Source organism: Paraburkholderia eburnea (assembly GCF_002917095.1).
GTDB lineage: Bacteria > Pseudomonadota > Gammaproteobacteria > Burkholderiales > Burkholderiaceae > Paraburkholderia > Paraburkholderia eburnea.
This window is the reverse complement of record NZ_PQGA01000031.1, coordinates 1-57671: the sequence shown is the minus strand read 5'-3', so window position 1 is coordinate 57671 and position 57671 is coordinate 1. Positions and strand designations below refer to the sequence as shown.

At 65.7% G+C, this 57671-nt stretch carries 48 protein-coding genes (1 of these 48 running past the window's edge); 32 read left to right on the top strand and 16 right to left on the bottom strand.

The genetic code is table 11. The features are described from left to right. The 3 genes from hpnI to B0G62_RS29645 form a co-directional block, all read left to right on the top strand. Window positions 1-880 carry the 3' portion of a bacteriohopanetetrol glucosamine biosynthesis glycosyltransferase HpnI gene (gene hpnI / locus B0G62_RS29655; protein ID WP_103707736.1) on the top strand. The gene continues 299 nt to the left of window position 1, outside the view, so only the last 880 of its 1179 coding nucleotides appear in the window; its start codon lies off the left edge, out of view; the stop codon is at window positions 878-880. Between the two features lie 72 nt (window positions 881-952). After that, the gene (locus B0G62_RS29650; RefSeq protein WP_103707733.1) at window positions 953-1969 is read left to right on the top strand and encodes a lysylphosphatidylglycerol synthase domain-containing protein; all 1017 of its coding nucleotides are present in this window, start codon (window positions 953-955) and stop codon (window positions 1967-1969) included. 60 nt (window positions 1970-2029) lie between these two features. Further along, window positions 2030-2818 carry a metallophosphoesterase gene (locus B0G62_RS29645; RefSeq protein WP_103707732.1) on the top strand — a complete coding sequence of 263 codons (789 nt, stop codon included), beginning with the start codon at window positions 2030-2032 and terminating at the stop codon, window positions 2816-2818. An 8-nt stretch (window positions 2819-2826) separates the two neighbouring features. On the opposite strand, the gene B0G62_RS29640 is transcribed toward B0G62_RS29645, so the two are convergent. Then, window positions 2827-3660: an oxidoreductase gene (locus B0G62_RS29640; protein ID WP_103707731.1), complete on the bottom strand. Its 834-nt coding sequence runs from the start codon at window positions 3658-3660 to the stop codon at window positions 2827-2829. A 95-nt stretch (window positions 3661-3755) separates the two neighbouring features. Here B0G62_RS29640 and B0G62_RS29635 point away from each other — a divergent pair, with 95 nt between their 5' ends. Next, window positions 3756-4736 (top strand): AraC family transcriptional regulator, encoded by a 981-nt coding sequence (locus B0G62_RS29635; protein ID WP_103707730.1) that lies wholly within the window; start codon window positions 3756-3758, stop codon window positions 4734-4736. 86 nt (window positions 4737-4822) lie between these two features. Here B0G62_RS29635 and B0G62_RS29630 read toward each other — a convergent pair whose 3' ends face one another. The 3 genes from B0G62_RS29630 to B0G62_RS29620 form a co-directional block, all read right to left on the bottom strand. Then, window positions 4823-5650, bottom strand: coding sequence for an AraC family transcriptional regulator (locus B0G62_RS29630; RefSeq protein WP_103707729.1), 828 nt, complete (start codon window positions 5648-5650; stop codon window positions 4823-4825). Between the two features lie 190 nt (window positions 5651-5840). Then, window positions 5841-7700 (bottom strand): dihydroxy-acid dehydratase, encoded by a 1860-nt coding sequence (ilvD, locus tag B0G62_RS29625; protein ID WP_103707728.1) that lies wholly within the window; start codon window positions 7698-7700, stop codon window positions 5841-5843. Window positions 7701-8031: 331 nt separating this feature from the next. Continuing rightward, entirely contained in the window at window positions 8032-9129 is a 1098-nt protein-coding gene (locus B0G62_RS29620) for a porin (RefSeq protein WP_103707727.1), read from the bottom strand. A 327-nt stretch (window positions 9130-9456) separates the two neighbouring features. Between B0G62_RS29620 and B0G62_RS29615 the strand changes: the two genes are divergently transcribed. The 3 genes from B0G62_RS29615 (at window position 9457) to B0G62_RS29605 (ending at window position 13839) form a co-directional block, all read left to right on the top strand. Then, window positions 9457-10710: an AAA family ATPase gene (locus B0G62_RS29615; protein WP_103707726.1), complete on the top strand. Its 1254-nt coding sequence runs from the start codon at window positions 9457-9459 to the stop codon at window positions 10708-10710. 12 nt (window positions 10711-10722) lie between these two features. Beyond that, window positions 10723-12510: a cobaltochelatase CobT-related protein gene (locus B0G62_RS29610; protein ID WP_103707725.1), complete on the top strand. Its 1788-nt coding sequence runs from the start codon at window positions 10723-10725 to the stop codon at window positions 12508-12510. 141 nt (window positions 12511-12651) lie between these two features. Beyond that, on the top strand, window positions 12652-13839 hold the full coding sequence (locus tag B0G62_RS29605) for a J domain-containing protein (protein ID WP_103707724.1): 1188 nt from the start codon (window positions 12652-12654) through the stop codon (window positions 13837-13839). Between the two features lie 19 nt (window positions 13840-13858). Here the strand turns inward: B0G62_RS29605 and B0G62_RS29600 are convergent, their stop codons facing one another. The 3 genes from B0G62_RS29600 to B0G62_RS29590 form a co-directional block, all read right to left on the bottom strand. Next, the gene (locus B0G62_RS29600) at window positions 13859-15361 is read right to left on the bottom strand and encodes an inorganic phosphate transporter (RefSeq protein ID WP_407671262.1); all 1503 of its coding nucleotides are present in this window, start codon (window positions 15359-15361) and stop codon (window positions 13859-13861) included. Between the two features lie 377 nt (window positions 15362-15738). Further along, window positions 15739-16917, bottom strand: coding sequence for a porin (locus tag B0G62_RS29595; RefSeq protein ID WP_103707722.1), 1179 nt, complete (start codon window positions 16915-16917; stop codon window positions 15739-15741). Between the two features lie 175 nt (window positions 16918-17092). After that, window positions 17093-19003 (bottom strand): bifunctional sugar phosphate isomerase/epimerase/4-hydroxyphenylpyruvate dioxygenase family protein, encoded by a 1911-nt coding sequence (locus tag B0G62_RS29590; protein ID WP_103707721.1) that lies wholly within the window; start codon window positions 19001-19003, stop codon window positions 17093-17095. A 306-nt stretch (window positions 19004-19309) separates the two neighbouring features. On the opposite strand from B0G62_RS29590, the gene aroQ reads away from it, so the two are divergent. The 14 genes from aroQ to B0G62_RS29520 all read left to right on the top strand — a co-directional run bounded on the left by aroQ (window position 19310) and on the right by B0G62_RS29520 (window position 34608). Next, window positions 19310-19807, top strand: coding sequence for a type II 3-dehydroquinate dehydratase (aroQ, locus tag B0G62_RS29585; protein ID WP_103707720.1), 498 nt, complete (start codon window positions 19310-19312; stop codon window positions 19805-19807). After that, on the top strand, window positions 19804-20721 hold the full coding sequence (locus B0G62_RS29580; RefSeq protein ID WP_103707719.1) for a shikimate dehydrogenase: 918 nt from the start codon (window positions 19804-19806) through the stop codon (window positions 20719-20721). Before aroQ ends, B0G62_RS29580 begins: the two co-directional genes overlap by 4 nt. Before the next feature lie 70 nt (window positions 20722-20791). Then, window positions 20792-22174 carry an MFS transporter gene (locus B0G62_RS29575; RefSeq protein ID WP_103707718.1) on the top strand — a complete coding sequence of 461 codons (1383 nt, stop codon included), beginning with the start codon at window positions 20792-20794 and terminating at the stop codon, window positions 22172-22174. A gap of 156 nt (window positions 22175-22330) precedes the next feature. Continuing rightward, entirely contained in the window at window positions 22331-23005 is a 675-nt protein-coding gene (locus B0G62_RS29570) for a TetR/AcrR family transcriptional regulator (protein WP_103707717.1), read from the top strand. 296 nt (window positions 23006-23301) lie between these two features. After that, complete coding sequence (locus tag B0G62_RS29565) at window positions 23302-24975, top strand: methyl-accepting chemotaxis protein (protein WP_103707716.1); 1674 nt, start codon at window positions 23302-23304, stop codon at window positions 24973-24975. Between the two features lie 55 nt (window positions 24976-25030). Continuing rightward, on the top strand, window positions 25031-25549 hold the full coding sequence (locus B0G62_RS29560) for a chemotaxis protein CheW (RefSeq protein ID WP_103707715.1): 519 nt from the start codon (window positions 25031-25033) through the stop codon (window positions 25547-25549). Beyond that, window positions 25546-26961, top strand: a complete 1416-nt coding sequence (locus B0G62_RS29555) for a CheR family methyltransferase (protein WP_103707714.1) — start codon at window positions 25546-25548, stop codon at window positions 26959-26961. Before B0G62_RS29560 ends, B0G62_RS29555 begins: the two co-directional genes overlap by 4 nt. Then, window positions 26954-27667, top strand: coding sequence for a chemotaxis protein CheW (locus tag B0G62_RS29550; RefSeq protein ID WP_103707713.1), 714 nt, complete (start codon window positions 26954-26956; stop codon window positions 27665-27667). Before B0G62_RS29555 ends, B0G62_RS29550 begins: the two co-directional genes overlap by 8 nt. Then, window positions 27664-30009 (top strand): hybrid sensor histidine kinase/response regulator, encoded by a 2346-nt coding sequence (locus B0G62_RS29545; protein ID WP_103707712.1) that lies wholly within the window; start codon window positions 27664-27666, stop codon window positions 30007-30009. Before B0G62_RS29550 ends, B0G62_RS29545 begins: the two co-directional genes overlap by 4 nt. Beyond that, complete coding sequence (cheB, locus tag B0G62_RS29540; RefSeq protein WP_103707711.1) at window positions 30009-31028, top strand: chemotaxis response regulator protein-glutamate methylesterase; 1020 nt, start codon at window positions 30009-30011, stop codon at window positions 31026-31028. The genes B0G62_RS29545 and cheB overlap by 1 nt, the downstream gene beginning before the upstream one ends. 95 nt (window positions 31029-31123) lie before the next feature. Then, window positions 31124-32242, top strand: coding sequence for a diguanylate cyclase (locus B0G62_RS29535; protein ID WP_103707710.1), 1119 nt, complete (start codon window positions 31124-31126; stop codon window positions 32240-32242). Between the two features lie 102 nt (window positions 32243-32344). After that, window positions 32345-33184 carry an anti-sigma factor gene (locus tag B0G62_RS29530; protein WP_181315661.1) on the top strand — a complete coding sequence of 280 codons (840 nt, stop codon included), beginning with the start codon at window positions 32345-32347 and terminating at the stop codon, window positions 33182-33184. A gap of 21 nt (window positions 33185-33205) precedes the next feature. Continuing rightward, entirely contained in the window at window positions 33206-33724 is a 519-nt protein-coding gene (locus tag B0G62_RS29525; protein WP_103707709.1) for a sigma-70 family RNA polymerase sigma factor, read from the top strand. Continuing rightward, a complete protein-coding gene (locus B0G62_RS29520; RefSeq protein WP_103707708.1) occupies window positions 33721-34608 on the top strand; it encodes an anti-sigma factor family protein in 888 nt (295 codons plus the stop codon). Before B0G62_RS29525 ends, B0G62_RS29520 begins: the two co-directional genes overlap by 4 nt. Before the next feature lie 133 nt (window positions 34609-34741). Here B0G62_RS29520 and B0G62_RS29515 read toward each other — a convergent pair whose 3' ends face one another. Continuing rightward, window positions 34742-35062 carry a DUF4148 domain-containing protein gene (locus B0G62_RS29515; protein ID WP_103707707.1) on the bottom strand — a complete coding sequence of 107 codons (321 nt, stop codon included), beginning with the start codon at window positions 35060-35062 and terminating at the stop codon, window positions 34742-34744. A gap of 191 nt (window positions 35063-35253) precedes the next feature. Then, on the bottom strand, window positions 35254-37062 hold the full coding sequence (locus B0G62_RS29510) for a trypsin-like peptidase domain-containing protein (protein ID WP_244193431.1): 1809 nt from the start codon (window positions 37060-37062) through the stop codon (window positions 35254-35256). Window positions 37063-37350: 288 nt separating this feature from the next. On the opposite strand from B0G62_RS29510, the gene B0G62_RS29505 reads away from it, so the two are divergent. From B0G62_RS29505 to B0G62_RS29485, 5 genes are all read left to right on the top strand, one after another. Continuing rightward, on the top strand, window positions 37351-38166 hold the full coding sequence (locus B0G62_RS29505) for an AraC family transcriptional regulator (protein WP_103707705.1): 816 nt from the start codon (window positions 37351-37353) through the stop codon (window positions 38164-38166). Window positions 38167-38249: 83 nt separating this feature from the next. Further along, window positions 38250-38690 (top strand): cupin domain-containing protein, encoded by a 441-nt coding sequence (locus tag B0G62_RS29500; RefSeq protein WP_227473247.1) that lies wholly within the window; start codon window positions 38250-38252, stop codon window positions 38688-38690. 139 nt (window positions 38691-38829) lie between these two features. Beyond that, entirely contained in the window at window positions 38830-39867 is a 1038-nt protein-coding gene (locus tag B0G62_RS29495) for a transporter (protein WP_103707704.1), read from the top strand. Window positions 39868-40007: 140 nt separating this feature from the next. Beyond that, a complete protein-coding gene (locus tag B0G62_RS29490) occupies window positions 40008-41870 on the top strand; it encodes a sensor domain-containing diguanylate cyclase (protein ID WP_244193430.1) in 1863 nt (620 codons plus the stop codon). A 166-nt stretch (window positions 41871-42036) separates the two neighbouring features. Next, on the top strand, window positions 42037-42996 hold the full coding sequence (locus B0G62_RS29485; RefSeq protein WP_103707703.1) for a sulfonate ABC transporter substrate-binding protein: 960 nt from the start codon (window positions 42037-42039) through the stop codon (window positions 42994-42996). A 58-nt stretch (window positions 42997-43054) separates the two neighbouring features. On the opposite strand, the gene B0G62_RS29480 is transcribed toward B0G62_RS29485, so the two are convergent. The 4 genes from B0G62_RS29480 to B0G62_RS29465 all read right to left on the bottom strand — a co-directional run bounded on the left by B0G62_RS29480 (window position 43055) and on the right by B0G62_RS29465 (window position 48057). Next, complete coding sequence (locus B0G62_RS29480; RefSeq protein WP_103707702.1) at window positions 43055-43999, bottom strand: ABC transporter substrate-binding protein; 945 nt, start codon at window positions 43997-43999, stop codon at window positions 43055-43057. 102 nt (window positions 44000-44101) lie between these two features. After that, window positions 44102-45163, bottom strand: coding sequence for an ABC transporter permease subunit (locus tag B0G62_RS29475; protein WP_103707701.1), 1062 nt, complete (start codon window positions 45161-45163; stop codon window positions 44102-44104). Window positions 45164-45224: 61 nt separating this feature from the next. Beyond that, the gene (locus B0G62_RS29470; RefSeq protein ID WP_103707700.1) at window positions 45225-46778 is read right to left on the bottom strand and encodes a sugar ABC transporter ATP-binding protein; all 1554 of its coding nucleotides are present in this window, start codon (window positions 46776-46778) and stop codon (window positions 45225-45227) included. Further along, window positions 46765-48057: an ROK family transcriptional regulator gene (locus B0G62_RS29465; protein ID WP_103707699.1), complete on the bottom strand. Its 1293-nt coding sequence runs from the start codon at window positions 48055-48057 to the stop codon at window positions 46765-46767. Before B0G62_RS29465 ends, B0G62_RS29470 begins: the two co-directional genes overlap by 14 nt. 595 nt (window positions 48058-48652) lie before the next feature. Here B0G62_RS29465 and otnI point away from each other — a divergent pair. From otnI to B0G62_RS29445, 3 genes are all read left to right on the top strand, one after another. Continuing rightward, complete coding sequence (gene otnI / locus B0G62_RS29455; protein WP_103707698.1) at window positions 48653-49441, top strand: 2-oxo-tetronate isomerase; 789 nt, start codon at window positions 48653-48655, stop codon at window positions 49439-49441. A gap of 67 nt (window positions 49442-49508) precedes the next feature. Beyond that, window positions 49509-50510: a D-erythronate dehydrogenase gene (denD, locus tag B0G62_RS29450; RefSeq protein WP_103707697.1), complete on the top strand. Its 1002-nt coding sequence runs from the start codon at window positions 49509-49511 to the stop codon at window positions 50508-50510. Beyond that, window positions 50507-51439 (top strand): SMP-30/gluconolactonase/LRE family protein, encoded by a 933-nt coding sequence (locus B0G62_RS29445; protein WP_103707696.1) that lies wholly within the window; start codon window positions 50507-50509, stop codon window positions 51437-51439. Before denD ends, B0G62_RS29445 begins: the two co-directional genes overlap by 4 nt. Window positions 51440-51474: 35 nt before the next feature. On the opposite strand, the gene B0G62_RS29440 is transcribed toward B0G62_RS29445, so the two are convergent. The 3 genes from B0G62_RS29440 to B0G62_RS29430 all read right to left on the bottom strand — a co-directional run bounded on the left by B0G62_RS29440 (window position 51475) and on the right by B0G62_RS29430 (window position 54020). Further along, complete coding sequence (locus tag B0G62_RS29440) at window positions 51475-52284, bottom strand: LytR/AlgR family response regulator transcription factor (RefSeq protein ID WP_103707695.1); 810 nt, start codon at window positions 52282-52284, stop codon at window positions 51475-51477. Between the two features lie 13 nt (window positions 52285-52297). After that, window positions 52298-53416: a sensor histidine kinase gene (locus B0G62_RS29435; RefSeq protein WP_103707694.1), complete on the bottom strand. Its 1119-nt coding sequence runs from the start codon at window positions 53414-53416 to the stop codon at window positions 52298-52300. An 88-nt stretch (window positions 53417-53504) separates the two neighbouring features. Beyond that, window positions 53505-54020 carry a DUF6622 family protein gene (locus B0G62_RS29430; RefSeq protein ID WP_103707693.1) on the bottom strand — a complete coding sequence of 172 codons (516 nt, stop codon included), beginning with the start codon at window positions 54018-54020 and terminating at the stop codon, window positions 53505-53507. Between the two features lie 277 nt (window positions 54021-54297). Between B0G62_RS29430 and B0G62_RS29425 the strand changes: the two genes are divergently transcribed. The 3 genes from B0G62_RS29425 to B0G62_RS29415 all read left to right on the top strand — a co-directional run. After that, window positions 54298-55302, top strand: a complete 1005-nt coding sequence (locus tag B0G62_RS29425) for an AraC family transcriptional regulator (RefSeq protein ID WP_103707692.1) — start codon at window positions 54298-54300, stop codon at window positions 55300-55302. 266 nt (window positions 55303-55568) lie between these two features. Continuing rightward, window positions 55569-57359 carry an acyl-CoA dehydrogenase gene (locus B0G62_RS29420; protein ID WP_103707691.1) on the top strand — a complete coding sequence of 597 codons (1791 nt, stop codon included), beginning with the start codon at window positions 55569-55571 and terminating at the stop codon, window positions 57357-57359. 58 nt (window positions 57360-57417) lie between these two features. Further along, window positions 57418-57671, top strand: a 254-nt coding sequence (locus tag B0G62_RS29415; RefSeq protein WP_146055382.1) for an NAD(P)/FAD-dependent oxidoreductase, incomplete at its 3' end; no start/stop codon positions are given.

The following is a 57671-nucleotide window of genomic DNA, read 5'->3' as shown; positions in this document are numbered from 1 at the left end:
GCGCGTCGAAGCATTGCGCGCGCGCTTTCCTGATGCGGCCATTACGATCGTCGCGGATGGGCGACTATATGGCCCGAACCGAAAGATCGCGAATCTCGTCAATATGCTTGAATACGCGAGCCACGACATTCTGTGTTTTGCGGATAGCGATGTGAGGGTCGACAGCAATTATCTGCGCACGGTGGTGGGCACGCTTGACGATCCCGGTGTGGGTCTGGTCACCACGGTCTATCGCGGCCTGTGTGCGCCCGGATTCTGGCCCCGCGTCGGCGCGGCGCTGACGAACTATCATTTCCTGCCTGGCGTGATTACGGGCGTGGCCATCGGGCGCGCGCGGCCATGCTTTGGACAGACGATTGCGCTCACGAGACAGACGCTGGACGCGATTGGCGGTCTGCGACAGTTCGCCCATCATCTAGCCGAAGACCACGCGCTAGGGGAAGCCGTGCGCCGCATCGGCAAGTCGGTGGCGATTCCGCCGCTGATCGTCCAGCATGCCTGCGTGGAGGACACCTTCGCGGACTTCTTCACGCACGAATTGCGCTGGAGCCGCACGATACGCGCGGCTGACCGCTCCGGCCATCTTGGCGCCGTGCTGATGCACCCGTTGCCGCTTGCCATACTCGCCGTGGCGTTTTCGGGCGGCGCAACGGCAGCCTGTCTGATCGCCGGCGCCGCGCTGCTGGCCCGCGCTTTGCTGGTCCTTTGCGTCGATCGCGCCATTCATGGCCGCACGCGCGGGTTGTGGAACCTGCCGCTCTGCGACATGCTGCAATTTGCCGTCTATCTTGCGAGTTTCGGTTCGTCAGGCGTCGTATGGCGCGGCATTCGATTCAGCGTGGACGGCAATGGCATGCTGTCGCCAGTTCGCGATGAGTGAGCGAACCTGCATCGTGCGGGATTTCGCAAGGTCGGTGATGTACACAAAAGAGCGCGCAAGAGGGCGTGATTGATGAAGCAGCTTGGCCGTATAGCCGCATTGGCCGGTTTTGCCGTGGCCGTGTTTCTGGTCTGGCGTGAACATCCGCAGACCACGTGGCGCTTGATGCGTGAAGCGGGATTGGGACTCGTGCTCGCAGCCGTGGTCCATATCCTGCCGATGTGGGCGAATGCATGGGATTGGCGCACGCTGATCCGTCCCGCAGAGCGTCCACCACTGCTGACGATGCTTAAAATCGTGTGGATCCGCGAATCGGTGAACGGACTGTTGCCGGTCGCGCGCGTGGGCGGCGAGATTGTCTCGTTTCGCCTGCTTGGCCGCCTCGGCGTGCGTCCCGCGACTGCGCTTGGCAGTCTTGTCGTCGATATTCAACTGACGTTGATCAGCCAGCTTCTGTTTGCCTTTCTCGCGTGTGCCTATGTGCTCGATGGTTCGAGCTCCAGCGCCGCGCGCACGGTGAGCACGCTGCTCTGGAGCATCAGCGCGGCCGTGCCCGTGCTGGTGCTGTTCGCGCTGGTCCAGCATGCGCGGCCTTTCGAGCGCTTCGCGCGCGTGCTCAATCAGGCGACGAGCGGGAAACTGGTCGAACTGGTGGGCCAGTCGGTGCGTATCGACCAGGCCGTCAAGCTGATCTGGCGTCGCAAAGGCACGGTGCTGCGCTACCTGTTTATCTGGCAGACGATTCAGTTCATTGGCTTCTCGCTCGAAATCTGGCTCGCGCTGCGTGTGCTCGGCGCGCAGCCAACCTTCGCGCAGGCCTGCGTCATCGAAGCGTTGATCCAGATCGTCAGCAGCATCGCGTTTCTCGTGCCGGCGAGCCTGGGCGTCCAGGAGGGCGGTTTCGTGCTGATCGGATCGCTGTTCGGTTTCGACGCGCCGACCTGCCTCGCGCTCGCGGGTGCGCGCCGCATCCGTGACCTGTTGTTCTATGTGCCGGGTCTGGTCGCATGGCAACTGGCCGAATATACTTCGTCGCGCGACGAGCAGAAACAGGCCATGGGCTCTGGCGCGCCTGTGCAAAAAACGTGACGCTGGCCATGCGGTCTAAAACCAGCCGCTGATCCGTCTTTGAGAATTTGGCAACAAGCTATGCGAGTACAGATTGCGTCGGATCTTCATCTCGATGCCCTGCAAAAGAAGTTTCCCGTCAGTCCTGCGCTGGAGGTCGCGCCTGGCGCCGATCTGCTGATACTCGCGGGCGATATTCATCTCGGAGCGGCGGGCGTGGACCGTTTCGCCGACTGGCCCGTGCCGGTGGTCTACGTCAGCGGCAATCATGAGGCTTATGGCGCGGGCTACAGCGAAACCGTGAGCGCGATCGCCGAGCGCGCACAAGGGACCAACATCCACTATCTTGAACGCAGATCGGTCGAGCTGGATAACGTGCGCTTTCTCGGCTGCTGCCTGTGGACGGATTACGCGCTGTACGGCGATCGCGATAAAAGCATGGAATACGCACGCGACGCGATGTCCGATCATCGGTCGATCCGGCGCGAGGACGGCGCACCGTTTGGTCCTGAAGATGCGCTTGCCGAACATCGCAGCGCGATCCAGTGGCTCGTGAAGGAACTCGCCACGCCTTTTTGCGGGAAGACGGTCGTGATTACGCATCATGGCGTGTCGCCGGATTCCATCCATGAGCGATTTCGCGATCATCCCGTCAATGCGGGGTTTTTGAGCGACTTGCGCAGGCTGTTGCCGTTTGCGGATCTCTGGATTCACGGTCATGTGCATGATTCGTTCGATTACCGCTCGGGGGGCGCGCGTGTGATTGCGAATCCGCGCGGTTATCCGTTGAATCTGGCATCGGCGCATAGCGATGCCGATTTGCAGTGGGAAAACCGGGCGTTCGATTCGCATTGCGTCGTCGAGATTTGAGGCTTTTTTCAGCCGTCGGTCGAGATCGTCACGGTCTCCCAGTCGCGAATCTCCTTTTCCAGCTCCGCCAGTTTGTTTCTCACCAGCCCAAGCGCATCGCTACCGAGTAGAAGATGCGCAGGCGGCTTCTCCGAGTCGATCACCGCGAGCATCGCGAGCGCCGCCTTGCGAGGGTCGCCCAGCTGCTTGCCGCTTTTTTCTTCGCGTGCCTGACGGACAGGGTCGAAGAGGGCGTCGTAGTCGGCAATCGAGCGCGGCGTGCGCGTCATCGAGCGGCCAGCCCAGTCGGTGCGGAAAGATCCCGGCGCGACGGCTGTGACGGCGATGCCGAACGGTTTGACCTCTTTGCCGAGTGCTTCGGATATCCCTTCGAGCGCGAACTTGCTGCCGCAATAATAAGCAATGCCAGGCAGGGTGATATAGCCGCCCATCGACGTGATATTCAGAATGTGGCCGCGTTTGCGCGCGCGCATGAAGGGCAGAATGGCCTTCATCATTGCGACCGCGCCAAACACATTCACGTCGAATTGCCTGCGCATTTCGGACAAGGGCGATTCTTCCATCACGCCTTCGTGCCCATAGCCCGCATTGTTGACCAGAACGTCGATTGGGCCGATGTTCGCCTCAATATCGGCCACCGTTGCGTCGATCGCGTCGAAGTCAGTCACATCGAGCTTGCGAGCGAACGCCGAGTTGGCGGATAGTGCTTCGAAATCGCGCCGAGCTTCTGTACTCCTTACCGTTCCGACGACGGTGTGACCGGCTGCTAGCGCCTCTTGTGCGAGCGCCCGTCCGAAGCCGCTGCTGACGCCTGTGATGAGCAGAATTTTGCTGGACGACATGAAAATCTCTCCTGGAATCGTGGCTGGAGAGTGCATACTAGTCTCGCGAGAAGAACAAAATAAGCCTGATTCTGCTAATTATCTTGCCTGAAACTATGAGCGTGACGCGAGCTTCCTTTGCCCGATCTGACCTGTCCCCACGAAACCGCAAGCGCATGATTGCGTTGCTGCACACGCTGGCGCCGGACGAGGGCTACAACCTCACCGCGCTGCCGGGCGTGCGTATCCTGCGTTCTAACCGGCCGCTGGCGCGCACGCCGGTGCTCTACGATCCCGGCATCGTGATCGTTTGTCAGGGCCGCAAGCGCGGCTATTTCGGCGATCAGCTTTATCTCTACGACGAAGAGCATTACCTGGCTGTGTCCGTCCCTGTGCCGTTCAGCATGGAAACCGAGGCTAGCGAGACGCACCCGTTGCTGGCGCTCTATCTGCACCTCGATTTCGCCCTCGCTGCCGAGCTGGCGGCGCAAATCGATCGTGAAGGCGCAATGGAACAGAAGCAGCACGTGCAGGCGCCACAAAGCATGATGTCGACTCCCTTGGACGATGCCATGCAGATTTCCGTCCTGCGCTTTCTGGAAGCGATGCATCGGCCGCTGGAAGCGGCGGTACTGGGGCCGAGCCTGCTGCGTGAACTTTATTTCCGTGTGCTCACCGGCGCGCAAGGAAGCTCGATGCGTGAGGCGTTGGCGATGAAAGGGCAGTTCGGCCGCATAGGGCGATCGTTACGTTTGATCCATGCCAGCTACGCGCAACCGCTGGACGTGATGCAACTGGCCAGGGAAGCGGGCATGAGCGTGCCTGGCTTCCACAGCCACTTCAAGACGATCACCCGGGTGTCGCCGATGCAGTACGTGAAATCGACGCGCTTGCATCAGGCGCGTCTATTGATGATTCGTCAGGACCTGACCGCGGAAGCAGCGAGCCATGCCGTGGGTTACACGAGCGCATCCCAGTTCAGCAGGGAATTCAAGAGACTGTTTGGTTTAACGCCCGCTGCGGAAGCACGACGCATGCGTGAAAGCTTCGCGATACCGGAAGCATTCGACGATGCGATCTATGTGTCGTCGCATTGAATGGGTTTGCAGGTGGCGAAACTCGATGCCTTGTTGCTCACACATGGACACTACGAAGTGTTTTTACTCGATATCTAGGCGGCGGGTCACAGCATGGCGCCGTTATCGGCATGTATTTGCCCGAGTGTTTCGACGGGGCGGTATTCGCTCGGCGCCACGCCCAGCTCGCGGCGGAACATATCGCTGAAACTGCTTGGCAGATAGCCAAGCTGCCGCGCGACGGCGCTGACCGATTGCCCCTCGGCGAGCCGCGACACCGCGATGGCAAGCTGCACCTGACGCCGCCATTGCGCGAATCCCAGACCCAGTTCCCGCGTGAAAAGGCGCGCGAGCGTACGTACGCTCGCACCCACGGACGCGGCATGTTGCTCGAAGGCGATCTCGTTGGAAGGATCGTCGATGACGGCGCGACATAGCATGGCAAGGCGCCGGTCGCCCGAGCCCGTGGTGCCCGCGGCATCCGGCAGCGGCACACGCAGCGACGAACGCCGCGCGTGGGCCAGTTCCATCGCGGCGAGTTGCGAGGCGGTGGCGAGCCAGGCATCGTCGCGCTCGGCTTCGTGTTCGGCGATGGTGCGAATCAGTTCGCGCAGCAAGCCGTCGATCTGAAACACCTCGGAGCGCGTGCTCAGAGGACCGATGTCGCGCTCGTGCAGGTACAGATTGCGCATCTCGACTTCGCTCATCATGTGGATGGCGTGCGTTGTGCCAGGCGGTAGCCAGACGGCGCGCTGCGGCGGCACGACCAATGCTTCGCTGCCGGCTTCGACCCACATCACGCCGGAGACCGCGTAAAGCACCTGCGCCCATGTGTGCGAGTGCGGCTCGATATGCAGACCGCGCGGATAATGGCGCGCGAGCGAGCGGCCTCGGCCGGGCGCGTCGTCGAGGATGGGAGGCGCGGCTTGGGTCATGGAGTGCCGATGCATCAAGACGTAAGACGAAGACATCTACGCTATCACGGGACGGTAACTCGCGCGCCCTGGAACCTGCATCAAAAACAAAAATGCCGTTCAGTCGTTTAACTGAACGGCATTGGAGCGATGGCGTTTTTTTCCACCATCAATCACGCAGACCCACAAAAGGCCGCGCAATCAAAAGCAATCAATCATCGAGCAACGAAAGATCGCGCACAGCGCCCTTATCGGCCGACGTTACCAGCTTCGCATAGGCCTTGAGCGCAGCCGAAACCTTGCGCGGACGCGGTTGCACCGGCTTCCAGCCCTTGGCGTTCTGCTCTTCGCGGCGGCGCGCCAGTTCCTCATCCGAAACCAGCACGTTGATCGAGCGGTTCGGGATATCGATACGGATCTTGTCGCCGTCGCGCACCAGACCGATCGCACCGCCCGCAGCCGCTTCCGGCGAGCAGTGACCGATCGACAGGCCCGACGTGCCACCCGAGAAGCGGCCATCGGTCAGCAGCGCGCAATCCTTGCCCAGGCCCTTCGACTTGATATAGCTGGTCGGGTAGAGCATTTCCTGCATACCGGGACCGCCCTTGGGGCCCTCGTAACGCACGATCACCACGTCACCGGCCTTGACCTTGTCGGCGAGGATGTTGGCCACGGCTTCGTCCTGCGACTCGGTCACGTGCGCCGTGCCTTCGAACACGTGGATGCTTTCATCGACGCCTGCCGTCTTCACCACGCAGCCGTCGAGCGCGATGTTGCCGGTCAGCACGGCCAGGCCGCCTTCCTTCGAGAAAGCGTGCTCGTACGAGCGGATGCAGCCTTCGGCGCGATCCGTGTCGAGGTCCGGCCAGCGCGTGTTCTGGCTGAACGCGGTTTGCGTCGGAATGCCCGCCGGACCCGCCATGTAGAACGTCTTGACCGCTTCGTCCTTCGTGAGCGTCACGTCCCACTGCTCCAGCGCGTCCTTCATCGTCGGCGCATGCACGGTCGGCACGTCGGTGTGCAGCTTGCCGGCGCGGTCCAGTTCGCCCAGGATCGCCATGATGCCGCCTGCGCGGTGCACGTCTTCGATGTGGTACTTGTTGGTGTTCGGCGCGACCTTGCACAACTGCGGCACGACGCGCGAGAGGCGGTCGATGTCGCGCATGGTGAATTCGATTTCCGCTTCCTGGGCGATTGCCAGCAAGTGCAGGATCGTGTTGGTCGAGCCGCCCATGGCGATGTCGAGCGTCATGGCGTTTTCGAATGCCTTGAAGCCCACCGAGCGCGGCAGCACGCGGTCGTTTTCGCCTTCGTAGTATTCGCGCGCGAGCGAGACGATACGCTGACCGGCGCGCTTGAAGAGCTGTTCGCGGTCCGCGTGCGTGGCGACCACCGTGCCGTTGCCCGGCAGCGAGAGGCCCAGCGCTTCGGTCAGACAGTTCATCGAGTTGGCCGTGAACATGCCCGAGCACGAGCCGCAGGTCGGGCAGGCCGAGCGTTCGACTTCGGCGACTTCGGCGTCCGAGTACTTGCTGTCGGCGGCGATCACCATCGCGTCGATCAGGTCGAGCTTCTTGACTTCGATGGTCTTGGTGACCGGGTTTGCCAGGCGCGTCTTGCCGGCTTCCATCGGGCCACCCGACACGAAGATCACCGGGATGTTCAGGCGCATCGCGGCCATCAGCATGCCGGGGGTGATCTTGTCGCAGTTCGAGATGCAGACCATGGCGTCGGCGCAGTGCGCGTTGACCATGTATTCGACCGAATCGGCGATGATGTCGCGGCTCGGCAGCGAGTAGAGCATGCCGTCGTGGCCCATCGCGATGCCGTCGTCGACAGCGATGGTGTTGAATTCCTTGGCGACGCCGCCCGCAGCCTCGATTTCGCGCGCGACTAGCTGGCCCAGGTCTTTCAGGTGCACGTGACCGGGCACGAACTGGGTGAACGAGTTGACGACGGCGATGATCGGCTTGGCGAAGTCTTCGTCTTTCATGCCGGTGGCGCGCCAGAGGGAGCGCGCACCTGCCATGTTGCGGCCGGCGGTGGAGGTTTTGGAGCGGTATGCGGGCATCGTGGGTGCTAGTTAAAAATCGCTGAAAAATTAGCGGGCCACGGGAATAAAGGCCCCTCGCGCGCCCGCGCAGCCAACCTTTTGAGCGGCGCCTCGGGCAGACTCTGCAATTATCCCATACGCGCCGCGATGGCGTCCTGGTTGCCTGATTCCGGGCCGATTATGAGGCGCTCGTGCGTCGGTTGTGCGCATTTGCGTGCGCGCGCAAGGTTTTTTGCCGCGCCATCCGGGGGTATGGGCGAAAAAAAACCGCACGCGATATCCGCATGCGGTTTTCGGCGATCCCAGGGATCGCTTTGCGCCGGCCGATACTGCCAGCCGGCACGCGACATCAGAAGATGTTGCGCAGGCCGACGGCAACGCCGGTCTGGTTGTTGCGGCCCGGGAAGTCGGCCGTAGCCGCGCCCGTGCCACGCGTGAAGTCCACCGTGCCGTAGACTTCGGTGCGCTTGGACAGGGCGTATTCGGCGAGCAGCACGGCCGAGTAGCGCACGCCGGTGCTCAGCGTCGTGCCATCCGAGTTCAGCGCGTTGCTGGCGTGGTCGTAGTAGTAAGCGGCGGTGACCGTCAGCGGTGCCGTCACTTGCCACACGGCGCCGGCGTAGAGGCCGTTGTCGATGCGGTTGGTACCCGTCACCGGCGTCGAGAAGTTCGCTGCCGGAGAGCCCGACGCGCCCATGTACAGGTCGACGATGCCGGTGTTGTCCTGGCCGTAGAGCCAGCCTGCCATCGCCTTGACCGGGCCGATCTGGTACACGCCGCTCACGTTGGCGACGCGGTACTTGTTGTTGTGCAGGTCGCTGTTCTGCTGATAGCCGGCATCGATCTGGAACGGGCCGAACGCGTAGGCCGCGGTCACGCCGTACATGTTGTTCGCGCCGGTGCTGCCTGCCACGCCGCCGAAGCTGTACATCGCCTCGACTTCGAGGCCGCCGAAGTGGCCGTCATACTTGACCGAGTTGTTCTGGCGCAGGCCATAGCCGAGCGCGCCCGGCAGCCAGCTGTCCTGGTCGAAGTTGCCGACCGTCAGCGGGTCGAACACGTTGCCCAGTTGATCGAACAGCGGGGTGTTCTGGCGGCCGAAGGTCACGGCGCCGTACTGGTTGCTTTGCAGACCGACATACGCCATCCGGTTGAACAGCGTGCCCGAGCTGGCGAGCTGGCCGTTCCAGAGGTTAAAGCCGTTTTCGAGGCGGAACACAGCGGACAGACCGCCGCCCAGATCTTCCTGGCCCTTCAGGCCCCAGCGGCTGCCGGTGATCGGGCCGACGCCCATCTGGACCTGGCTGTCATTGGCGGCGTTGGCGTTCGTGAGGTAGCGGATGCTGGTATCGACGATACCGTACAGCGTGACCGAGCTTTGTGCGAAAGCGGACTGTGCCGAGATGGCCAGCAGGGCTGCGCCGAGTGCTGCGGTGGTCTTCTTCATGTAATCCCCGTTTGTAATCGTTGATCCAGCGATGCAGGGGTGCGGGCGCTGGCGTTAGTCTTCGAACCGGTATACGTGGGCGGTGTTTTGCGCACGAAAGTGGCGATAATATTTCCAACCATTAAAACTTCTGCAATAAATTTAATGCGGTGTCGCACGGCTACAACATGGACTGGCGCAATGCGCGAATGCCCGCTATCCGGGGCATTCGCGGGGATTTGAAGGTGATGCCTCCGGCGTCTGCGAATTAACACGAGCGAGTAAGATGACCGGTTAATAATCGGGTTTCCCCTAATTCTTTATTTCGCACGTTTTCTTTTTACGCGGATGAATACCCAGGTTCTCGCAGTTCAAAACGACGGCCCCGAGGGCGTCTATACGCGTGGCTCCGGCGCCGCGCGCGAATGGTGGCGCGTGTCGCTATCCGAGCGCGCGCACATGTTCCGCATCGAGCACGGCCACGGCAGCGACGCCCAGGGCACGGTGGACATCGACACGGTGGTCGATCTCGACAATCTGGAGGCGAAACTGCTCAAGTGGCGCCGCGAGGGCTTCGTTTCCGGCGCCGGGCGCGAGGACGAGGCGCGCGCCGTCGAAGCAGGCAGCCGCTTCGCGGTGGAGCTTGAGCGCGCCGTGGCGCTCGGGCGCACCGCGCGCGAGGCGGATCGGCCCGACATCGCACGCGTTCGCATCGGCGCCATCGAAATGCCGCTGGCGCCTGAAGGCACGGTATCGGCGCTCGTGCCGCGCATCAACGACGCGTATCTCTTCACCGCGCGCACCGACGACATCGCGCTCGATATCGTCGAGAACCGCCGGGTCATGCTGATCGGGCACACGGGCTCGGGCAAAACGAGCTTCATCGAGCAGGTGGCCGCGCGTACGGGACACGGCGTATTGCGCGCGAATATGAACGGGCAGACCACCATCGGCGATTTCGTGGGTTTCTGGACCGTCAAGGGCGGCGAGACCGTCTGGGTGGACGGTGTGCTGCCGGTGGCGATGCGCGAGGGCTACTGGCTCATCATCGACGAACTCGACTTCGCGGAACCGTCGATCCTGGCGGTGCTGACCGCCGTGCTGGAACCCAATGGCCGGCTGCTGCTGAAAGAGCGCGGCAACGAGATCGTCGCGCCGCATCCATCGTTTCGTCTCTTTGCCACGGCCAATGCGGCGGGTGCGATGAGTGCGTACCGGCACCTGTATCAAGGGGCGAATCTGCTTAACGAGGCGTTTCTCGACCGTTGGCGCGTGTATCTGTTCGACTATCTGTCGAAAGAAGAGGAGACCGAAGTATTGCTTCGGACTTTGCCGCTGTTGACGCCCGCGATTGCGCAAACGCTCGCCGCCATTGCCGCGGATTGCCGTGCCGCGTTCGCGCGCGAGGATCTGGCGAGCGCGTTTTCCACACGCCGTCTGATCGACTGGGCCGAACTGATGCTGCGCACGGGCGATGTCGAGCGCGCGGCTGGCCCCGCGATCTACGCGAAGGTGAGTGCGGAAGATGCGGCGCTCATCCGCAGCATCATTCGCCATCACGCGATTTCCGATGCCGGTGCGGGTGCCGGCGCGAGCGAGTGACGTAAGCCGCCTATGGACAGCTCCCGGATCGACGCTCTCGAAGCGCGCCTCGGCAAGCTCGCGCGCGTGTTGACCGGTGAGCCGCGCTTGACGGTGTCGATCGGCGCGGGTGGTCCTCGCGTGGAGCGCGAGCGATTCGTGCTGCCGTCTCGCGTTCTCGAAAATGAACAGGATGCCGAATCAGTCGAGGATATCGAAGGCGAAGAAGCCCTGCTCACAGGCTATCTGGATCTGCTCGCGGCGCGCTGGCGTCATAGCGCGGTGCATCGGCTCGATACCGCACAGGCGGGCGTGACGGGGCGTATTGCGCAGATCGTCGAAGACCGGCGCGTCATGGAGCGTCTTGCGGCGCAATTTCCAGGCGCACGCCGTTATGTTGCGTGCTGGCGCGCGCAACTCGCACGCGATGCGGCGCGGCGCTGGCAGACGCTCACCTGGCCGGAGCGTCTGGTGTGGGCCATCGAGCGCACGCTGTGGGATGAGCCTGCCGAAGTCGACGAGCGCGATGTGACCTCGCTGGCGGCGGCGCTGCGCGTGCTGGAGGACGCGCAAGGGCCGCTCGCGGCGGCACGCGCGAGCCATTCAACGAATGCGAGCGTGCGGGCGGCGCAGGCCATCGTTGCGGGCGTGCGTTCGCTGGCCTCGCGCGGTGCGAACAACATGATGCAGACGGCGCATCCAGTCGAAGAACTCGATGACGAAGCGCTCGCGCGTGAACTCGACGAGTTCGGCGCACACGACGACACGGCGTTCGCGTTAGCGCTGGAAGGGGAGGAGGCTTTACAAGCCACACAGGCGCTCGATATTGCCGCCGATGCGCAGGCGCACGCCGATTCAGCGCCCGGTGCAGCGCTTTCGGAGGCCGATACCGCTGCGCCGCGCACGTCCGGTACCGAAGGTGCCTTCGCGAAACCGCAGCGCTCGATTCCGCTCACCACGGCCTTCGACCTTGTCATCGATCTCACCGGCAGCGGCGACGCCACCGCCTGGCGCAAGTTGCGCACGCTCGCGCGCGCGGAAACCGGCGCGCTCAAGACGCATCTCGAACGCGTGCTCAAAGCCGAGGAACGCACCCACTGGAAGCACGAGCAGGAGCGCGGCGAGATCGACCGCAGCGCGCTTGCACGGCTGGCGGTCTCGCACGGCTACCGCACGCCTTTTCGCGTGAGCGCGCACGCGAGCGGGCGCGATGCCGCCGTGACGCTGCTGCTCGATCTGAGCGGCTCGATGGCCGGCCGCAAGATCGAACTCGCTCGGCTGTGCGCGGCGGCGCTTGCCGATGCGCTGATACAGCTTGATTTCGAGGCCGAAGTGCTCGGCTATAGCTCGGTGGAGTCGCCGCCGATGCGCGAACATTACGAGCGTGAGCGCGCAGCGGGTGTCGATCTGCGTCGCTATAACCGGCTGGTCGAACGGCTCGATCTGCGCATCTTCAAGCGCTTCGATGCGCGCGATCCGAGCGGTCTCGCGGCGATCGAATGCGGCCACGAAAACCCCGACGGCGAGGCGCTCACGTGGGCCGCCAGACGGCTTGCGGCGCGCAAGGCGCGGCGGCATCTGCTGTTCGTGCTCTCGGATGGCTGTCCCTCCACCGGCGACGGCGATCCGGTGATCCTGCGCAGCGACCTGCACGCGCGCGTGGCCGAGGTGAGCGCGCAGGGCATCGAACTCGTGGGCATCGGCATTCAGGACGATTCGGTCGAGGCGTTTTATCCCCATGCCGTGGTCGTGCGCAAGCTCCACGAATTGCCTGCCGTTGCGTTCGCGACGCTGAGCCGGATGCTCGCGCGGCCGCGCTAAACGCCGCTTGAATCCAGGCCGTTGCAGGCCCGCGCCTTGCGTGCCGCGCAGGGCTGATATACCTTGTCGAACAATATCGTCGTGCAGCGCGCGACGATTCCCCTGAACAAAGCCACTCAAAAGCCATCCGGTACTTAGGTCATGCACGCTCCCGACCCGAGGACTCACGACGACTACGATCGCCTCTACTACCGGCTCGATCTCGAGCCGGGTGCCAGCGCGGCCGATATCAAGCACAACTATCGACAACTCGCGCAGATTTTCCACCCCGACAAATGGCGGCATCCCACCGCCGCGTCGCTGCATTGGGCCGACGAACAGTTCAAGCGGATCAAGGAGGCGCGCGAGGTGCTGGAGGCCTACTGGGCCGCGCATCACGAAGCGCCCGCGAGCGGATCGGCGCCTGGCCACGCGCAACGGTTGCGCGTGCGAGAGCAGATGCGCGAACTGGAATTGCGCCGCGATCGCCTGCATGGCGAACTCGACGGTTTGCAGCGCGACAAGCTGCGCACGCTGGCCGAGATGGCGCGTATGCAGACCGAGCGCGAACGGCTGATCGGCGAGATCGTGCGCCTGCGCGATGACGCTGCGCGCGAGCGAGCCGCGCACGCAGCCTGGCGAGAAAACGAGCAGGCCGCCTCAAGTGCCGCGTCGCTGGACGTCGATCAAGAGCCTGACACAATGCCTGTCGTCCCCGAACTCGCGCCCTCCGAAGGCCATGCCATCCGCAACTTCTTTTTCGCGCGTTTCGACGACCCGTCGCGCGGCTGGCTCATGACGCTAAGCGCTGTCATTGTCGTGTTGATCGCGCTTTTCGTGGTCGCGCACCGGCTTGTTTTTAGCGTGTTCGATGCGACGGGTTCATGGCGATGGCTCGCGGTGTTGCTGCAAACGCTGCTGATTGCGGCCGGTGCGGTGCTGGCGGGCGGCTTCGCCTGGTCGCAACGCACCTTGCATCGCGCGGATCGGGCAGGGCGCGTGCATGGCGTACCGCTGCCCGCGCGCGAAACCTGGCGGCGCGTGACGGCGGCGTTGCGTGGCACAAGCCGTCATGGCGCGGTCTGGCAAGTCGAAACCGGCGCGCTGTCGCCCGACGACAAAGGCTTTGAATTGCAGGCGGTGTTGCGTTATTCGACGAAGCCGCATGGCGAGAGCGAAACGCACCAGGCCGTGACGTTTCGCTGTCGCGCGCAGGCCGCCGGCGCGGGCGCGACGCGCATCGCGTGGGATTTCGGCGTGCAAGCGCCTACGTGGTGGCTCGTGCCTGCCGCGAAGGTCGTGCGCGATCTGCGCAGACGTGTCGAAGCGGATATCGCGGGACGCGTGTAAGCGCCGCCGCGGCATACCACTATCGATTCGATCGGAATACCTGACGAAATACCCAATACAGCGCGGCCGATAGCGCAATCGACGCAGGCAGCGTGAGCACCCACGCCAGCACGAGATTGCGCACGGTGGACCCTTGCAGGCCCGAGCCATTGGCGGCCATTGTGCCCGCCACGCCCGAGGCAAGCACGTGCGTCGTCGAAACGGGCAGGCCATAGACATCGGCGAGGCCAATCGTCAGCATCGCCACCGCTTCGGCGGAAGCGCCCTGGCCATAGGTGAGATGCTGTTTGCCGATCTTCTCGCCCACGGTCACGACGATGCGTTTCCATCCCACCATCGTCCCGAGACCCAGTGCAATGGCGACGGCCACCTTCACCCACGTGGGAATGAACTTGGTCGCGTGATCCATCTGCTTGCGGAAGTCGTCCAGCGTGGCGGCGTCGGCGGCGGAAAACGCGGGCGTTTTCGCTTTTTCCATCAGCCGGATCGCTTCGGAAGCCACGTACATGTTGTTGCGCACGTTATCGACGATGACTTGCGGCACCTGCGCCATCGATCCGGACAGGCTCACCTGATCCGCGATGGTGTCGGTCAGCGCGTGCAATGCAGGCAACGTGGCCGGTTGCAGGCGGTGCGTCCGCACGTAGGCTTCGACTTCGGCGCGTGGATCGTCGGGCGGCGTGGCGGGGGCGTAATGAACGAGCGTGACGGAGGCCGCGCGCGCGGCGGCCACGAAAGTGTCGGTTTCGCTGGGCGTCACGGCCTTGTTGAGCGCGTAGGCAGTGGGCACCACGCCGATCAGGATCAGCATGATGAGACCCATGCCTTTCTGGCCATCGTTGGAGCCGTGCGCGAACGACACGCCCGTGCAGGTGCCGATGAGCAGCAGGCGAATCCAGAACGGTGGCGGTTTGTTCGGCTCCGGCTGGCGATAGAGGCTGGGCTTGCGCACGAGGAACTTCAGCGCGATCAGCATGAGCGCGGACAGCACGAAGCCCACGATCGGCGAGAACAGCAAGGCCTTGCCCACGCCTGCCGCCTGCGCCCAATCGACGCCCGACGTGCCCGACGGCCCGCTGATCCACTGGTTCATGATGCCCACGCCGATGATCGAGCCGACCAGCGTATGCGAACTCGACGAAGGCAGGCCGAGATACCAGGTACCCAGATTCCAGATGATGGCGGCGATGAGCAGGGCGAACACCATCGCGAAACCCGCGCTGCTGCCAACCTGCAGAATCAGTTCGACCGGCAGAAGCTGCAGGATGCCGAAAGCCACCGCGCCGCTCGACACCAATACGCCGAGGAAATTCCACATGCCCGACCACACGACGGCCAGATGCGGGTCGAGCGAGTTCGTGTAGATGACGGTGGCGACCGCATTGGCCGTGTCGTGAAAGCCGTTCACGAATTCGAAGCCGAGCGCGATCATCAACGCGATGCCGAGCAGCACGAAGGGCAGCGCGGAGCTTTCCCGCACGGTGCGCAGGTCGACGAACAGATGATCGATAACGTAGATCATGCCGATCGCGATGATGAGAAAGAACAGCGTGACGGCGAGACCGCGTCGGCGTGGATGCACCGCGCTTAAGGGGGATATGGGGATGTCCGGCATATGCGTGCGCTATGGGTTGGGCTTGTGAGCCTCGTGCGCGGCGCCGGAAAACATCACGCCAGCCGATGCCGTTTGCAAACGTCGCGGCATCGAGCAGGGAAAGGGGCGGGGCGCGTTCGGCGCGCCGCGATCGCGGCGGTCCGTTCGAGAGGCCACAGTGTCGCACAACGCGCGGTAGCGTTGCACCAGCATGACCACGCTGCGATGTGCCACTGCGCCGCGGCGCCCGCCCCATGCGGCTGCCGCGGCTTTTGCGTCGGATTGACGCGGTCCTGACGGGCGGATCAGAACAGCAGCGCGATGCCCGCCATGCCGACGAACTGCGAATGCGTGCTCGACGGCGTGCTGTTCTGCGAGTCGCCCACCGCCGGGCTCGCGTTGACGATATCGCCTGCGCCATTCGCGCCGAGCGTCTGACCGCTCGCGTGCTGATAGCCCTGCAACGCGTAAAGCGAGGTGCGCTTGGAGAGGTGATAGGTCTCCTTGAGCGAAACCTGCTCGTAGCGCGCGGCGCTGGTGATGCCGTTGGCCTTCGAGGCCAGCGTGTACGCCAGGCCGGCGCCGACATCGAACGCGGGCGTGAAGCGGTAGGTGGCCAGCGCGGCCCAGGTGTTGAACACGGCGGTATCGGCGAACAGCGACTTGCCGCCTGCGAGGTATTCGACATTGGAATACGAGGCGCCCAGCAGGAAGTTACCGATCGTGTAGTTGCCCGCCACGGCCACATGCTGCACCGCACGCGCCGACACATAGCCCGTATTCAGCGACGATCTGCCGAAACTCCCCGTCGACGACGTATCGAAGCCGCTCGTGAGCGCGGCGTTATCCATGCGCAGAATCGCGGCTGCGAGCGAGATCGGGCCATTGTTGTAGCGCAGCGCGGCGCTCCAGGTCTGGCCACGGCCGGTGCTGCCCGCGATGCCGCCGAACGCGTACATGGCGCTTGCCTGCAGGCCGTACCACGTCGGCGACGTGTAGATCGCCGAGTTGTTGATACGCACCGTGGTGTCGAGTCCGTCGATATCGCCCGGGTGCGCGCCGGTTGCGCCGGTGAGCCAGTTGCTGCCCGTGAGCGGGCCGACGAACTGGTAGTAGGGCGTGTACTGGCGGCCCATCGTGAAGATGCCCGCCTGATCGTTTTTCAGTCCCACGTACGCCTGGCGGTTAAAGAGCAGGCCGGCGGACTGCAGCGCGCCGCTGTTGGGATCGAAGCCGTTCTGCAGGTCGAAGATCGCGTAGGTGCCGCCGCCGAGATCTTCCTTGCCGAGCAGGCCGAATTTCGAAGCGTAGACGTTACCCTGGCGCAGATAGACGTTCGAGTGACCGTTCTGGTTGTTGACGTAGGTGATCGCGTCGTCGACTGCGCCGTAGAGCGTCACGCTGCTCTGGGCGAATGCCGGGTGAGCGATCAGCGCGGCGCTCGCCGCCACGAAAATGCCGGGGCCGAAGCCAGTCTTCTTCATCGTTGTGCGTCTCCAATAAAAGGCAGGATTGCTTATTGTTTTGCATCGACCCGCACGGAAATGTGCGGGGTGGGCCGCCTGCGCGGCGCCGGGTCTCAGGTTCCAGTAATCAGGTTCGGTGTGGCCTTCTTATTGTGAAGACTCGTATTTCATGGGCCATTTGGGCGGATTGGGCTTACTCGGCCTGCTCGCGCGCCGCGCGCGCACGCTGGCGAGCCTGGGCGGCCAGGCGCACGGCGGCGTTCGGCGCACCGTAGCCGTCGTAACCGCCGCGCCGTTCGACCAGTTCGACAAAGAAGCGCTGGTCGAGCGTTTCGGTATAGGCGTGCAGGAATTCGCCGCCTTTCTCGTCGCGGTCGTAGAGCAGGTTGTGCTGGCGCAGCGTATCGAGGAAATCGGTGGGCATGGCGAAACGCGCTTCGAGATCGTCGTAGTAATTCGCAGGCACGCGCAGCAGCGGCACAGCCGCCGCCTCGAATTCCGTCACGGCGCGGAAGATGTCGCCAGTGCTGAAGGCGACATGATTCAGGCCCGTGCCGTGATAGGCGCGCACGGTTTCGGCGGCGGCGGTGTGCTGATCGACCGACGCATTGAGCACCACGCGCAGGCCACGATCGACGCTGCACAGTGCGCGGCTGCGCACGAGGCCGTAGGGGTCCGGCACCAGCACGGCGGCGCTCGCCTGAAGACCAAACACCGACTTCAGGAACAGCACCCACGAATCGAACGAACCGGCCGGCAGCGAAAGGCTCACGTGATCGATGCCCGTGATGGGGCCGACTTCGGTGGGACCGTCCACATCGGTGAGCGCGAAGTCGGCTTCGAAGAGCGTGGGCTTGCCGGGTTCTTCGTTCACGAAGTAGTTAAGACTGCCATCCGGCGCCTGAACCGCCGGCACGACGCGCTCGTTTGGACCCACGCGGCCCGAGAACGGCTGATAGCCGAAGCCCGCCGCCCGTTCGAGCGCGAGGCGCGCATCGTCCACGCGCAGCGCGGACGCACACAGCGACAGGCCATGACGCTGAAAAAACGCATCGGCGAACGAATCGGGTTCGGCGTTCAGCACGATGGCGGCCGAGCCATGCCGATAGAGCGTCACATCCTTCGAGCGATGCTGGCCGGCGCGGCGGAAATGCAGCTTGTCGAGCAGACCGGCCACACGTTCGCGCGCGTCGGCGTTGACCGCGAATTCGAGGAATTGCCACTGCGTATGCGTGGGCGCGGCGGGCGGCGTATAGAGCGTCGCGCCAGTCGTGTCCTTCTCCTTCGCCAGTTCCTCGTGCGTGAGCGCTTCGAGCAGCAGCAGCGAACGATGGCCGTCCGCGGCCGTTGCCGCCGTCGGCGCGCCACGGAAGCCGTCGTTGAAGATTTCCAGCGAAAGCGGCCCCTGGTAGCCGCTTTTCACCACCTGCGCCGTGAAGTCCGCGAGCGCGAAATCGCCCTGGCCCGGGAAACAGCGGTAATGACGGCTCCATTCGAGCACATCCATTTGCATCTTCGGCGCGTCGGCGATCTGCACGAAGCCGATGCGATTGCCCGGAATCGACGCGATCGCATCGGGCGTGTCGTCGAGCGAAAGCGTATGGAAGCTGTCCAGCGCGAGCTTGAGATTCGGATGATTCACCGCGTCCACGAGCTTCCAGGCATGGCGCCAGGTCCGCACGTTGCGGCCCCACGCCAGCGCTTCATAACAGGTCACGATGCCGGCCTGCGCTGCCGCTTGCGCGAGCTGGCCAAGCTGATCGATGGCGAGCGCGTCATTGTCGATCGCATCGGGCGCGACGCTGCTGCATACCAGCAGGCGGTCCGCGCCCAGTTCGTGCATCACCTCGAACTTGCGCTTGACGCGCTCCACGTTGCGCGCGAGGCGCTCGGCGCTCACGCCTTCGAAATCGCGGAACGGCTGATAGAGCACGATAGCCAGGCCGTGATCGGCGGCCATGCGGCGCACATCGGCGGGCGAGCCTTCGAAATAGAGCAGATCGTTTTCAAAGATCTCGACGCCCGTGAAGCCAGCGGCGCTGATCGCGGCGAGCTTTTCCGCGAGCGTGCCGCTGATCGACACGGTCGCGATCGAGCGGCACAAGGGAGAAAGAGCGGAGGCGGCTGTAGGTTGAGGCGTCTTGATCATGGCGTGGCGTTGCGGCGGCAATAACGTTAAGCATAGAACCCGCGATGCGGACCAGGGACGGCCCGCGCCGCAGGAGTGTCGCAAGAATAGACAAACTAACCAGTTAGTACAAATTCTGGGAAACCCCAGGATGACCGCGAGGCGCGCGCGCGGCACACTGGCGGCCATGCGTCGGGTGTGCCCATTGGCTCATGCGTGAATTCATGCAGCGCGAGTGTGCGCAAAGACCGCGCCTGTCGAGACGTCGTAGTGGAGCGTGTAATGGAATTGCCGTCGGTACTGGTCCTCAATGGGCCGAATCTGAATCTGTTGGGAACGCGGGAGCCCGCGGTCTATGGGTACGAAACGCTGGACGATGTGGCGAACCGCTGCCGGGAAGCCGGCAAGCGTCTGAAGCTTGCGATCGACTTTCGGCAATCGAATGCCGAGCATCAACTGATCGACTGGCTGCACGAAACCCGTACACAAGCGGCTGGCATCGTCATCAATCCCGCTGCTTACACGCACACTTCGGTCGCGCTGGCCGATGCGCTGAGCGCCGTCGCCAGGCCCGTGATCGAGGTCCATATCTCCAACGTCCATCAGCGCGAAGCATTCCGGCACCACTCATTTGTCTCGGCGGTGGCGTCGGGGATCATCGTGGGCTGTGGCACCCAGGGCTATGTGCTCGCGCTCGAACGCATGGCGACGCTGCTTTCGGCTGAATCCACCACACCGTCCACCACGCAAACCGCAACCGGAAAGAAGGGGGCGCAATGAGCGCGCAGAATAATTCGCAGAACAACGCGCAAAACAACGCGCTGAAGCCGCGCTCGTTCCTGTGCGGTCTGATCGGCAAGGGCATCGCCGGCTCGCTTACACCCGCGATGCACGAGAAGGAAGGCCGCGAACTGGGCTACAACTATGTGTATCGCCGTCTCGATCTCGATCCGCTGGGCCTCACGATCGACGACCTGCCGGAGCTGCTGCTGACGGCGCAGCGCGCGGGCTTCGACGGCCTGAACATCACGTATCCGTGCAAGCAGGCTGTGATTGCGCTGCTCGACGAGCTTTCGGACGATGCGCGCGCGCTCGGCGCCGTCAATACGGTGTTGTTCCGCGACGGCAGGCGTATCGGTCACAACACCGACTGGTCGGGCTTCGCCACCGCATTCAAGCGCGGCCTGCCCGACGTGTCGCTCGAAGCGGTCGTGCAACTGGGCGCGGGCGGCGCGGGCGCGGCGGTCGCCCATGCGGCCTTGCAGATGGGCGCGCGCGCACTCACGCTGTTCGACGTCGATGCGGATCGGGCGGCGACGCTTGCCGCCGAATTGCAGGCGCGTTTTCCCGCAGCGCGCGTGAGCGCGGGCACGAGCGCCACGCTCGAAGCGACGCTGGCCAATGCGACGGGCCTGATTCACTGCACACCGACCGGCATGGCCAAGCTGCCCGGCCTGCCGCTGCCCGCCGAGTATCTCCACGCCGGTCTGTGGGTCGCGGATATCGTCTATTTCCCGATTCGCACGGCGCTGCTCGAAGCCGCCGAGGCACGCGGCTGCCGCACGTTGAGCGGCGGCGGCATGGCGGTGTACCAGGCCGTGGACGCGTTCCGGCTGTTCACGGGCCTCGAGCCGGACGCGGAGCGCATGTACGCGCATCTGCAGGCCATGCTGGTGCAGGACGCCGGCCAATAACAGCAGAAGCACAACGACCACAACAACCACCACGAAGCCATCAACGGGCACACAGGATCAGGAGACAGACATGGCACCACCCGTATCCACGGGGCGCGACGCGCCTGGCGTTGCGGCCGCACCGGCGCAGGGCGCGCTGCGCCGCACGAAAGCGCGCTACCGCATCCTCGGTTTGCTCGCCGTCGGCACGATGATCAACTATCTCGACCGCACGGTGCTCGGCATTGCCGCGCCGCAGTTGACGAAGGAGCTGGGTATCAATGCGGCGCTGATGGGTCTGGTGTTTTCGGCGTTCTCGTGGAGCTATGTGGTCGCGCAGATTCCGGGCGGCGTGTTTCTCGACCGCTTCGGCAGCAAGCTGACCTATTTCCTGTCGATGACGCTCTGGTCGCTCTGCACGCTGGTGCAAGGCTTCGTTGGCAGCGTGGGCGCGCTGTTCGCCTGCCGCCTGGGACTGGGCGCCGCCGAATCGCCGTGCTTCCCGACCAATAGCCGCGTCGTGGCGACCTGGTTCCCGCAGCACGAACGCGCTTTCGCGACCGGCACCTATACGGTGGGCGAGTACATCGGCCTGGCGTTTTTCAGCCCGTTCCTGTTCGCGCTGATGGGCGCATACGGCTGGCGCTCGCTGTTCTACGTGGTGGGCGGCGTGGGCATCGTGTTCGGCTTCGTCTGGTGGGCGTTCTACCGCGAGCCGCACGATCATCCGGCGGCCAACCGCGCGGAACTCGACTATATCGAGGCAGGCGGCGGCCTCGCCAGGCAAGAGCACAAGGCTGAAGCGGCCACGCAGGAAGGCAAGGAAGCGAAGGGTGTGAAGGGTGCTAAGGGTGGTTTTGACTGGCGCATGGCCGGCAAGCTGCTGCGCAAGCGCCAGCTCGCGGGGATTTGCCTCGGCCAGTTCGCGGGCAATTCGACGCTCGTGTTCTTCCTCACCTGGTTCCCGACCTACCTCGCCACCGAACGCCACATGGGCTGGCTCAAGATTGGCTTCTTCGCGATCATGCCGTTCATCGCCGCATCGGTGGGCGTGATGTTCGGCGGCACGTTCTCGGACTGGATGCTGCGTCGCGGCGTTTCGGCCAACGTGGCGCGCAAGCTGCCGATCATCGCCGGGCTGCTGCTCGCGTCGAGCATCATTCTCGCGAACTTCGTCGAGAGCAACGTGGCCGTGATCGCCATCCTCTCCGTGGCGTTCTTCGCCCAGGGCATGGCCGCGCTCGGCTGGACGCTGGTGTCGGATATCGCGCCGGCCGGCATGCTCGGCCTCACGGGCGGCATCTTCAACCTCGCCGCCAATCTCGCGGGCATCATCACGCCGCTGGTCGTCGGCATGATCGTGGGCGCGACGGGGTCGTTTGTCTGGGCGCTGGCCTTTATCGGCACGATCGCGCTGGTCGGCGCGGCGTCGTATATCTTCGTGGTGGGCGACATCAAGCGCATCGAGCTTTGAGGCGAGGGGGAACCGGTGCGCCGGTTCACCGCTTCGACGGCCCGGGAAGGCCCGCTAAAAGCGCGTTAAGAGCACGTTAAGAGCACGTTAAGAGCACGCTACCGGCCATGCTAGAATCGGTCGAATCCCTTCCTACTCGCGGTCCACAGAATAATTATGGCAAGACCGGCGGCTGCGGCCGAACGTAACGACGCTCAATCCGAAAGCCGCCGCAAGTACGATCCCGAGCAGACCAAACGCAACATCCTCGAAGTGGCGACCGCCGAATTTTCGGCGATGGGCCTCGCGGGCGCGCGCGTCGACGCGATCGCCGAGCGCACCAATACCACCAAGCGCATGCTGTACTACTACTTCGGCAGCAAGGAAGGGCTGTACGAAGCGGTGCTCGACAAGGTCTATGGCGACATCCGCGCGCTGGAGCAGGATCTGCACATCGACGAACTCGGTCCCGACGAAGGCCTCCAGCGCCTCGTCGAATTCACCTTCGATTATCACGACCGCCATCGCGACTTCGTGCGTCTCGTGACCATCGAGAACATCCACGGCGCGAAGTACATCGAGCGGCTCAAGACTTTCCGCACCCGTAACGCCAGCGCGATCCGCACGATCGAAGACCTGCTCGCGCGCGGCGTGGCCGCCGGCGTGTTCCGCGATGATATCGATCCCATCGACCTGCATTTGCTGATCAGCTCGATGTGCTTTCATCGCGTGGGCAATCGCCATACCTTCGGCGCGGCGTTCGGGCGCGATCCCTCGCATCCGCGCCTGCGGGCGCGTCACCGCGAGATGATCGTGGACGTCGTCACGCGTTTCGTGCGCAAGGCGGCTTGAGCGCCGATCTCCCTGATTTGTCCCGCAATTCCGCTCAAGCGGCGGCGGGAAACGAAACCGGGAAGGGCAACGCGCCGCCGCGCCGGGTTATCGGCATTCGGCGTCGCTACCACACTCCCGATTTCCCTCATCCCATAAAAGTGCGCAAACGCATTACACTACGGCCCGGAAGCCCGCATACGCGGGCCTTGCCCGCGCCGTGCGCCTGCTCGCGTTCCGTTCGCCGATTGTTTTCGGTCTGAGCCCGCTGCGCGCGCCCGGCGCCGGTCCACGTCAACCGGATAAGCCCACGCGTAATGAGCACTGCCACGCCCCGTACCGGTTCAGCCGGACTGCCCCGCCAGACCCAGGGTCGCTACACACTCGGTACGCGCATCGTCCTCAGCTTCGGCCTGCTGTTCGTGCTGATGCTCGCGACGGCCGCGATCTCCTGGGAGCGCCTGCGCTCCATCGACGAGGATGCCTTGAGCCTCACGCGCGATTCCGTGCCGGGCCTGTTCTACTCGACTTCGATGCGCGCCGCCGCGAACCAGACCTACAGCCTTGTCGAGCGTGCCGCGTTCGTCGAGCCCGATGCCACGGGCATCGCGCAGGTGCTCGAGCAACTGCCGGCCGCCATGAGCCAGGTCGAGCAGAACGCCTCGCACTACGAGGCATCGGTCTATCGCGCCGACGATCGCGCGCGTTACCAGCACTTTCGCGACGCTTACGCCCGCTACCTGCCGCAACTGATGGCCGTGGTGCACGACCTGCCGGCCCAACGCAGCGCCGCGCAGACCGCGTTCGTGCAACTGGACGCCAGTTGGCGCGACGTGCTGACGGCCGCCAACACGGTCGTCGAGGAAAACCGCAACCAGGCCGACGAATCCGCGCAGACTATCCGCAGCTCGGTCACGGGCACGGAAATCACGCTGGCAAGCGCGCTCGGCATCGTGCTGCTGGCGGCGCTCGTAACGGGCTACACGCTGCATCGCGCGATCACGCGACCGATGGCGCGCCTCGTCGAAGTGCACGACGCCATGCGCATGGGCAACCTCGCGCAGCGTCTGGAACTGGGACGCCGCGACGAATTCGGCGTGCTCGAAGACGGCTTCAACCGCATGAGCGACGAACTCGCGAGCCTCGTCGCTCAGGCGCAGAAGTCGTCGCTGCAGGTGACCACGTCGGTCGCCGAGGTTGCCGCCACGTCGCGGGAGCAGCAGGCCACGGCCAGCGAGACGGCGGCCACCACGACCGAAATCGGCGCGACCTCGCGCGAGATTTTCGCGACCGCGCGCGATCTCGTGCGCACGATGGGCGAAGTGTCGACCGTCGCCGAGCAGTCGGCGGTACTCGCCTCCAACAGCCAGAGCGGCCTCACGCACATGGAAGACACCATGCGCAGCGTGATGGAGGCGGCGGGATCGGTGAACGCCAAGCTCGCGATCCTCAACGAGAAGGCCGTGAGCATCAATCAGGTCGTGGCGACCATCACCAAGGTCGCGGACCAGACCAATCTGCTGTCGCTGAACGCGGCTATCGAAGCGGAAAAAGCCGGCGAGTATGGCCGCGGCTTTGCCGTGGTGGCGACCGAAATCCGCCGCCTCGCCGACCAGACGGCCGTGGCGACCTTCGATATCGAGCAGACCGTCAAGGAAATCCAGTCGGCGGTGTCGGCGGGCGTGATGGGCATGGACAAGTTCGCCGAGGAAGTGCGGCGCGGCATGCACGACGTCCAGGCGGTGGGCGCGCAGCTTTCGCAGATCATCGGCGCGGTGCAGACGCTCGCGCCGCGCTTCCAGGTGGTCAACGACGGCATGCAGGCCCAGGCCACCAGCGCCGAGCAGATCACCCAGGCGCTCACGCAACTGTCCGAGGCCGCGCAGCAGACGGCGGAATCGCTGCGCCAGTCGTCCCAGGCCATCGACAATCTGACGCTCGTGGCCAACGAACTGCGCACGGGCGTCTCGCGGTTCAGGATCGAAGCGTGACCCGACGCGTGACGCCGGGGCGCCTGAATCCGGCTTTTCCCTGAACGGAGCGGCGATGCTTTTTCTCGTGTTCGAGCTGGACGGCGAACGCTACGCGCTCGATGCGCGCGAGATCGTGCGCGTGCTGCCCTTGCAGCCGGTGCGCGCGTTCGCGGGCACGCCGCCGTTCATCGCGGGCGTGATCGATCACGAAGGCGCGCCGGTGCCGGTCGTCGACATGGCGCAGCTGGCGCTCGGGCGGCCCGCGCATAGGCTGATGTCCACGCGGCTCGTGCTGGTGAACGATCGCGCCGATCCCCGCGCCTCGCAACCGCGCCGCCTTGCGTTGCTGCTCGAATGCGCGACGCGCACCCAGAGCTTCGCGCCCGGCGACTTCGCCGAGGGCGGAATCGCCACGCCTGAGGCGCGTTGGCTCGGTCCCGTCGCGCGCGACGCGCTCGGCTTCGTGCAATGGGTGAAGGTCGATCAGTTGCTCGACGCGCGCGTGCGCGCGCTGCTGTTTCCCGATCCGCCGAGCTGGCAGGGCGGTGAAGACGGCAACGCCCACCCCACGCCGATGGGGCGCGCGTCATGAGTCTTGCGCGCTTCGAGAGCTGGCTGCTGGAGGAAACCGGCATCGACGCCGAATCGCTCGGCGCGCAGGCGCTCGCGCGCGCCGTGGCGGCGCGCGCGGCCGCAACCGTGGGCGCGGGCGCGGGCGCGGGCGTGGCTGCGGACCTGGCGGGCGGCACGCTGCACCCGGAGGCCGCGCACGACGCCTACTGGAGCGTGCTGACGGCCACCGCCGCCGAGCGCCAGGCGCTGATCGACACGCTCGTCGTGCCCGAAACCTGGTTCTTCCGCGAACGCGAAGCCTTTGCGGCGCTCGCGCGCGGCGGCATGGAGCGGCTCGTGCGGCATCCCGGCGAAGTGCTGCGGGTGCTCAGCGCGCCGTGTTCGACAGGAGAGGAACCGTACTCGGCGGCGATGGCGCTGTTCGAGGCGGGCCTCGCGCACGAGCAGTTCGGCATCGACGCCATCGACATCAGTTCGGCCTCGATCGAGGCTGCCGCGCACGGCGTCTATGGCCGCAACGCGTTTCGCGGCGATGCGCTGGCGTTTCGCGAGCGCTATTTCCATGCGACGCCGCAAGGCTGGCAGCTTGCCGATGCCGTGCGGCGCGCCGTGCACTTCGAGCGCGCGAACCTGTTCGAGTGGCTCGCCGCGCATCCCGTGCGCTACGACTTCATTTTTTGCCGCAACGTGCTGATCTATTTCGACCGCCAGGCCCAGGATCGCGCGATCGGCCTCTTGCGCGCGCGTCTCGCCGATGGCGGGATGATCTTCGTCGGGCCGGCGGAAACGGGCTTGATGATGCGCCATGAATTCGCCTCGGCGCAGATTCCGCTGGCGTTCGGTTTTCGCTGGCCGGGCGGCGAGGGCGCGCAGGCCGCCGATCCGCTGGCGTTACCGGCGCGGAGCGTTCGCACGCAGCATGACGGCGCGCCGCATCCCTCGTCGTACGCCACGCTGCATACCTCGCTGAGACCGCTGCATACGGTGCCGCCCACGCGCGCCGCCGCGCTGCCCGCGATGCGGCCGGCGACGCAGTTCGCGACGACGCCGGCTTTCGCGGCATCGAAAGCCGCGCCGCAGGCGTCCAGCACGCCGAACCCACCGAACCCGCCGACGCTGGCCGAAGCCCGCCGTCTGGCCGATGCCGGATCGCTCGATGCCGCCGCGCGCGCGGCCACGCAACATGCGCAAGCCGCGCCCGACGATGCCGAGGCGTGGTATCTGCTCGGCCTGATCGCCGATGCGCAAGGCGAGGCGGCGCTCGCGCTCGGGCACTATCGCAAGACGCTGTATCTGGAGCCGGGCCACTACGAGGCGCTCACGCATCTCGCCGCGCTGCTCGAAGTGCAGGGCGACGCCGACGGCGCGCGGCGTCTGATGCGCCGTGCCGAACGCGCATCGCAGCGCAGCCCGGGGGGCGCCAATGCGTGAAACACGCGACGCAAACCTGGCGCATGACGATGGCGGCATCCGGAGCGCGCCCGACGATTGCTGGAACCGCATCGGTGTGCGCGGCGACAACTCGTGCGAGCGCCTCGCGCAGTACGTGCGTTGCCTCAATTGTCCCGTGTTCGAGCAGGCTGCCGCGCGTATGCTCGATCGCCCGGTGCAGGGCGCGACCAGCGTGCCGATCTCGCAGCAGAGCACCGCGCGCACCGACGCCGCGAGCCTGCGCCGCGACGGCTCGCTCGTGTTCCGCGTGGGGGCGGAATGGCTCGCGCTCACGGCGTCCGCGCTGCGCTACGTCGGCGAATCGCGCCCGATCCACTCGTTGCCGCACCGGCGCAGTTCGGCGGTGCTCGGCGTCGTGAACGTGCGCGGCGTGCTCACGCTCGCGGCCTCGCTCGCCGATCTGCTGCATATCGATGCGCTCGCACAGACCGCGGCGGCCACGGGTGCGCGCGCCGCCACGCCGCGCCTGCTCGTCACCGAATGGGACGGAGAGACGACGGCGTTCCCCGTCGACGATGTCGAAGGCGTGGCCTACTTCGGCGCCGATGAACTGCTGCCCGCGCCCGCCACGCTCGCGCACGCGGCGGGCCGCCATGTGCGTGGCGTGTTCCCGTGGCGCGGCCGCTCGGTGGGCGTGCTTGAACCCGATGCGCTGTTCGGCGCGTTGACCCGGAGCCTGCGATGAGCGACGACGAACTGAGCCGCCGCTCGCTGCTCGACCTGTTCCGCGAGGAGGCGCAGACGCAGACGCGCACGCTCGCGGCGGGCCTGCTCGCGCTGGAAGCGACGCCTGCCGACGCCACCACGCTCGAAGCCTGCATGCGCGCGACGCACTCGCTCAAGGGCGCGGCGCGCATCGTCGGGCTGCCCGAGGCAGTCGATGTGGCGAGCGCGATGGAGGATTGCTTCGTTGACGCGCAGCATGGCGTGCTGACGATCGATGCGGGACGCATCGATGCGCTGCTGGTCGGCATCGATTTGCTGATGGCGGCGGGCGATGCGTCCGCGCCGCCGCTCGCGCGCGAGGTGGTGGACGGCTTTGTCGCGCGCCTGGCGAATGGCGGGCTGGCGGCTTCAGCCGAAGCGGTCGGGCAGCCGTCACCGCTTGATCCCGAAGCATTGCTCGCGGCGAGTCTCGCCAGCGTGCCGATGCCGAAGGACGAGCCGGTCGCGGCGGAGGTCGTCAGCGACTACGCTGAACCCATCGCCGCCTCTGCCGCTGCGCAGCCCATCAATCCGTCCACAACGGCCCGCAGCGCGCGCGACAGCGACCGCATGCTGCGCGTACGCGCGGGCACGCTCGACCGGCTGCTGGGTCTCGCGGGCGAATCGCTGGTCGAATCGCGCCGGATGCGGCCGTTCGCCAACGGCCTGCTGCGCGTGCGCCGCGCCCAGGGCGACGTGCTCGCCGCACTCGGCCAGTTCAGCGAGCATCACGGCGATGCGCTCGGCCACGAGGCGCGCGCCGCGCTCGCCGCCATCCGCGAGCAGTTGTCGACGCTCGGCGGCCAGCTCGCCGAACGCTTCGACGACCTCGACCGCATCGACCGGCGCGGCACCCAGCTCGCGCAACGTCTTTACGATTCGGCGCTCGAATGCCGCATGCGCCCGTTCAGCGACACCGCGCACGCCTATCCGCGCATCGTGCGCGATCTCGCGCGCTCGCTCGGCAAGCGCGTGCGCTTCGTGATCGACGGCGAGAACACCCAGGTCGATCGCGATATTCTCGACATGCTCGACGCGCCGCTTGGCCACTTGCTGCGCAACGCGCTCGATCACGGCATCGAAGACCCCGGCACGCGCCGCCTGCTCGGCAAGCCCGAGGAAGCGACGCTTACGCTCGAAGCGCGTCACAGCGCGGGCAAGCTGCTGATCGCCGTGGCCGACGATGGCGCGGGCGTCGACATGCCCGCGCTCAGGCGCGCGATCGTGGCGCGCGGTCTCGCGCCGGCCGATGCGGTCGAAACCATGTCCGAGCCGGAGTTGCTCGAATTCCTGCTGTTGCCGGGCTTCTCGATGCGCGAGCGCGTGACCGACGTGTCCGGGCGCGGCGTGGGCCTCGACGCGGTGCAGAACTTCGCCAAGGCCGTGCGCGGCACGGTGCGCATCGAAAGCGCGGCGGGGCGCGGCACGCGCTTCGTGCTGCAATTGCCGCTCACGCTGTCGGTGTTGCGCAGTCTGATCGTCGATGTCGCGGGCGAGGCCTACGCGTTTGCGCTCGCGCATGTGCGCCGCGCGCTGCGCGTGCCGCGCGAGGCCATCGACATGCTCGAAGGCCAGCAGCATATCGTTCACGAAGGGCGGCCGATCGGGCTCGTCACCGCGCGCCAGTTGCTTGGCGCGAGCGATGCCACCGCGCCCGCCAACGCTTCGGGCGACGTCAGCGTCCTGCTGATCGGCGACGGCACGGGCCACGACGCCGCGCTCTACGGCATCGCCGTCGATGGTTTCGCGGGCGAGCGCACGCTTGCGGTGCAGCCGCTCGATGCGCGCCTGGGCAAGGTGCGCAACGTGGCCGCCGCCGCGCTGCTCGAAGACGGCACCGTGACGCTGATCGTCGATGTCGAGGACATCATCGCCTCGGTTGCGCGGCTCGTGCGCGAAGGGCAGCTCGCGGGCGTGACGCGCGGCGCGAACACGACGGCGCGCGAACGCAAGCGCATTCTCGTGGTGGAGGATTCCTTGACCGTGCGCGAACTGGAGCGCAAGCTGCTCGAAAAACGCGGCTATGCCGTGACGGTCGCGGTGGACGGCATGGACGGCTGGAACACGCTGCGCAACGGTCAGTTCGACCTCGTGATCACCGACGTGGATATGCCGCGCATGGACGGCATCGAACTCGTCACGATGATTCGTAACGACCCGCATCAACGCAACGTGCCCGTGATGATCGTCTCGTACAAGGACCGCGAAGACGACCGGCGGCGCGGCCTCGACGCGGGCGCCGACTACTATCTGACCAAGGGCAGCTTCCACGACGAAGCGCTGCTCGACGCCGTGAACGACCTGATCGGAGAGGCGACCTGATGAACATCGGTATCGCGAACGACATGCCCCTCGCCGTCGAGGCGCTGCGGCACGCCATTGCGGCCCGGCCGGGGCATCGCGTGCTGTGGGTGGCGGCCGACGGCGAGCAGGCCGTCGACTTCTGCGCGGCCCAGCAGCCCGACGTGATCCTCATGGATCTCGTGATGCCGAAGATCGATGGCGTGGAGGCCACGCGGCGCATCATGGCGCGCTCGCCGTGCCCGATCCTGATCGTCACGAGCAGCGTGGGCGCGAACGCATGGCGCGTGTACGAGGCGATGGGCGCGGGCGCGCTCGATGCGGTGGATACCCCCACGCTCGCGGGTCCCGAAGCGCGCAGCACCATGGATCTGCTGCTCGCCAAGATCGACCAGATCGGCCGTGTGAACGGCGTGACCGAAGCCACGCGCGCACCGGCCGCGTTCACGGCCGGGACCGGCATGCTCGCGCCGCTGGTGGCGATCGGCTCGTCGGCGGGCGGCCCGACCGCGCTGGCGACCGTGCTGGGCGCGTTGCCGGCGGGGTTTAAAGCGGGGATCGTGATCGTGCAGCACGTCGATCAGTCGTTCGCCGTGGGCATGGCCGACTGGCTCAACGGGCAGACCGCGCTCAAGGTGCGCATCGCCTGCGAAGGCGACCGGCCGGCGCCGGGCGAGGCGCTGCTCGCGGCGACCAACGATCATCTGCGCATGGCAGCGAACGGCAAGCTGGCTTACACTCGCGAACCTGCCGAGACGCCGTACCGCCCGTCCGTGGACACCTTCTTTCATAGCGTGGTGGAGAACTGGACGGGCGAGGCCATCGGCGTGCTGCTCACGGGCATGGGGCGCGACGGGGCGATCGGCCTGAAGGCGATGCGTGCCAAGGGCTGCTACACGATTGCCCAGGACCAGGCGACGAGCGCCGTGTACGGTATGCCGAAAGCGGCCGCGGCGCTGGGCGCCGCGCGCGCGATTCTGCCGCTGCCCGCCATCGCCGCCGAACTGGTGAGCCGTCTCGGCACGCAGCGCGCGGCATGACGCCGGACCCAACTCCGAACCCCTGGCCGGGGCCTTGCCGGAACTCCGCCCGAGCCGCCCGCATCGATACTGGATAGACCCAAGCGACTGACATCATGACCGAGAAGCCGAATCAATCTTCCGCGCCGGAACCCGCGCTGACCGAAGGCGGGCCCGACGAGGCCTCGCTCGAAGGGGCGCTTGCGGCCGTGCGCACGGCGCTTGAGCAGCCTTTGCCCGGCGCGGCGGACGTGCCGATGATGGTGCTGCTGGTGGACGACCAGGCGATCGTCGCCGAGGCCGTGAGGCGGGCGCTGGCGAGCGAGCGCGAAATCGACTTTCACTACTGCCCGCATCCCGAACAGGCCGTGAGCATGGCCGAGCAGGTGCGTCCGACCGTGATCCTGCAGGATCTCGTGATGCCCGGCACCGACGGTCTCACGCTGGTGCGCGCGTACCGCGCCAACGACGCCACGCGCGACGTGCCCATCATCGTGCTGTCGACCAAGGAAGAACCCGCGATCAAGAGCGCGGCCTTCGCGGCAGGCGCAAACGATTATCTCGTCAAATTGCCCGACAGCATCGAGCTGATCGCACGAGTCAAATATCATTCGCGATCCTATGTAAACATGCTCCAGCGTGACGAGGCCTATCGCGCGCTGCGCCGCTCGCAGCAGGAACTGCTCAGGGCGAATCTGGAGCTGCGCCGCCTCACGCATTCGGATGGTTTGACGGGCCTTTCGAACCGTCGTTATCTCGACGAATTTCTGAACGCGGAATGGCGGCGGGCACAGCGCGAGAACACCGAAGTCTCGCTGCTGATGATCGACGTCGATTACTTCAAGCCCTATAACGACACCTACGGCCACGTCGCGGGCGACAACGTGCTGCGCTCGGTCGCGACCACGATCCGCCGCGAGGTGAGCCAGCCGCGCGACCTGGTGGCGCGCTTTGGCGGCGAGGAATTCGCGGTGGTGATGCCGGGCGCGGGCAGTGCGTTCGCGCGCCTCATGGCCGAGAAGATGCGCCGCGACGTGGCGGCGCTGCAATTGCCGCATGTGGGCTCGAAGGTCAGCGAACATCTGACGATCAGCGTGGGCGTGGCGACGCTCACGCCCTCGGCGGGGCTGGCCGAAACGGCGCTCATCGAGGAAGCCGACGCGGCGCTCTATCGCGCCAAGCGCGAAGGCCGCAACCGCGTGGCGTTCTCGAACGAAGTGACGGCGCGCGGTTAATCCGGGTCGTCCATCTCACCCCCAAAAAACTTTCGGCCTCTGCCGGAATAAGCGCGCGGCCCGCGCGTTAGCCCATCGTCCCCATTTATTCACGCGACGATCATGGTTCCGCAGGGGCCGCTCGACGAGCGGCCGGTCTCCGAGGCCGATATTCAGGCCTACACTGACGGTTCGCTACCCGGCGAGCGGGCCGCGCGCGTGCGCCGCTATCTGGCGCTGAGGCCCGGCGAATGGCACCGGATCCTGTTCTATCGACGGCTCAACGCCCAGATGCGGCGCGCGTTCGGCGCGGTTGCGCCGGCGGCCGGCGCGCCGGTTTTTGCGCCAATGCCGCCACGGCTTATGCGTGGTTCGCGTGCGCTGCGGCGCGGCTTCACCGCGCTCGTCGCGGCGTTCGCGCTGGCGGCGGCTGCGCTGGCGTGGCTGGCCGTTTCCGAACCCGGCGTTCAGGCGCTCAATAACGCGGCCGTCATGGCGTTGCTGGAAGCGGGCAGCGGCAGCCACCCGATCCCGAACACCTCCGACGCGCTCGCCGATACGCTCGCGCCCGGCACCCGCGCCGCCGGGCCTGCGCCGTTCGATCTGGACGCCGCGGGCCTGCGCTTCGTCGCGTCGGGCACGATTGAGCTTGGCCCGTTCGCGCGCGCAAAACGCTGGACCTACGTGAACGCCGAGGGCCAGCCGGTCGTGTTGCTCGCGTCGCGCGCCTGGTTCGAGCGCGATGCGCCGCAGTGGAGCGCACGCCGCGTCGGCGATCTGCGCTTGATCGGCTGGATCGGGCACGGCACGCGCTGGGTGCTGGCAGGCAATGCGCGCACGCACGGATTGATGCGCGCGGCGGACGCCGCGACGCGGCAGATGGAGACACGCAACGAAGCGCGGAACGAGTCGCAGCACGAGTTGCAGCAAGCCGCGCGCGGGGACGCGCAACCCCGGCGATGAGAGGGCAGACGAGGATGGAACATGGACGTCCGTGACGAGCTGATCGAACACGTACCGCGCCTGAGGCGTTATGCCCGCGCGCTGATGAATAACCGCGAGCTGGCCGACGATCTGGTGCAGGACACGCTCGAACGCGCGCTCGCGCGCACCGAGCTGTTTCGCGCAGGCACCGATCTGCGCGCCTGGCTTTTCACGATCATGCACAACCTGTTCGTGAACCAGGTGCGCAAATCGGCGGCGCGCGGCACGCATGTGTCCGTCGACGACGACAGCGTGCCCGAAGCCGACTACGCGGTGCCCGCGACGCAGACCGGCGCGCTCGAAGTGCGCGATCTCGACTTCGCGCTGCAGCGTTTGCCCGTCGAGCAGCGCGAAGTCGTGCTGCTGGTGGGGCTGGAGGAAATGAGTTACGCCGATGTGGCGCTGGCGCTCGATGTGCCGATCGGCACCGTGATGTCGAGGCTGTCCAGAGGCCGTGAGCGCCTGCGCGCGCTGATGGCCGGAACCGTCCCGCGTGCGAACCTGAAGGTGGTGCGATGAGCGATCAACAACATCCCGTGACCGAAGACGAGATTCACGCCTACGTGGACGGCACGCTCTCCGAAGCGCGCCGCGCCGATGTCGAGCGCGAACTCGAGCGCAATCCCGAACTCGCGGCGCGCACGAGCGACTTTTTCTCGCTGAACAGCCTGCTGCACGAGCGCTACGACCGGGTAATGAGCGAGCCGGTGCCCGCGCGTCTGCGCGATGCGGTGTCTACGTCTGCCCCGGCTCCTACCGTCAAGGACGATGCGGCCACGCCGCAAGCGGTTAAAAACCACGCGCGCGCGGCCGCCAACTGGCCGAAGTTCGCGGGCTTCGCGGCGGCGCTGGTGGTGGGTATCGGCATCGGTTGGGGCACGCATTACGGCACCGATGTGATGAACGGCGGCGACGTGGCCGGTGGTGGCGATACGCACGCCGAACTGCGCGCGGTCAGCGCGGACCCGACCATGAATTTCGTTCACGAGGCCGCGCTCGCGCACGTGGTCTATATGCCCGAGGTCGAACGCCCCGATACGATGGGCGCGCGCCAGGAGCAGGATTTCGTGCAATGGCTAGCGAATCGCCTCGGCACCGACGTGCATCCGCCGATGCTTTCCCGCAGCGGTTTCGAGCTGGTCGGCGGGCGTCTGCTGCCGGGTCCGGACGGCGATGTCGCGCAGTTCATGTATCACAACGCGCAAGGCGAGCGCGTGACGCTGTGCATCTCGCATCGCAAGGTCAGCAGCAATACCACCGCGTTCAAGCTCTACGAAGACGGCCCCGTGAGCGTGTTCTACTGGATCGACGGCGACTTCGGTTATGCGCTCTCGGGCGGTATCGACCGCAAGGTGCTGCTGCAGCTCTCGCACGATGTTTATGCGCAGCTGACTTCGCGTTGAAGCGACGTTGAAGTCACGCTGATCGTGTTTCGCGCGGCATCGCCGCGTATTCAAAGACCCTTGCGCATGTCAGCGCCGAAACCCCGCTCGCGATGAGCGGGGTTTCGGCGTTGCACGCTTGAGCGTGACGGCATCAGCTTCCCGAATAGATATTGCAGTAGCTTGCCGGGCCGACGCAGGCCATCGGCGGCGCGCCTGAATCGCTCTTGCCGGATGCAGGCATCCCCATGCCGCTCGCTTCCTGTGCGTGCGCGGCGTGCGTGACCTGTTGCGCGAATACCGGGCTGACTTCAGGATAGGACGCATCGGTGACGAAGCGCGAGCCGTTGGCTTCGGCCTCGATCAGTTGCTGGCGCACTTCCTCGCGGGTGAGACCTTGTGCCGATGCCTGGGTGACAGCGCCCACGGAAGAAGCGGCGACGAGCGTGGCAATCAATACGCGGCGGATAGACATTTCGAACTCCTTATCAGATGGTGTGATCTCGCGGCAGTCGCCGATCAAACGGGATCTTGACGATCCGGTTTGTTTCGACGCTGCTTGCATGGATACGAACGCACCAGCCTGGGAGTTATTCCGTCCGGCTTTGTATCGGCTTTGTATCAGCGTGATTGAGATGTGGCCCGAAGATTTTTCGGGCCACGTCGTTATTGCAGTTTCACATCGACGAAACTGCGCGCGTTATTGCGCTGGATGAGCAGCGCCATGCTGCGCGTCGCCTTGGCTTCGAGCGCCACGGCCTGGTCGTGCGTCTCGATCAGCGTGTCGTTGAGCGAGAGCACGATGTCGCCGGGCCGCACGCCCGCGCGCGCGGCGGGGCCGCTCGCCGCGTCCACCATCAGGCCGAGCGGCAGGCCGCTGGAACGGCGTTCATCCTCGCTGAGCGCATGGCTGACGAGGCCGAGTCTGTCTGTCGTGGCGTGGGCGGTTGCAGGCTTCGACAGTTTCGCGGAGGCGCTGACCCGCGTCACCGCCACGCCGTCGGTATCGGCGGTGACGGTGGCCACGGCGCGCGCGTCGCGCGGAGCGGGCGCGGCATCCTGCGCATCGGCGGCGTCCGCCTGGTCGGTTTGGTCCGCGGCTTGCGCCTGCTGGGCGGGTTGAGCGGCCGGCACCGGCTTGGCGGCCTTGACCGCCGCCTTCGCGGTCCTGACCGGTTTCGCGTCGAGCGCCGCGTTCGAGAAGCGCGTGAGCATCGGCCGACGGTTGCGGATCACCTTGAGCGGCGTCTGCGTGGCGGGGGGCACGGCGGCGAGCCGGGTGGCGAGCGTCGCCGCGCTGTCCACCGGCTCCTGGCCGACCTGCACGATTACGTCGCCGGCCTTTACGCCGGCCGCCGCGCCGATCGAGTCGGCATCGACGGCGTCGACCAGTGCGCCGCCCGCGTGCGGCAAGCCGAGCGCCGCCGCGAGTCCGGGGCTGACGTCCTCGACCTGCATGCCGAAGGTGCGCGTGAGCGCGGGCGCCGCCGCGTTGGCCGGGTCCGCCTGATCGGCTTGATTGGCCGGGGCGGTTTTGCGCGCTGCCTGCAATTGCGCGCGGAACCTGTTTGCCGCCTCGATCGGAATGCCGAAGGTCAGTCCGTTGTAGCGGTCGCTGTCCGCGTAGACCTGCACGTCGATGCCGATCACCTCGCCCGCGCGGTTAAAGAGCGGGCCGCCCGAATTGTCGGGGTTCACGGCCACGTTGGTCTGGAAGAACGGAAACGGGTTGCCGTCCGGCAGCGTGCGGGAAGCTGCGCTGACGATGCCGGTCGTCACCGTGTTCTGGAAGCTGTCCGGCGAGCCGAGCGAGAGCACCGGTTCGCCCGCGCGCAGCTGCGACGAATCGCCGAGCTTCACAGTCGGCAGATCGTGGGCGTCGACCTGCAGCACGGCGACGTCGCTCACGGGATCGACGGCGACGACTTCCGCCTTGAACTCGCGCTTGTCGGTCAGTTGCACCATCACTTCCTGCGCGTTATCCACCACATGCGCGGTGGTGAGCACCACGCCGTCCGGGCTCACGATGAAGCCGGAGCCGCTGCCCGTCATCACGCGCGGTCCACCGGCGTTCTGGCCTGGGTCCTGGGCTTGCGTCTGGGCCTGGCCGTTTGCGGGCGGTCGTGGCGTGCGCTTGAAGAAAGCGGTGAACGGATCGTCGTTGTCGATCGCTTCCTGCTCGGGCGGCGCCGACGGGTCGTCGGCGCCGCGCGCGATCACGTGCACGACGGCCGGCCCGTAGCGGTCGGCCAGCGAGAAGAAGTCCGGCGTCGCCATCGCGGCGGGCGAGGCGGCAGCGTGCTTGACCGGGGCGGGTTTATCGGCTGCGGAATCGTCGGACGCCTGCTCCGCCTGGGACGCTTTGGCGGGCTGAGTTGGCGTGGCGGCCTGGACGGTCAGACAGACGGTGCCGACGAGAAGAACGGCAAGCGCGGCGGCGGGGCGCGAGGTGCAGGCTGGGATCAGGCGGGGCACGGCACACCTCCAGGAGTCATCTGCCGGCGAGCGGATGCCGACGAAAATAAGTGTAGTCACACCTGGCGTCGAGTTGGGGGAGGGTTTGTCCCGTAGCGCACAGAAATCCTCATCGCATGGCGGATTCGTGTTGAAAAAGGGCGGCGCGATTGCCATCAGGCACTCGCCGGAAAGGCGTTTTCCTTACGTTCCCTTAAGCGCGGCGGATCGGCATGACGTGTCTTCACGCGCCGTGCCACAATCGTCGGCAGCGGTCGCCTGGCGGCCAGTCTTCCATTCGCCGATTTCATGAACCGACACCGCAACAGCCTAGGCCCCGACTGGGTCGAGCGCGCCGAGCCGATCGAAGGCGTCGAGCGCATCGAGGCATATTTCCACGGCAAAGCCTACGCGATGCACCGCCACGACACCTACGCGATCGGCCGCACACTCGCGGGCGTGCAGAGCTTCAACTACCGGCGCGAACGGTGCGACAGCCTGCCGGGCCATACGATCGTGCTGCATCCCGACGAGCCGCACGACGGCCAGGCGGGCACGCGCGAAGGTTTTCAGTACCGCATGATCTACGTGCAGCCGTCGCTTTTTCAGGACGTGCTGGGCGGCAGCGCACTACCGTTTCTCGAAGGCGGCCTGACGACCGATCCGCGACTGTCGGCGGCAACCGGGGCATTGCTGCAACAGATGAGCCATACGCTCGAACCGCTCGAGCAGAACGATGCGCTGACCGAACTTGTTCACGCACTGGCTGCCATCACCAGCACGGGCAAAATCGCTCCGGTTGGCGACTATCGCGCAGCACGCCGGGCGCGCGAATTCCTGCACGCGCATTGCTCGCGCACCGTCGCGCTCGAAGAACTGGAAACGGCGACAGGGCGCGACCGCTGGAGTCTGTCGCGCGATTTCCGTCATTTCTACGGCACGAGCCCGTACCGTTACCTGACGATGCGCCGGCTCGACGCGGTGCGGCGCATGTTGCTGGCGGGCACGGCGCTGTCCCATGCGGCCGCTGCGGCAGGCTTCGCGGATCAGAGCCATATGACGCGCCACTTCACCAGGGCATTCGGTATGACGCCGGGAGCCTGGCAGCGGGTCGCGCGCGGCTGAACGCCGAAATCGCCACGATCGTTCAAGACGGGCCGCATGGGCGCGATTACGCTCCAGTATCGACTGATTGAACGGAGCCCACCATGTCCATTGTCACGCCATCCACGCCATCCATGCCACTCACGCAGCCCGCCGCGCGCGGTCAATCCCGGACGATCGATTTCGCCGCGAAGATCGGACAGATCGAAGGACACTGGCAGCCGCGCGTCGTCGCCGAGATGAACGACTACCAGTTCAAGGTCGTGAAACTGCTGGGCGATTTTCTCTGGCATTGCCACGCCGATACCGACGAAACCTTCATCGTGCTCGACGGCGAATTGCACATCGGAATTCGCGGCGGCCCGAACGGCGATGAAACTCTCGTCGTGCGCGCGGGCCAGATGGCCGTGGTGCCGAAGGGCGTCGAGCACAAGCCCAGCGCGGCTGCCGAAGTCCAGCTCCTGCTGATCGAGCCGCGCGGCGTGGTCAATACCGGCGACGGCGCGCAAGGCGAGCGCACGCAGGCAAACGACGTCTGGATCTGATTGCGCGGGGAGTCGGGGCGGCTTGCGTCGGGCCATGGCACACCTGGATGACAATCACATGTCGATCCCATGAACGCGCGCGCTTGCCTGAAAAAGCGCGGATATGGCATCCTTGCGCCGATTAAACGGCCACACGACCATGGATCTTGCCTCGTCCATTGCAACCTACGGCGCCGACATGTCGGGCTTGATTTGCGGATTCCGCTTCATGCCGGGCGAGCCGGGCCAGCCCGTCAAGGGCGAAGATGTGCTCGCCGCGCTGCAGGGCGGCCAGCACGATAAAGCCCAGGACGGTGCGTTCTACTGGCTTCACTTCAATCTCGCCCATGCCGCGAGCGCCTCGTGGATGCGCGCGCATCTCGACCTGCCCGACAGCTTCTTCGAGATGCTGGTGGAAGGCTCGCACTCCACGCGCATCGAGCAGGTGGATGGCGCGCTCTACGCCGTCGTCAACGACGTGATGTTCGATTTCGAACTCACGCCCTCGCAGATCGCCACGCTCTGGTCCTATACGCACGAACGTTTGCTGGTGACGGCGCGCATGAAGCCGCTGCGCTCCGTCGACCGTCTGCGCGGCGACGTGCGCAACGGCGAGACCTTCCGCTCGCCCGCCGATCTGCTGATTCACCTGCTGCGCGATCAGGCCGATCTGATGGTGGAAATCGTGCGTCGCACGAGCGTGGACGTCGATCGCGCCGAAGACCAGTTCCTCGCCTCGCGCCGTCTGGGCAGCCGTCACGATCTCGCCGCGATGCGGCGTATTCTGGTGCGTCTGCAACGCATGCTCGCGCCGGAGCCTGGCGCCGTGTTCCGCCTGCTCGCGCGGCCGCCGCGCTGGCTGCAGAGCGCCGACATGCAGGATCTGCGCGAAACGACCGAGGAGTTCACGCTCGTGCTCGGCGATATGGCGGGCCTTGTCGAGCGGATCAAACTGCTGCAGGAAGAGATGGGCGCGCGTCTCGAAGAACAGAACAACCGTACGCTTTTCACGCTCACGCTGGTGACGGTGCTGGCTTTGCCGATCAATATCGTGGCGGGTTTTTTCGGCATGAACGTGGGCGGCATTCCGCTTGCCGAAAACCATCACGGCTTCTGGCTGATGGTGGCGCTCGTGGCCGGTTTTACCGTGCTGCTCGGCTGGTGGGTGTTTCGCCTGCGCAGGCCGATGGATCGTTAGCACGGCTGATTCCACCAGCCTTGAATTAGCGCCCGATGCAAGCGATTTTTTGAGCGATTTGTCTGTTATCGGCTCATGCGTTGCGGTTAATTTCACGCGCTATATACTAGCCGCTCGATTCCCCAGCCCGAGCCAGCGCCATGCCTGCCACTCCGTCGCCTGCCGAAGCCGCGCTTGCGCCGCCTGCCACTGCGGTGGCGCATGGTAGTGGTGCGCACAACGACGGAAGTACCCATGCGCTGCTGGATGCGTTGATGCGGCTCGCGGCGCGACACTTCGATGTGGCGCTCGCCTGCGTGCTGCCGGGTGACGCGGTGCAGGGGCACGAATGGCTCGGCGCGGGCGTCGATGCGCCATTGCGCGAGGCGCTGCTGGAACTCAAGCGCACGAACGTGCGAGATTCCGGTAATGCCAATGAAAGGATGGCCGAGCCGCTCGTCATCAACGATCTCGGATCAGACCCCACATGGCAGGCGTGTTTGTCGCGCGCGAGCGCGCTGCCACTGCGCTTCGTGGCGGCGTGGCCGCTGACACGCGCCAACGGCGACGCGCTGGGCAGTCTGTGCCTGCTCGATCCCGCGCCGCGCGAGTTGTCGGCGGCGCAGCGCGAGAGCCTCGACGATTTCGCGCGGGTGATCGCCGCCCTCGTGGCTGCACCGGACGATCCGCGCGAGACGAGCCGCACCGGATCGAACCTGCGCGCGGAACTCGATTCGTTGCGCGAGCGCGAACGCCTGCTTGCGCTGGCGATCGCGGGCAGCGGCACCGGCATCTGGGACCGCAACGTGGCGACGGGCGAGATCCGCTACTCGACGGGCTGGAAGGCGATGCTCGGCTACGCCGACGACGAAGTCACCAACCGTATCGAGGACAGCTACCAGCGCCTGCATCCCGAGGATCTCGCCTACGTTCAGGCGACCATGAAGGCGCATTTCGAAGGCCGCACCGACCAGTACGAAGTCGAGCACCGCATCCGTTGCAAGGACGGCAGCTACAAGTGGATCTGCAGCCGCGGCAAGGTCATCGCGCGCGATCACGATGGCCACGCGCTGCGCATGGTGGGCACCTCGACCGACGTGACCTCGATGCGCGAGATGGCGGAGCGCATGCGCGAATCGGTCGTTCTCGTTACCAATCTCACCAATGAAGTGCCGGGTCTGGTGTTCCAGTGCCGCCGCGCGCCGGACGGGCACACTTCGTTTCCCTATGCGAGCGCGGGTATCGGCGAGATTTACGAACTCACGCCCGAGCAGGTCGCGCGCGACGCCGCCGGCATCGACGCGCTGATCCATCCCGACGATATCGACGCCTACCGCGCTTCGTTCGCGGAATCGGCGGCCACGCTCGCGCCCTGGCATCTGGAGTATCGCGTGCGTCTGCCGCAGCAAGGGCTGCGCTGGCGTCAGGGCGATGCCCGGCCGCAGCGGCGCAGCGACGGCGCGACGGTCTGGCACGGCTTCATCACCGACGTCACCGAGCGCAAGCGCATCGAGGCCGAGCTGCAGGAGTTCGCCATGACCGACGGCCTCACGCGCCTTGCGAACCGGCGGCATTTCATGGCCCGTCTCGACGCGCAGTTGGTGTTGCTGCGACGCTCGGGCGGCCCCGAGTGCACGCTGATGATGTGCGACCTCGACCACTTCAAATCGATCAACGACCGCTTCGGCCATGCGGTCGGCGACGAAGCCTTGCGTCATTTCGCGTCGATCCTGCGCAACCATCTGCGCGTGGGCGATGTGGCGGGGCGCATCGGCGGCGAAGAGTTCGCGATTCTGCTGGGCGGCGCGGATCTCGACGGCGCCAGTACGGTTGCGCGCCGCATCCAGGAATGCTTCGCCCAGGCGCCGTTGCGCGCTGAAGCCGGTCCCGTGGTGCTCACGGTCAGCATCGGCCTGACGCAGATTCGCGCCGATGACAGCAGCGCCGAGATCACGCTCTCGCGCAGCGACGTCGCGCTTTATCGCGCGAAAAAAGGCGGACGCAATCGTGTCGAGTGCGTTTGAGCCTGGTTTCCTTGAAGCGGCTCGCGCATTCATGACGCGATTGACGCATTAGCGTCGAAACGGCTATCCCTGCAGCGTCATTTGCTTAGCGCGATTCGTTACTTCTGCTCATGCAGCGTGACAGGTAGCATTTTTTGCACCTTCATTTGCCTTGTCACGCTACGTCATGAAAAACGATATCCGCTTCCAACGCCGCCGCACGGTACTCGCTGCGCTTGGCGCCACGCTGGCCGGCGCCGCGCTGCCCGCATGGGCCAAATATCAGCCCGACCAGTTCCGCATCGGCTATCAAAAAGCCGCGAGCACGCTCGTGCTGCTCAAGGCCAGCGGAACGCTCGAAAAGCGTCTCGCTCCGCAAGGCATCAAGGTCTCGTGGACCGAATTCCCGGCGGGCCCGCAACTGCTCGAAGGGCTCAATGTGGGCGCGATCGATTTCGGCTACGTCGGCGAAGCGCCGCCCGTGTTCGCGCAGGCCGCGGGCGCGGATTTCGTCTACACGGCCTATGAGTTGCCGACGCCGCACGCGGAAGGCGTGGTGGTCGGGAAGCAGTCGCCGATCAAATCGGTGGCCGACCTGAAGGGCAAGAAAATCGGCCTGAATCGCGGCTCGGACGTGCACTGGTTCCTCGTCGCGCTGCTGCAAAAGCACGGCATTGCGCTGACCGATATCCAGCCCGTCTACCTCGCGCCCGCCGACGCGCGCGCGGCGCTGCAAAGCGGTTCCATCGACGCGTGGGCGGTGTGGGACCCGTTCCTCGCCGCTGTGGAGTCGCAGGACGGCGCACGCCTGCTGGCGGACGCGAGCGGCGTGGCGAGCCATCACCAGTTCTTCCTGAGCCAGCGCGAATTCGCCATCAAGCGCAAGGACGCGATCAACGTCGCGCTCGACGAACTCGGCAAGACGGGGCAGTGGGTGCGCGCGAACACGGCGGCGGCGGCCGCGAAACTCGCGCCGATTCAGGGGTTGGATGCGGCCACGATCCAGATCGGTCTTTCGCACTACGCGCACGAGTATCGGCCGATCGACGCGGGCGTAATCGCGGAGCAGCAGAAGATCGCCGATACGTTCTACGATCTCAAGATCATCCCGCGCCGGGTGACGACGAAGGACGCGGTGCTTGCGTAAATGGAAAGGGCGGCTTTAAAAGCCGCCCTTTTTGCTTAAAGCCCGCCCCGCGTCGCGATCAATGCTGCGACGACCAGCCCTTATAGCTGCCGACGTTGTCGCGCGTGACGAGTTGCGGCGTCATCTGGATCAGCGGATTGGCGGGCTTTTTGCCGTTCATGATGTCGTAGCCTACCGTCACGGCCGTCTGCGCCATCTTCCACGGGTCCTGGCTCGCCGATGCCTGCACCAGCGTATCGGTCTTGAGCGCCGATTCGATATCGGGCGCGCCGTCCACCGACGTAATCACGATGTTGCTTCGATGCAGTTGCTTCGCGGCCAGGTCGCTGCCCACGGCCTGCGGGTCGTTGATGGTGAACACGCCGGCCACTTGCGGGAAGCGCGTGAGATAACCCTGCATCGCGTTCATGCCGCCTTCGCGCGAGCCTTTGCCGTCCTGATCGTCGGAGAGGACCTTGATGCCCGGCGACTTCGCGAGCACCTGCTTGCAGCCGTTCACGCGATCGATCACGGCCGACACCTGCGGGCCGTTCTCGATGATCACGTTACCCTTGCCGTTGATCTTCTTCGCGAGGTAGTCGCACGAGATCTCCCCGGCCTTCACGTTGTCGGTCTGCACAGTGGCGTCGGCGCCCGCCGCGCTCACGTCCACGGCGACCACCACGATGCCGGCTGCGCGCGCCTTGCGCACGGCCGGCTCGATCGCCTTGGGATCGGAGGCGTTCAGCAGGATCATGTCCACGTGCGCCGAAATGAAGTTGTCGATCTGCGTGAACTGTTTGTTCAGGTCGTAGTCGGCGGACACGGCCGTGACTCTGGCGTTCGGGTTGATCTGTTTGGCCTTGGCTTCGGCGCCCTGCACGATCGTCACGAAGTAAGGATTGCCAAGCGAACCCACGGTGACGCCGATCGACTTCAATTGCTTGTCGGCGGCATGTGCGCCCTGGAGCGCGAATCCCATCGTCAGAGCGGCAGCGGCGAGCAGCGTTTTTTTCTTGAACATGAACTTGTCTCCAGAGAGGTCCTGTTAGTGTGTCGTGCAGGACGGGCGCAGGAGGACCGCTTGCGCCCGCGGTTTTAATGTCGCGTGTTGTGTCGAAGCGGATCAGGTGCGAGCCGAGCCGCGCTGGCGATAGCGGTCGAGCGCCACGGCGCCGACGATCACCAGCCCCTTGATGATGTATTGCCAGATGTCCGATACGCCCAGCAGCACGAGGCCGTTGGTGAGCACCGCGATGATGAGCGCGCCGATCAGCGTGCCGATGATCGAGCCCACGCCGCCCACGAAGCTCGTGCCGCCGAGAATCACGGCCGCGATGGCGTCGAGTTCGTACGATTGACCCAGTTGCAGGCCGTTGGCCGCATAGAGCCGCGCGGCCGACATCACGGCGCCCAGCCCCGCGAGGAGGCCCGACACCGCGTAGACGAACATTTCGATCGCCCACACCTTGATGCCCGAGAGGCGCGCCGCTTCGGGATTGCCGCCCACCGAATAGATATGCAGGCCCAGCACGGTACGGCGCAGCACGAACCACGAAGCCGCCACCACCACGAGCGCGATGATCACGAGCCAGGGCACGCCGAGCACCGAGCCATTGCCGATAAACGCGAACGAGAGTTGCGGATTGAAGATCGTGGTGTCGTGGCCCATCAGCCGCGCGATGCCGCGCACTGCCGTGAGCGAGCCGAGCGTGACGATGAAGGGCGGCAGACGCAGCAGCGAAATCAGCGCGCCGTTGATGACGCCGAAGCCCAGACCCACGCCCAGCGCGGCCGGAATGCCCAGCCAGCCCATGCCCACGATGGTGGACCCCAGCATGGCCGCGACGGCGGCAGCGGCGAGAATCGAGCCTACCGAAAGATCGATGCCGCCCGTGAGAATCACGAAGGTCATGCCGGCGGCCAGCACGATATTGATCGAGGCCTGCTGTGTCACGATCGACAGATTCTCGAAGGTGAAGAAGCCGTCGTTCAGCAGTCCAAAACCGATGCACAGGAGCACCAGCACCGGCAGCATGCCCGCCGTGCGCATGAGGGATTTCATGCGCGCGCGATGGCCGTCGATGGCCTGGCGCGCCTGCTGCGCTTGCTGTTGGGTGCCCTGGGTGCCCTGTGCGGCATCGGCGGGGGTGGCCGCGACGCCGTGGCGGGGAAGAATGCTTTTCATGATGTCGTGCTCCTCAATATCTCTTCGACGGACGCGTTTTTGTGTGCTTTTGACTGGCGCTTCAGGCGGCTTCGTCCAGCGTGCCCTGCGAGCCGGTGGCGAGTTCGATGATGGCCTCCTGGCTGATGGGCTTGCCGGTATAGCCGCCCAGTTCTCCGGCGAATTCACCTTCGCGCATGACGAGCACACGGTCGGCCACGCCGATGATCTCGGGCAGTTCGCTCGAAATCACGATGATGCCCACGCCGGTTTTGGCCAGGTCGTTGATGATGCGGTAGATCTCCGACTTCGCGCCGATATCGACGCCACGGGTCGGCTCGTCGAGGATCAGCACGCGCGGCTTCGTTTCCAGCAGGCGCGAGAGCAGGACCTTTTGCTGATTGCCGCCCGAAAGCGCACCTACGTTCACGCGCGGGCTGGGCACGCGAATCGACAGCGCGCGGATCGAATCCTTCGCGCGCGCCGAGCCGCGTGCGAGATCGAGCACGCCGAAGCGCGCATCGCGTCCCGCCACGGCCACGTTGATGTTGTCGCGCACGCTCATGTCGAGAAAGAGGCCCTGGTGCTTGCGGTCCTCGGTCAGATAGACGAGACCTGCATCGATGGCGTCGCGCGGCGTATGCACGGCGAGCGTGCGCCCGTCGATGGCGATGTCGCCGCGTGCGCGCGGCTCCGCGCCGAAAATCAGGCGTGCGAGTTCGGTACGGCCCGCGCCCACGAGCCCCGCGATGCCGAGCACTTCGCCTGCATGCAGGTCGAGGCTGCAACCGCGCACGCGCCTGTCGTCGGCGACATCGCGCACGGTGAGCACGAGCTTGCCCGGATCGTAGGGCGCGTGCGCCTTTTTGTAGAACCCCGAAATATCGCGGCCCACCATCATGCCGACGAGGCTTTCCGCGCTGAGTTCCTCGCGCATCAGCGTGCCGACATAACTGCCGTCGCGCAGCACCGATACGCGATCGGACAGTTCGTAAATTTCGGCCATGCGATGGCTGATGTAGATGATCGCGAGACCTTCCTCGCGCAATTGCAGGATCAGCTTGAAAAGACGCTCCGTTTCGCGCGAGGAGAGCGGTGTGGTCGGTTCGTCCATCACGATGATGCGCGCTTCGGTGTGCACGGCGCGGGCGATTTCCACCAACTGGCGTTCGGCGATCGACAGCGAACCCACCAGCGTGGTCGGCCCGAAGGTCGCGCCCAGACGCGTGAGCACGTCCTCGCAGCCGCGCTCCATCGCCGCGCGATCGACCACGCCGAAGCGGCGCCCGCCCTTGCGCAACTCGCGGCCAGCATAGATATTTTCGGCCACGCTCAGGTTGGGCGCGAGGCTCAGTTCCTGATAGATCACGGCCACGCCCAGTTCGCGTGCAGCCAACGGCCCGTCGATCGCAACGGTCTTGCCGTCGAGCAGGATCTGGCCGCCGGGATCGGCCTGATAGGCGCCCGAGAGAATCTTCATGAGCGTGGACTTGCCCGCGCCGTTCTCGCCCATCAGCGAATGAATCTCGCCGGGCCAGACCGACAGGCGCACGTTGTCGAGCGCGCGCACGCCGGGAAAGGTCTTGCTGATGCCCCGCATTTCCAGCAGCGGGGGCGTCGACTCAGAGCGCGACATGGCTCACCTCCTGGGCTTGCGCCTGCATTTGCATTAGGTTCTGCGATGTTGTCTGCATCGTGGCGGCGGCGCCCATCAAGATGCCCGCCCGCGGCGAAAAGTTGAAGAACATGGGCAGCGTGGCCGCGCCGAGCGCGCCCGCATCGGGGCCGAAGGTGCCGCGCACCAGTTCGGGCGTGCCGCGCGCCTCCGGTGCGGTGGCCGCGACGGCCCAGCGCAGACGTTCCATCAGCGTGTCGATGAGGCCCGCGTCCACGTCGGCGTCGAGCACCACGGCGGGCACGTCGAGCACGCACAGCGCCGAGCGCAGCGCGGGCGCGAGCGCGTCGATGCAGTCGTCGAGCCACTCTTCGACGGCCGGATGGCCGCCGGCGATGTGGCCTTCGATATCGGCGCGGCTTTCGACGCGCGCGCCGCGATATTGCAGGTGTCGGCGCAGCGCGATCAGCGAGGCGCGCGAGAGCAGGATGTCCCACTTGCCGTCGGGCTGATACGCCGAGGGCAGGGTGCTGGGGGGCACCGGCATCACGGCGAAATCGCCCGCGTTGCCCGTCAGGCCGCGCACGCAGTCGCCGCCGACGGCAATGCCGCCGCCAATCGCAGGCCCCAGAAAGAGGTACAGGAAGTCGTCGCGCTGACGCCCGCAGCCGTAGAAGATTTCGGCGATGGCGGCGGCGTTGCCGTCGTTCTCGCTGAACACGGGCAGTCCGAGTGCATGACCCAGTTCGCCCGCGAAATCGACTTCGCTCCAGACGCGGAAGTTGTCGCTGGGCAGGCCCAGCTCGCGCAGCCAGCTGCCGAGGTTGTACGGCTGCGCCACGCCGATGCCCGCCAGACGCTTGCGCTCCTCTTTATCCAGTAGTCCTGATAGTTCGCGGATGTCGTGCTGGACGATTTCCTGGGCTTGCGCGGGTTGGGGCAGCAGCATGTCGTGCGAACGGCGCGCGATCATCTGGCCCGCGAAGTTCACGAGTACGGTTTCGATGTTGGTCCGGTCCAGGCGCACGCCGATCGCGAACGCGCCGCGCGGCGAAAGCCGCAGCAGCGAGGCGGGCTGGCCGCGTCCGCCGTCGAGGCGCCGTCCGCTCAACTCGATCAGGCCGCTTTGCATCAGCGACGTGATGATGCTGCCGACCGCCGTGCTGGTGAGATTCGCAAGGCGGGCGAGATCGGCCTTCGACGCCTCGCCGGCGCGCCGCAGCGCCTGCAGCAGCAGGCGCTCGTTGAAGCGGCGGACATTGGCGGAATTGCTGCCCTGACCCACATGCGGACTTCTCACGCGTCTCCTCCGGGGGCGTCGCCTGTCTTTCAGGTCTTTCGACCGCGTGGGCGACTAAATAAATCAAGTTGATTTATTTAATGCCGGAAAGCGTCGTATGTCAGCCTGGGGAAATCCCGGCGATTGACCCGCGCGAAGAATCGATAGCGATGCCGCCCTCGGTACCCATGGCGCTCAGCCATCGCGAAACGACAAGCTATACGCATTGAGCGCAGGCACGCTGCCCAGATGCGCATACAGCATCTTCGATGCCTTACGGCGCTCCGGTGTGTATGGACGATGGGTTATTCCGTTGCGATAGAAGGATGATAGAAACGCACGCGCAAATGAGCTTTCGAAATAAATATCGATTGCTGTGAGTGCATGGAGGATTCAGCCGACAATTTTTTGTTCTCCAGGCGGTCGTATCGCGCAATGAAATCAAGTCGAAGTGCGGTCTCCGCCACGCCCGCCTGCACGCGGCCATGGCGGGCAGTGCGCGCGTGTTACCGGTCTCAGGGTTATCGCGGATGCTTGTGTTCGGGGGCGCTTTTAGAATCGCTTTTAGAGTGATTGACTGCCAATATAGTGATCTCGTTCGTCCCTGGAGTTTTCGATGCCTCGTTTTGCCGCCAATCTGTCCATGATGTACACCGAGCACGCGTTTTTAGACCGTTTCGCGGCGGCGGCGCGTGATGGTTTCGAGGCGGTCGAATATCTGTTTCCCTACGAGCACGCGCCCGAAGCGTTGAAGGCGCGGCTCGATGCCGCGGGTCTCGCGCAAGTGCTGTTCAACGCCCCGCCGGGCGACTGGGCCGCGGGCGAGCGCGGTATCGCCTCGTTGCCGGGCCGCGAAGACGAATTCCGCCGCGGCATCGATCAGGCGCTCGCCTACGCGCGCGTGCTCGGCAATCGCAAGCTGCATGTCATGGCGGGCATCGTCGCATCGCCGGATGCGCGCGCGGCGCAGCGCGAAACGTATCTGCGCAATCTCGCCTTCGCGGCGCAGGCTGCCCAGGCCGACGGCGTCACGATCCTGATCGAGCCGATCAACACGCGCGACATGCCCGGTTATCTGCTCAACCGCCAGGATGACGCGCACGCCGTCTGCAAGGAGATCGGCGTGTCCAATATCCAGGTGCAGTTCGACTGCTATCACTGCCAGATCGTCGAAGGCGATCTCAGCGTGAAGCTCGAACGCGATATGGCGGGCATCGGCCATATCCAGATCGCCGGCGTGCCGGAGCGTCACGAACCCGATCGTGGCGAGCTCAACTATCCCTGGCTGTTCGAGCGCATCGATGCGCTCGGCTATACCGGCTGGATCGGCTGCGAGTACCGTCCGCGCACGACGGCGTCGGCGGGTCTCGGCTGGATCAGGCCTTGGCTGCCCGCGCGCGGCTGACTTTTTTCTGCGCGCAGGTCGGCTTCAGTCGTCGCAGTTCCCACAGGCATGAACGGAGCAATCGAACATGAAAGTGCTGATTACCGGTGGTGCGGGGTTTCTGGGGCAACGTCTTGCGCGCGATCTGCTCGCGCGCGGCGCGTTGCGCAAGACGGTGGGCAATGGCGGCGCGCCCGAGCCGATCACCGAGCTGGTGCTGCTAGACACGACGCCCGCGCAGGCGCCTGACGATGCGCGCGTGCGCGTCGAAACCGGCGATGTCGCGGATCGCGCGCTGCTGGAGCGCCTGATCGATACGGACACGGCCGTGGTTTTCCATCTGGCCGCGATCCTGAGCGCGGAGGCCGAAGCCGAGTTCGATCTCGGCTTGCATATCAACCTCGACGGCACGCGCGCGCTGCTCGAAGTCTGCCGCGCGCGCGGGCATTGTCCGCGCCTCGTGTTCACGAGTTCGGTGGCGGTCTATGGCGGCGATCTGCCCGAAGAAGTGCAGGACGATACCGCGCTCGATCCGCAGTCGTCGTATGGCGTGCAGAAGGCGATGGCCGAACTGCTGATCGGCGATTATTCGCGGCGCGGTTTCGTCGATGGCCGCGTGCTGCGGCTGCCGACTGTCGCCGTGCGGCCGGGACGCCCGAGCGGCGCGGCATCGTCGTTCGCAAGCGGCATCGTGCGCGAGGCGCTCAACGGCGAGACCGCGGTGTGCCCGGTGAGCGGCGCCACCGCTATCTGGCTGCTGTCGCCGCGCAAGGCGGTGCAATGCCTCGTGACGGCCAGCGAGATCGAAGGGGAGGCGCTGGGCACGCGGCGCATCGTCAATCTGCCGGGCGTCTCCACGACCGTCGATGAAATGATCGAGGAACTGAGCAAGTTCGGCGGCGCGAAGGCGGTGGCGCGCGTGGACTGGGCGCCCGACGAGGTGATCGAGCGCATCGTCAGCAGTTGGCCGGCGCGCTGGAACGATGCGCGAGCGAAGAAGCTGGGCTTTACGGGCGACGCGTCGTTCCATGCCATCGTCAAGGTCTACGTGGAAGACGAATTGCCCTGGGCGGAAAAAAAGCGCGCATGAACCGAAACGACTACGAAGTGCACGACGCGCGCTTTCGCTCGCTGATTCAGGCGAACGCGCCGCTGGAAAAGATCGCCGACGGTTGCCTCTGGACCGAAGGGCCGGCGTACTTTCCGGCGGCGGATATGCTCGTGTGGAGCGACATTCCGAACAACCGCATGATGCGCTGGGCGCCTGGCATGGGCGTGGGCGTGTTCCGCGCCAACGCGAATTTCAGCAATGGCAACACGCGCGACAACGAAGGCCGGCTCGTGAGTTGCGAGCACGGCCGGCGCTGCATCTCGCGCACGGAACACGACGGCAGTGTGGTGGTGCTGGCGTCCCACTACCAGGGCCGGCGCTTCAACTCGCCGAACGATCTGATTGTCGATACGCAGGGCACGATCTGGTTCTCCGATCCCGACTACGGGATCATGAGCGACTACGAGGGCTTTCGCGCCGAAGGCGAGATCGGCGGCTGCCACGTCTATGCGCTCGCGCGCGGCGAGGACGGTCAGTACGAAGTGCGCCGCGTGGCGGACGATTTCGTGAAGCCAAACGGCCTGGCGTTTTCGCCCGACGAGTCGCGGCTGTATATCGCCGATTCGGGCGCGTCGCACGTGGAGGGCGGGCCGCGCCATATCCGCGTGTTCGACGTCGAGGGTGGCGCGCCGCGTACTTTGCGCAATGGCCGCGTGTTCATCGAAATGTCGAGCGGCGTGCCGGACGGCTTTCGCGTGGACGAACACGGCAACGTCTGGACCAGCGCCGAGGACGGCGTGCACTGCTATTCGCCGCAGGGCGAACTGCTCGGCAAGATCCTGCTGCCGGAAGTGGTGTCGAACCTCACGTTCGGCGGCCTTAACCGCAACCGGCTTTTCATTACCGCGACGTCGTCGGTTTACTCGGTCTACGTGGGCGTGCGTGGCGCTTCTGGCGCGCGACGGTAAATGTGCTTGAAGCCGGGCAGGTCTTACCAGCACTTTCACATCCCCTTGAATCGATCCGCATAAAGCCGGCTTACCACGAGCCGCGCTTCATGGCCGTGCAGCCGCAGCGTGAGCTTGCCGGCCTCGTCGCGCGAGGCGCTCGCGATCGCCTGGGCGCGCACGACCGTGCCGCGATGGATCTGCCAGAACGCCTGCGCATCGAGCCGTTGCAGCAGATCTCGCAACGACAGGCGGATCAGGTGCTCGCGCTCCGTCGTGACGACACGCACGTATTTGTCGGCGGATTCGAAATACAGCACGTCATCGACGGGAATCATCGTGATCGTGTTGCCCGCGCTCGCCTGGATCATGCGCAGCGGTTCCGTGCCAGGCGCGGCTCCTTCGTTCGCGATGCCGAGCAGGCCGCGAAGTTGTTCCACCAGCGGTTCCAGCTTGTCCGGCCCGGCGCCGCGTCGCGCCAGCGCTGCCTGAAGCCGCTCGCAGGTGCGCGCAAGCCGTTCCGTCTGCACCGGCTTGAGTACATAGTCGAGCGCGGCACGCTCGAACGCGCGCACGGCGTACTCGTCGTAGGCCGTGACGAATACGATGAGCGGCGGCGCACCGGCGGTAGCGCCATCGGGCCAGTCCTCGGCGAGTGCTTGCGCGGCGTCCAGCCCATTCATGCCCGGCATGCGGATGTCGAGAAACACGATGTCGGGGCCGAGCGCAAGGCTCTCGCGCACGGCCGACGCCCCGTCGCCCACCGTCGCCACGACGCGCAGTTCGGGCCAGAGCCGTTGCAACTCGGCTTGCAGATGGGCGGCCAGCAGGGGTTCGTCTTCGGCGATCAGGGCGGTGGCTTGCATGGTCGTCTCGCGCTTAGATTGGGGTGGACCCGGCGATTGGCAGCCGCACGATGGCGAGCGCGCCGCCGCGGCCGTCGTCGGGCTCGGTCAGCGTGAGCTGTGCGGCGTGGCCGTAGAGCGCGGCCAGCCGCTCGCGCACCTGGCGCAGGCCGAAGCGTGTGCCGTCAGCGGGCGACGCGTGCAGGCCAGCGCCCGTGTCGCGCACGCTCAGGATCAGCGTCGCGCCTTCGCGGCGGGCGGCGACTTCGATTGCGCCGCCCGCGATGTTCGGCTCCAGGCCGTGCTTGAGCGCGTTTTCCACCAGTGGCTGCAGCAGCAGCGGCGGCACCGGCAGCGCGCCCAGCGCGTCGGGCAGGTCGAGCGTGGCGCGCAGCCGTGGACCCATACGCACCTGCATCAGTTCGAGATAGTCGCGCACGCGCGCGAATTCCGCCGTGAGCGCGTGCGCGTCCGAGCGCGAGGCATCGAGCGTCGCGCGCAGGAAGCCGTTCAGATGATCGAGCATTGCCTGTGCGCGGGGCGGATCGCTGCCGATCAGCACGCGCAGGTTCGCAAGCGTGTTGAACAGCATATGCGGTTCGAGTTGCGAGACGAGCAGCCGCAACTGATTCTCGGCGGCCGCGCGCAGCGCCGTTTCGGTGCGGGCCTGCATCGTCGCGAGCTGGCCGCGCGCGTAGAAGAACCAGGTGCAGCCGAGGGCCAGCGCGAACGATGGGCCGAAGGTCGGCAACAGCCCGGTGTCGCCGCGAAAGAACGCGAGCGGATCGCGGTGCACGCCCGTGAGCCGGTCACCGAGCGCATGGCCCGCGAAGTAGCCGACCACCACCGAGAACACGAGCCACGGCGTCATCAGTTTCCAGCCCGGCCATGTGCGCTGGACGGCGGCTGCATCGGCTGGGTTGGCTGTATCGGCAACGGTGGCGGATTGGCGCTGAACAAGCGCCGCGAGTCCGTAGCGGCCCGCTTCGATCAGCGCCTGGATGCATAGCGTGATGCTGAAGGAGTATTTGAGATTCGACACGAACGTCTCGTGCGCAAGCGTGCCGAAGAACACGGTGCTGATCGCGCCGATGGGAATCGCGATGCGAACTTCGCGCCAGAGCCAGGCGAGCGCGTTGCGGTAGGGTGGCATGTCGCAGTCCGGAGTCGGTGCTCTACGAGAGGGGGCGCGGCGCGCCGGTGGTCCCGGCATGAGCGGATTGTAGCGCCAGGCCTGCTGCTTATCGGAGCGCGGCGTCCTGTGCGAGCACGTCGCGGGCGATGCGCCACATCGCATAGCCGCGCGAGAGGAACACGCCGCTGAACGCGCCGTAGGCAAGCCCGGTGAGGCAGGCGAAATTCACATTGTCCACGCTGGCGGGATGCATCGCGAGCGTCGCCCCTATCGCGAATTTCGCGCAGAAAAGACCCAGATAAAGCGCGAGCGGCAACCAGCTGCCCGGCACGATCAGGCATTGCTGTGCCGCCGACCAGCGCACGCCGCGCCATGTGTCTTGCGTCGTCATCACGCAAAACACGGCGCCGGCTCCCAGCGCCCAGGCCGCGAGCGCGAGCGGTTGATGCGCGAAATCCGAAGCCACGCTGTAAAGCGAGAACACGGTCATGACAAGCGGTAGCGAGGTGGCGCTGCGCAGCGAGCGTCGGCTCGGCACGCTTTGGCGTACGCCGAGGACGATCAGGGCGATGAGCGCGCCCCAGACCCAGTGGGGCGTGTGTTGAATCAGGTTGGCATACATGGCGACGACCTCCGTGGTATGCGGGTTGGGCTACTGAGCAAGCGATGTTTCTATGCCGCTCATGGTCGGGCCGCGCCGGGCGTTGCGCGAGGCGATTGCGACGGACGGGCGGCCGGCGTCGCGAAACGCCGTCCTGAAGGCGTGAAGTGCGCCGCCCTATTAGGGTGCGATAACGCCAGACGCCGGTGCGCCCACACTCGGTCAAGGCGACGCGCGAGCGTATGATGCGGTGTCGCGCGCAGGCGCTCTTTCCGGACTTCTCCCGCATTTTTCAGGCATGCAACTTCCCGGCTCTACCGTTCCTATTTCGCTCGTACTCGGATTTCTTGCCGCCGCCGGTGCGCGGCCCGAAGTGGTGGAGCGCTATCTGGCGGAGGCGGGCATCCCCGGGGAACTGCTGAACGAACCCGGCGCGCGCGTGACCGAGGAGCAGTTCTCCACGCTCTACCGTATGCTGGCGATCGAGCTGGACGACGAAATGCCGGGCGTCTTCAGCCGGCCGTTTCGCAGCGGCACGCTCAAGTTTCTCTGCCTGAGCCTGCTGGACGCGCGCAACCTGGAGACCGCGCTGCATCGCTTCGGCCAGTTCTTCCATATCGTGCTCGACGACTTTCGCCTCGAATCGCGGCGCAGTGCGTTGCTTGCGCAAGTGGAGCTACGCCCGCATCCCGCCTTTGGGCCGATCAGTCCTTTGGGGCAGGAGCTGATGCTCAAGCTCGCGCATGGCGTGTCGTCCTGGCTGATCGGCCAGAAGATTCCGTTTCTTCAGGTCGATCTGGCCTGCGAGCGCCCGGCGCACGCGCACGATCATCGCTACTTCTTTTCCGGCCCGGTGCGTTTTGGCTGCGAGACGGCGCTGTTTCGCTTCAGCGCGGCGTATCTCGACATGCCGATCCGGCAGAGCAAGCGCAATCTGCGCCAGTTTCTGGCGCGCTCGCCCGGCGACTGGATCTTCGAATCGTTCAGCGAGCAACTGGTGAGCCATCAGGTGCGCCAGTACCTGGCGAGCACGCTGCCCGATCTGCCGACCATCGAGGCGGCCTCGGACCATTTGCATTGCTCGGTGCGTACCTTGTGCAGACGGCTCGCGTCGGAGGACACGTCGTTCCAGGCGCTCAAGGACGAATTGCGCCGCGACGTGGCGATCCAGCGCCTGACCGACACTCAGGACACGATCGCGGCCATCGGCGCCGACATCGGCTTCGACGATCCCAGCGCCTTTCATCGCGCCTTCCGGCACTGGACCGGCAGCACGCCCGGCACTTACCGCGGCCGCGATTGATGCGCAACCACCCTTGCGGGTGGGTTGGGCGTGCAAGACACCAGGTTCAACCCTGGTTACCCTTTTATTCAGGCGCTCGTCAGGCAGAACGTGGCCAGATTTGTCACTAGATGGGCCGGTTTGGACAGTCCGGCGCAGCCCCTTTGCCGCTACGATTGGCCGGACATTGACCTTGCTGCATCGGCCGGTGCGTCCGCCAAAACGTCGCGACGCAGCCGCACAGCAGCAGGGCTTCCCTGATCCATCGCGTGATTGAAAGGTTCGCCATGAGCTTTACTGCCCCCGTCAAGGACATGCTGTTCGTACTGAAAGAGCTGGCCGGCATCGACGATGTCGCCGCGCTGCCCGGCTACGAAGATGCCGGCTTCGAGACCGCCCAGGCGGTGCTGGAAGAAGCCGCGAAGCTCAGCGGCGAAGTGCTCGCCCCGCTGAACGTAGAGGGCGACCGCGTGCCTAGCAGCTGGCGCGACGGCGAAGTCACGGCAACGCCGGGCTTCAAGGCCGCGTTTGCGCAATTCGCCGAAGGCGGCTGGCAAGGTTTGCAACATCCGACCGAATACGGCGGCCAGGGTCTGCCCAAGCTGATCGGCACGCCATGCAATGAAATGCTCAACGCGGCGAACCTGTCGTTCGCGCTGTGCCCGCTGCTCACCGACGGCGCGATCGAGGCGCTGCTCACGGCCGGCACCGAAGACCAGAAACAGCGCTATGTGCCGAAGCTCATCTCGGGCGAATGGACCGGCACGATGAACCTGACCGAGCCGCAGGCCGGTTCCGACCTCGCGCTGGTCCGCTCGCGCGCCGAGCCGCAGGCGGACGGCTCGTACAAGGTGTTCGGCACCAAGATCTTCATCACCTGGGGCGAACACGACATGGCCGAAAACATCGTCCATCTCGTGCTGGCGCGCGTGCCGAACGCACCCGAAGGCGTGAAGGGCATCTCGCTCTTCATCGTGCCGAAATTCCTCATCAACGAAGACGGCACGCTGGGCGCGCGCAACGACGTGCATTGCGTGTCGATCGAGCACAAGCTCGGCATCAAGGCCAGCCCGACGGCGGTGCTGCAATACGGCGACAACGGCGGCGCGATCGGCTATCTGATCGGCGAAGAGAATCGCGGCCTCGAATACATGTTCATCATGATGAATGCGGCGCGCTTCGGCGTGGGCACGCAGGGCGTGGCGATCGCCGAGCGCGCTTACCAGCAGGCCGTGGCCTACGCGAAGGAGCGCGTGCAAAGCCGCCCCGTCGATGGCTCCGCCAAACAGTCCGTGACGATCGTGCATCACCCGGACGTGCGCCGTATGCTCGCGACCATGCGCTCGATGACCGAAGGCGCGCGCGCGCTTGCTTACGCTGCGGCGGCCCATGCCGATATCGCGCATCGCCACGCCGACGAAGCGGTGCGCGCGCGTCATCAGGCGATCTACGAATTCCTCGTGCCGATCGTGAAGGGCTGGAGCACGGAGATGGCCAACGACGTCACGAGTCTGGGCGTGCAGGTGCATGGCGGCATGGGTTTCATCGAGGAAACCGGCGCGGCCCAGCACTATCGCGACGCGCGCATTCTCGCGATCTACGAAGGCACCACGGCGATCCAGGCGAACGACCTGATCGGCCGCAAGACCGCGCGCGACGGCGGCGCGGTGGCGAAGGCGCTGCTCGACGACGTGGCGCAGACCATCGCGGCGCTGAGCCACGCCGACGGCGCGGCGGCGGCATCGGTGCGCACGCAGCTCGAACAGGGTGCGCAGGCGCTGTCGCGCGTGGTGGATTTCGTGCTGGAAAACGTCAAGCGCGATCCGAATGCGGTGTTCGTCGGCAGTGTGCCTTATCTGAAGCTCGCGGGCATCGTGCTGTGCGGCTGGCAGATGGCACGCGCGCTGCTGGCGGCGCAACGCAATCTCGCCGACGATCCTGCGTTCTATGGCGCGAAGATCGCGATGGCGCAGTTCTACGCCGAGCATGTGCTTTCGCAGGCCGGCGGCCTCGCGACGGCGGTGCTGGCCGCGCGCGGCGATGAAGGCGTGCTCGCGCTCGCCGAAGAGCAGTTCTGATTGTGCTGGAGCCGCGGCCCGATACGGGCCGCGCTCCGGTAGATGGGGGAGACACAGCATGAATGCGAATAAAGCAAACGCAGACGCAAACGATTGGATCGCGCAATACGGCCCACGCGAATCGATGGAATACGACGTGGTGATCGTCGGTGGTGGTCCGGCTGGTTTGTCGGCGGCGATCCGCTTGAAGCAGCTTGCCGCCGAAAAGGGCGCCGAAATCGGCGTGTGCGTGCTGGAAAAAGGCTCTGAAATCGGGGCGCATATCCTCTCGGGCGCGGTCATGGATCCGCGCGCGATCACCGAACTCTTTCC

Coding starts and splice junctions, on each gene's coding strand:
- B0G62_RS29650 (WP_103707733.1), top strand. CDS start 953: ATGAAGCAGCTTGGCCGTATAGCCGCATTGGCCGGTTTTGCCGTGGCC.
- B0G62_RS29645 (WP_103707732.1), top strand. CDS start 2,030: ATGCGAGTACAGATTGCGTCGGATCTTCATCTCGATGCCCTGCAAAAG.
- B0G62_RS29640 (WP_103707731.1), bottom strand. CDS start 3,660: ATGTCGTCCAGCAAAATTCTGCTCATCACAGGCGTCAGCAGCGGCTTC.
- B0G62_RS29635 (WP_103707730.1), top strand. CDS start 3,756: ATGAGCGTGACGCGAGCTTCCTTTGCCCGATCTGACCTGTCCCCACGA.
- B0G62_RS29630 (WP_103707729.1), bottom strand. CDS start 5,650: ATGACCCAAGCCGCGCCTCCCATCCTCGACGACGCGCCCGGCCGAGGC.
- ilvD (WP_103707728.1), bottom strand. CDS start 7,700: ATGCCCGCATACCGCTCCAAAACCTCCACCGCCGGCCGCAACATGGCA.
- B0G62_RS29620 (WP_103707727.1), bottom strand. CDS start 9,129: ATGAAGAAGACCACCGCAGCACTCGGCGCAGCCCTGCTGGCCATCTCG.
- B0G62_RS29615 (WP_103707726.1), top strand. CDS start 9,457: ATGAATACCCAGGTTCTCGCAGTTCAAAACGACGGCCCCGAGGGCGTC.
- B0G62_RS29610 (WP_103707725.1), top strand. CDS start 10,723: ATGGACAGCTCCCGGATCGACGCTCTCGAAGCGCGCCTCGGCAAGCTC.
- B0G62_RS29605 (WP_103707724.1), top strand. CDS start 12,652: ATGCACGCTCCCGACCCGAGGACTCACGACGACTACGATCGCCTCTAC.
- B0G62_RS29600 (WP_407671262.1), bottom strand. CDS start 15,361: ATGATCTACGTTATCGATCATCTGTTCGTCGACCTGCGCACCGTGCGG.
- B0G62_RS29595 (WP_103707722.1), bottom strand. CDS start 16,917: ATGAAGAAGACTGGCTTCGGCCCCGGCATTTTCGTGGCGGCGAGCGCC.
- aroQ (WP_103707720.1), top strand. CDS start 19,310: ATGGAATTGCCGTCGGTACTGGTCCTCAATGGGCCGAATCTGAATCTG.
- B0G62_RS29580 (WP_103707719.1), top strand. CDS start 19,804: ATGAGCGCGCAGAATAATTCGCAGAACAACGCGCAAAACAACGCGCTG.
- B0G62_RS29575 (WP_103707718.1), top strand. CDS start 20,792: ATGGCACCACCCGTATCCACGGGGCGCGACGCGCCTGGCGTTGCGGCC.
- B0G62_RS29570 (WP_103707717.1), top strand. CDS start 22,331: ATGGCAAGACCGGCGGCTGCGGCCGAACGTAACGACGCTCAATCCGAA.
- B0G62_RS29565 (WP_103707716.1), top strand. CDS start 23,302: ATGAGCACTGCCACGCCCCGTACCGGTTCAGCCGGACTGCCCCGCCAG.
- B0G62_RS29560 (WP_103707715.1), top strand. CDS start 25,031: ATGCTTTTTCTCGTGTTCGAGCTGGACGGCGAACGCTACGCGCTCGAT.
- B0G62_RS29555 (WP_103707714.1), top strand. CDS start 25,546: ATGAGTCTTGCGCGCTTCGAGAGCTGGCTGCTGGAGGAAACCGGCATC.
- B0G62_RS29550 (WP_103707713.1), top strand. CDS start 26,954: ATGCGTGAAACACGCGACGCAAACCTGGCGCATGACGATGGCGGCATC.
- B0G62_RS29545 (WP_103707712.1), top strand. CDS start 27,664: ATGAGCGACGACGAACTGAGCCGCCGCTCGCTGCTCGACCTGTTCCGC.
- cheB (WP_103707711.1), top strand. CDS start 30,009: ATGAACATCGGTATCGCGAACGACATGCCCCTCGCCGTCGAGGCGCTG.
- B0G62_RS29535 (WP_103707710.1), top strand. CDS start 31,124: ATGACCGAGAAGCCGAATCAATCTTCCGCGCCGGAACCCGCGCTGACC.
- B0G62_RS29530 (WP_181315661.1), top strand. CDS start 32,345: ATGGTTCCGCAGGGGCCGCTCGACGAGCGGCCGGTCTCCGAGGCCGAT.
- B0G62_RS29525 (WP_103707709.1), top strand. CDS start 33,206: ATGGACGTCCGTGACGAGCTGATCGAACACGTACCGCGCCTGAGGCGT.
- B0G62_RS29520 (WP_103707708.1), top strand. CDS start 33,721: ATGAGCGATCAACAACATCCCGTGACCGAAGACGAGATTCACGCCTAC.
- B0G62_RS29515 (WP_103707707.1), bottom strand. CDS start 35,062: ATGTCTATCCGCCGCGTATTGATTGCCACGCTCGTCGCCGCTTCTTCC.
- B0G62_RS29505 (WP_103707705.1), top strand. CDS start 37,351: ATGAACCGACACCGCAACAGCCTAGGCCCCGACTGGGTCGAGCGCGCC.
- B0G62_RS29500 (WP_227473247.1), top strand. CDS start 38,250: ATGTCCATTGTCACGCCATCCACGCCATCCATGCCACTCACGCAGCCC.
- B0G62_RS29495 (WP_103707704.1), top strand. CDS start 38,830: ATGGATCTTGCCTCGTCCATTGCAACCTACGGCGCCGACATGTCGGGC.
- B0G62_RS29490 (WP_244193430.1), top strand. CDS start 40,008: ATGCCTGCCACTCCGTCGCCTGCCGAAGCCGCGCTTGCGCCGCCTGCC.
- B0G62_RS29485 (WP_103707703.1), top strand. CDS start 42,037: ATGAAAAACGATATCCGCTTCCAACGCCGCCGCACGGTACTCGCTGCG.
- B0G62_RS29480 (WP_103707702.1), bottom strand. CDS start 43,999: ATGTTCAAGAAAAAAACGCTGCTCGCCGCTGCCGCTCTGACGATGGGA.
- B0G62_RS29475 (WP_103707701.1), bottom strand. CDS start 45,163: ATGAAAAGCATTCTTCCCCGCCACGGCGTCGCGGCCACCCCCGCCGAT.
- B0G62_RS29470 (WP_103707700.1), bottom strand. CDS start 46,778: ATGTCGCGCTCTGAGTCGACGCCCCCGCTGCTGGAAATGCGGGGCATC.
- otnI (WP_103707698.1), top strand. CDS start 48,653: ATGCCTCGTTTTGCCGCCAATCTGTCCATGATGTACACCGAGCACGCG.
- denD (WP_103707697.1), top strand. CDS start 49,509: ATGAAAGTGCTGATTACCGGTGGTGCGGGGTTTCTGGGGCAACGTCTT.
- B0G62_RS29445 (WP_103707696.1), top strand. CDS start 50,507: ATGAACCGAAACGACTACGAAGTGCACGACGCGCGCTTTCGCTCGCTG.
- B0G62_RS29440 (WP_103707695.1), bottom strand. CDS start 52,284: ATGCAAGCCACCGCCCTGATCGCCGAAGACGAACCCCTGCTGGCCGCC.
- B0G62_RS29435 (WP_103707694.1), bottom strand. CDS start 53,416: ATGCCACCCTACCGCAACGCGCTCGCCTGGCTCTGGCGCGAAGTTCGC.
- B0G62_RS29430 (WP_103707693.1), bottom strand. CDS start 54,020: ATGTATGCCAACCTGATTCAACACACGCCCCACTGGGTCTGGGGCGCG.
- B0G62_RS29425 (WP_103707692.1), top strand. CDS start 54,298: ATGCAACTTCCCGGCTCTACCGTTCCTATTTCGCTCGTACTCGGATTT.
- B0G62_RS29420 (WP_103707691.1), top strand. CDS start 55,569: ATGAGCTTTACTGCCCCCGTCAAGGACATGCTGTTCGTACTGAAAGAG.